General features: G+C 68.5%; 49 protein-coding genes and 1 riboswitch (2 of these 50 cut by a window edge). Of the genes, 26 read left to right on the top strand and 23 right to left on the bottom strand.

What is annotated here, in order from left to right; all coding sequences use genetic code 11:
• Positions 1-2,480, bottom strand: the 5' portion of a protein-coding gene (locus EEB19_RS02775) for a BTAD domain-containing putative transcriptional regulator (protein WP_187582916.1). It extends 700 nt beyond the left edge of the window; only the first 2,480 of its 3,180 coding nucleotides appear in the window; the start codon lies at positions 2,478-2,480; its stop codon lies off the left edge, out of view.
• Between the two features lie 80 nt (positions 2,481-2,560).
• Between EEB19_RS02775 and EEB19_RS02770 the strand changes: the two genes are divergently transcribed.
• Entirely contained in the window at positions 2,561-2,923 is a 363-nt protein-coding gene (locus EEB19_RS02770; protein ID WP_187582914.1) for a VOC family protein, read from the top strand.
• A gap of 12 nt (positions 2,924-2,935) precedes the next feature.
• Positions 2,936-3,502: a mismatch-specific DNA-glycosylase gene (locus tag EEB19_RS02765; RefSeq protein WP_187582912.1), complete on the top strand. Its 567-nt coding sequence runs from the start codon at positions 2,936-2,938 to the stop codon at positions 3,500-3,502.
• A gap of 7 nt (positions 3,503-3,509) precedes the next feature.
• Here EEB19_RS02765 and EEB19_RS02760 read toward each other — a convergent pair whose 3' ends face one another.
• The 5 genes from EEB19_RS02760 to EEB19_RS02740 form a co-directional block, all read right to left on the bottom strand.
• Positions 3,510-3,806 carry a DUF503 domain-containing protein gene (locus EEB19_RS02760; protein WP_187582910.1) on the bottom strand — a complete coding sequence of 99 codons (297 nt, stop codon included), beginning with the start codon at positions 3,804-3,806 and terminating at the stop codon, positions 3,510-3,512.
• Between the two features lie 41 nt (positions 3,807-3,847).
• Positions 3,848-5,098 carry a polysaccharide pyruvyl transferase family protein gene (locus tag EEB19_RS02755; RefSeq protein ID WP_316245454.1) on the bottom strand — a complete coding sequence of 417 codons (1,251 nt, stop codon included), beginning with the start codon at positions 5,096-5,098 and terminating at the stop codon, positions 3,848-3,850.
• A gap of 42 nt (positions 5,099-5,140) precedes the next feature.
• Complete coding sequence (ppk2, locus tag EEB19_RS02750) at positions 5,141-5,977, bottom strand: polyphosphate kinase 2 (protein WP_187582908.1); 837 nt, start codon at positions 5,975-5,977, stop codon at positions 5,141-5,143.
• Positions 5,978-6,059: 82 nt separating this feature from the next.
• Positions 6,060-7,052 (bottom strand): malate dehydrogenase, encoded by a 993-nt coding sequence (locus EEB19_RS02745; protein WP_187582907.1) that lies wholly within the window; start codon positions 7,050-7,052, stop codon positions 6,060-6,062.
• Between the two features lie 60 nt (positions 7,053-7,112).
• Positions 7,113-7,700, bottom strand: coding sequence for an META domain-containing protein (locus EEB19_RS02740; protein ID WP_187582905.1), 588 nt, complete (start codon positions 7,698-7,700; stop codon positions 7,113-7,115).
• Between the two features lie 40 nt (positions 7,701-7,740).
• Here EEB19_RS02740 and EEB19_RS02735 point away from each other — a divergent pair, with 40 nt between their 5' ends.
• Entirely contained in the window at positions 7,741-8,994 is a 1,254-nt protein-coding gene (locus tag EEB19_RS02735) for a hypothetical protein (protein ID WP_187582902.1), read from the top strand.
• Positions 8,995-9,035: 41 nt separating this feature from the next.
• On the opposite strand, the gene EEB19_RS02730 is transcribed toward EEB19_RS02735, so the two are convergent.
• Positions 9,036-10,538: a hypothetical protein gene (locus EEB19_RS02730; protein WP_187582900.1), complete on the bottom strand. Its 1,503-nt coding sequence runs from the start codon at positions 10,536-10,538 to the stop codon at positions 9,036-9,038.
• A 325-nt stretch (positions 10,539-10,863) separates the two neighbouring features.
• Between EEB19_RS02730 and secA2 the strand changes: the two genes are divergently transcribed.
• The 8 genes from secA2 (at position 10,864) to gcvP (ending at position 20,692) form a co-directional block, all read left to right on the top strand.
• Positions 10,864-13,281, top strand: a complete 2,418-nt coding sequence (gene secA2, locus EEB19_RS02725; RefSeq protein WP_187582898.1) for an accessory Sec system translocase SecA2 — start codon at positions 10,864-10,866, stop codon at positions 13,279-13,281.
• Between the two features lie 136 nt (positions 13,282-13,417).
• Positions 13,418-13,984, top strand: coding sequence for a CDP-alcohol phosphatidyltransferase family protein (locus EEB19_RS02720; protein WP_187583105.1), 567 nt, complete (start codon positions 13,418-13,420; stop codon positions 13,982-13,984).
• A gap of 41 nt (positions 13,985-14,025) precedes the next feature.
• A complete protein-coding gene (gcvH, locus tag EEB19_RS02715; RefSeq protein WP_187582896.1) occupies positions 14,026-14,430 on the top strand; it encodes a glycine cleavage system protein GcvH in 405 nt (134 codons plus the stop codon).
• 331 nt (positions 14,431-14,761) lie between these two features.
• Complete coding sequence (gene garA / locus EEB19_RS02710; protein ID WP_187582894.1) at positions 14,762-15,217, top strand: glycogen accumulation regulator GarA; 456 nt, start codon at positions 14,762-14,764, stop codon at positions 15,215-15,217.
• Between the two features lie 43 nt (positions 15,218-15,260).
• Positions 15,261-15,947, top strand: coding sequence for a MerR family transcriptional regulator (locus tag EEB19_RS02705; RefSeq protein WP_187582892.1), 687 nt, complete (start codon positions 15,261-15,263; stop codon positions 15,945-15,947).
• Positions 15,948-16,075: 128 nt separating this feature from the next.
• A complete protein-coding gene (locus EEB19_RS02700) occupies positions 16,076-16,585 on the top strand; it encodes a bifunctional nuclease family protein (protein WP_187582890.1) in 510 nt (169 codons plus the stop codon).
• A 261-nt stretch (positions 16,586-16,846) separates the two neighbouring features.
• Positions 16,847-17,494 (top strand): MerR family transcriptional regulator, encoded by a 648-nt coding sequence (locus tag EEB19_RS02695; RefSeq protein ID WP_187582888.1) that lies wholly within the window; start codon positions 16,847-16,849, stop codon positions 17,492-17,494.
• A 51-nt stretch (positions 17,495-17,545) separates the two neighbouring features.
• Positions 17,546-17,647: riboswitch (glycine riboswitch) on the top strand.
• A gap of 165 nt (positions 17,648-17,812) precedes the next feature.
• Complete coding sequence (gene gcvP, locus EEB19_RS02690; RefSeq protein ID WP_187582886.1) at positions 17,813-20,692, top strand: aminomethyl-transferring glycine dehydrogenase; 2,880 nt, start codon at positions 17,813-17,815, stop codon at positions 20,690-20,692.
• Positions 20,693-20,955: 263 nt separating this feature from the next.
• On the opposite strand, the gene EEB19_RS02685 is transcribed toward gcvP, so the two are convergent.
• The 9 genes from EEB19_RS02685 to EEB19_RS02645 form a co-directional block, all read right to left on the bottom strand.
• Positions 20,956-22,221 carry a substrate-binding domain-containing protein gene (locus EEB19_RS02685; protein WP_187582884.1) on the bottom strand — a complete coding sequence of 422 codons (1,266 nt, stop codon included), beginning with the start codon at positions 22,219-22,221 and terminating at the stop codon, positions 20,956-20,958.
• A gap of 129 nt (positions 22,222-22,350) precedes the next feature.
• Positions 22,351-24,516: a malate synthase G gene (locus EEB19_RS02680; protein WP_187582882.1), complete on the bottom strand. Its 2,166-nt coding sequence runs from the start codon at positions 24,514-24,516 to the stop codon at positions 22,351-22,353.
• Between the two features lie 116 nt (positions 24,517-24,632).
• Positions 24,633-25,535, bottom strand: a complete 903-nt coding sequence (locus EEB19_RS02675) for a 3-methyladenine DNA glycosylase (RefSeq protein WP_187582880.1) — start codon at positions 25,533-25,535, stop codon at positions 24,633-24,635.
• A 4-nt stretch (positions 25,536-25,539) separates the two neighbouring features.
• Entirely contained in the window at positions 25,540-26,619 is a 1,080-nt protein-coding gene (locus EEB19_RS02670; RefSeq protein ID WP_187582878.1) for a hemolysin family protein, read from the bottom strand.
• Positions 26,609-28,150, bottom strand: coding sequence for a hemolysin family protein (locus EEB19_RS02665; protein ID WP_187582876.1), 1,542 nt, complete (start codon positions 28,148-28,150; stop codon positions 26,609-26,611). The genes EEB19_RS02670 and EEB19_RS02665 overlap by 11 nt, the downstream gene beginning before the upstream one ends.
• A gap of 3 nt (positions 28,151-28,153) precedes the next feature.
• The gene (locus EEB19_RS02660; protein ID WP_187582873.1) at positions 28,154-29,587 is read right to left on the bottom strand and encodes a GuaB1 family IMP dehydrogenase-related protein; all 1,434 of its coding nucleotides are present in this window, start codon (positions 29,585-29,587) and stop codon (positions 28,154-28,156) included.
• Between the two features lie 19 nt (positions 29,588-29,606).
• Positions 29,607-31,076, bottom strand: coding sequence for an NADP-dependent phosphogluconate dehydrogenase (gene gndA / locus EEB19_RS02655; RefSeq protein ID WP_187582871.1), 1,470 nt, complete (start codon positions 31,074-31,076; stop codon positions 29,607-29,609).
• 53 nt (positions 31,077-31,129) lie between these two features.
• Positions 31,130-32,080, bottom strand: a complete 951-nt coding sequence (locus EEB19_RS02650) for a M56 family metallopeptidase (protein ID WP_187582869.1) — start codon at positions 32,078-32,080, stop codon at positions 31,130-31,132.
• Between the two features lie 71 nt (positions 32,081-32,151).
• Entirely contained in the window at positions 32,152-32,550 is a 399-nt protein-coding gene (locus EEB19_RS02645; protein ID WP_187582867.1) for a BlaI/MecI/CopY family transcriptional regulator, read from the bottom strand.
• 312 nt (positions 32,551-32,862) lie between these two features.
• Between EEB19_RS02645 and EEB19_RS02640 the strand changes: the two genes are divergently transcribed.
• The 8 genes from EEB19_RS02640 to EEB19_RS02605 all read left to right on the top strand — a co-directional run bounded on the left by EEB19_RS02640 (position 32,863) and on the right by EEB19_RS02605 (position 39,264).
• Entirely contained in the window at positions 32,863-33,321 is a 459-nt protein-coding gene (locus tag EEB19_RS02640) for a PaaI family thioesterase (RefSeq protein ID WP_187582865.1), read from the top strand.
• Positions 33,318-34,565: an aldolase gene (locus EEB19_RS02635; RefSeq protein WP_187582863.1), complete on the top strand. Its 1,248-nt coding sequence runs from the start codon at positions 33,318-33,320 to the stop codon at positions 34,563-34,565. The genes EEB19_RS02640 and EEB19_RS02635 overlap by 4 nt, the downstream gene beginning before the upstream one ends.
• A 117-nt stretch (positions 34,566-34,682) precedes the next feature.
• Positions 34,683-34,985: an urease subunit gamma gene (locus EEB19_RS02630; RefSeq protein ID WP_187582861.1), complete on the top strand. Its 303-nt coding sequence runs from the start codon at positions 34,683-34,685 to the stop codon at positions 34,983-34,985.
• Positions 34,986-35,002: 17 nt separating this feature from the next.
• Positions 35,003-35,332 (top strand): urease subunit beta, encoded by a 330-nt coding sequence (locus tag EEB19_RS02625; protein ID WP_187582859.1) that lies wholly within the window; start codon positions 35,003-35,005, stop codon positions 35,330-35,332.
• The gene (locus tag EEB19_RS02620) at positions 35,332-37,053 is read left to right on the top strand and encodes an urease subunit alpha (protein ID WP_187582857.1); all 1,722 of its coding nucleotides are present in this window, start codon (positions 35,332-35,334) and stop codon (positions 37,051-37,053) included. The genes EEB19_RS02625 and EEB19_RS02620 overlap by 1 nt, the downstream gene beginning before the upstream one ends.
• A gap of 28 nt (positions 37,054-37,081) precedes the next feature.
• Complete coding sequence (locus tag EEB19_RS02615; protein ID WP_262365380.1) at positions 37,082-37,738, top strand: urease accessory protein UreF; 657 nt, start codon at positions 37,082-37,084, stop codon at positions 37,736-37,738.
• A 120-nt stretch (positions 37,739-37,858) separates the two neighbouring features.
• A complete protein-coding gene (gene ureG / locus EEB19_RS02610; protein ID WP_187582855.1) occupies positions 37,859-38,545 on the top strand; it encodes an urease accessory protein UreG in 687 nt (228 codons plus the stop codon).
• A gap of 5 nt (positions 38,546-38,550) precedes the next feature.
• Complete coding sequence (locus EEB19_RS02605) at positions 38,551-39,264, top strand: urease accessory protein UreD (RefSeq protein ID WP_187582853.1); 714 nt, start codon at positions 38,551-38,553, stop codon at positions 39,262-39,264.
• A 22-nt stretch (positions 39,265-39,286) separates the two neighbouring features.
• Here the strand turns inward: EEB19_RS02605 and EEB19_RS02600 are convergent, their stop codons facing one another.
• Together EEB19_RS02600 and EEB19_RS02595 are read right to left on the bottom strand one after the other, a co-directional pair.
• Positions 39,287-40,747 carry an NAD(P)/FAD-dependent oxidoreductase gene (locus EEB19_RS02600; protein WP_187582851.1) on the bottom strand — a complete coding sequence of 487 codons (1,461 nt, stop codon included), beginning with the start codon at positions 40,745-40,747 and terminating at the stop codon, positions 39,287-39,289.
• 131 nt (positions 40,748-40,878) lie between these two features.
• Positions 40,879-41,520, bottom strand: a complete 642-nt coding sequence (locus EEB19_RS02595) for a GNAT family N-acetyltransferase (protein WP_187582849.1) — start codon at positions 41,518-41,520, stop codon at positions 40,879-40,881.
• Positions 41,521-41,634: 114 nt separating this feature from the next.
• Between EEB19_RS02595 and EEB19_RS02590 the strand changes: the two genes are divergently transcribed.
• From EEB19_RS02590 to recD, 4 genes are read left to right on the top strand one after another with little or no spacing between them, the layout of a single operon-like run.
• On the top strand, positions 41,635-42,066 hold the full coding sequence (locus tag EEB19_RS02590) for a thioesterase family protein (RefSeq protein ID WP_262365379.1): 432 nt from the start codon (positions 41,635-41,637) through the stop codon (positions 42,064-42,066).
• Between the two features lie 21 nt (positions 42,067-42,087).
• A complete protein-coding gene (gene recC, locus EEB19_RS02585) occupies positions 42,088-45,507 on the top strand; it encodes an exodeoxyribonuclease V subunit gamma (protein WP_187582847.1) in 3,420 nt (1,139 codons plus the stop codon).
• Entirely contained in the window at positions 45,504-48,899 is a 3,396-nt protein-coding gene (locus tag EEB19_RS02580; RefSeq protein WP_187582845.1) for a UvrD-helicase domain-containing protein, read from the top strand. Before recC ends, EEB19_RS02580 begins: the two co-directional genes overlap by 4 nt.
• Positions 48,896-50,782 carry an exodeoxyribonuclease V subunit alpha gene (gene recD / locus EEB19_RS02575; protein ID WP_187582843.1) on the top strand — a complete coding sequence of 629 codons (1,887 nt, stop codon included), beginning with the start codon at positions 48,896-48,898 and terminating at the stop codon, positions 50,780-50,782. Before EEB19_RS02580 ends, recD begins: the two co-directional genes overlap by 4 nt.
• 72 nt (positions 50,783-50,854) lie before the next feature.
• Here recD and EEB19_RS02570 read toward each other — a convergent pair whose 3' ends face one another.
• On the bottom strand, positions 50,855-51,610 hold the full coding sequence (locus tag EEB19_RS02570) for a PIG-L family deacetylase (RefSeq protein WP_187582841.1): 756 nt from the start codon (positions 51,608-51,610) through the stop codon (positions 50,855-50,857).
• Positions 51,611-51,762: 152 nt separating this feature from the next.
• Between EEB19_RS02570 and htpG the strand changes: the two genes are divergently transcribed.
• The gene (gene htpG / locus EEB19_RS02565) at positions 51,763-53,739 is read left to right on the top strand and encodes a molecular chaperone HtpG (RefSeq protein ID WP_187582839.1); all 1,977 of its coding nucleotides are present in this window, start codon (positions 51,763-51,765) and stop codon (positions 53,737-53,739) included.
• A gap of 21 nt (positions 53,740-53,760) precedes the next feature.
• Here htpG and EEB19_RS02560 read toward each other — a convergent pair whose 3' ends face one another.
• Positions 53,761-54,693 (bottom strand): BadF/BadG/BcrA/BcrD ATPase family protein, encoded by a 933-nt coding sequence (locus EEB19_RS02560; protein ID WP_187582837.1) that lies wholly within the window; start codon positions 54,691-54,693, stop codon positions 53,761-53,763.
• Positions 54,694-54,748: 55 nt separating this feature from the next.
• Positions 54,749-55,186, bottom strand: a complete 438-nt coding sequence (locus EEB19_RS02555) for a hypothetical protein (RefSeq protein ID WP_187582835.1) — start codon at positions 55,184-55,186, stop codon at positions 54,749-54,751.
• 126 nt (positions 55,187-55,312) lie between these two features.
• Between EEB19_RS02555 and EEB19_RS02550 the strand changes: the two genes are divergently transcribed.
• Positions 55,313-55,792, top strand: a complete 480-nt coding sequence (locus EEB19_RS02550) for a nitroreductase family deazaflavin-dependent oxidoreductase (RefSeq protein WP_187582833.1) — start codon at positions 55,313-55,315, stop codon at positions 55,790-55,792.
• 6 nt (positions 55,793-55,798) lie between these two features.
• Here the strand turns inward: EEB19_RS02550 and EEB19_RS02545 are convergent, their stop codons facing one another.
• Entirely contained in the window at positions 55,799-56,626 is an 828-nt protein-coding gene (locus tag EEB19_RS02545) for a crotonase/enoyl-CoA hydratase family protein (RefSeq protein ID WP_187582831.1), read from the bottom strand.
• A gap of 30 nt (positions 56,627-56,656) precedes the next feature.
• Entirely contained in the window at positions 56,657-57,130 is a 474-nt protein-coding gene (locus EEB19_RS02540; protein ID WP_187582829.1) for a carboxymuconolactone decarboxylase family protein, read from the bottom strand.
• A 131-nt stretch (positions 57,131-57,261) separates the two neighbouring features.
• Between EEB19_RS02540 and EEB19_RS02535 the strand changes: the two genes are divergently transcribed.
• A protein-coding gene (locus tag EEB19_RS02535; protein ID WP_187582827.1) for a PaaI family thioesterase crosses the window boundary here: on the top strand, positions 57,262-57,671 show its 5' portion. The gene runs 250 nt beyond the window's last position; 410 of the gene's 660 nt are visible here — the first part of the coding sequence; its start codon is at positions 57,262-57,264; the stop codon falls past the right edge of the window.

Here is a 57,671-nt window from a genome sequence, read left to right as displayed (position 1 = left end):
AGACGGTGGGCGGCACCGATGTTGCCGCGATCGAACTCGTCGATCGCCGCGAGCTGCATCCCCAGGTGCCGCACCACCGGGTCGTCGGAGCCCTCGGCGCGGGCGCGCAGGTCCTCGGCAACGCGGTGGGCCGGACGCGTCTGTGCGAGCTGGGCGTGCGCGGCACCCCGGGCATAGTCCAGATTCGCGAGGAGGGCGGCGTTGTCGGTCGATTCCCCCAGTTCCCGTGCACGGGCGAGCAGATCGTGATCGGCCGCGAAATAGCCGCTGCGCGCGACATCGCTGAACAGGCGCGTGGTGATGGCCGCGAGCTCGATCTCGGTGTCACCGGCCGGGAGGGCGAGTCGTGCCGCGTCCGTCAGTTGCTGTTCGGCCACCTCGAAGTTGTATGTCCGCATCGACATCTCACCGGCCGCGAACAATGCCCGCGCGGTCTCGCGGCGGTCGGCGAGTGGTCCGGCGCCCCAGAGATGCCGGGCGCGTTGGGCGATGGCATTCGGCCCGCGGTGTTGTTCGAGATGCCTCGCCACGGCGAGGTGTATTCGCCGGGCACGGCTCGGCCCGACCTGGTCGGCGACCGCCTCGCGGATGAGATCGTGATCGAACGAGAAGGTGAACGGGTCGTCGCCGATGTCGACGAGCCCCGCAGCGTGCGCACCATCGAGCGCGTCCAGCGCGGCATCCACGGTCTGGTCCGTGGCTGCGGCGGCCAGAGCCAGATCCACCCGGCTGCCGATCAACGCCGCGGTCTCCAACAGGGCGATTGTGTCAGGTCCCAACGGGCGCAATCGGTCCCGGACGACGTCGCGTACGCCGGCGGGCACGGAGGCGTCGGCGATGGATCCGCTGTCGGCGAGAATGCGCGCGAGCTCTCTGACGAAGAAGGCGTTGCCTCCGGTCCGCCGGGCGATCGACGTCGTCGTCCCGGCAGCGGGCCATTCGCTGGTCTCGCGACGCACCATCTCGGCGATGTCGTCCTCGGTGAGCGGGCCGAGGGCGATGCGCCGATGTCCCGGTGCGCGCGCGAGAGTCGCCAGGGTCTCGGCCACCGCCGTCCGATGAGCCGACGACCGCAGGGACACGAAGAACGTGACCCCACTGGTGCGACGAGCGGTCGCGTGCGCCAATAGTTCCAGCGACGCGCTGTCGGCCCACTGCAGATCGTCGAGGACGATGATCAGCAGGTGGGTACCCGCGACACCCTCGAGGAGGTCGGCTGCCTGATCGTAGAAGCGGAAACGGGCGGTCGCGTCGGGCATCTCCCGTGGCGGTGGGATGACGGTGTCGCCCTGGGTGACCATCCGGCCGAGGTCGCTGTCGAGAAGTCGTGATCGGCGGCCGTCGTCGATGTGCGGAAGTACCGCGCCGAGCACCTGCACCCACGGCCACATCGACGGCGCCGCCGAGTCGTCGACGCAGCGGCCCCACAGCACCTGCAGGTCCGCGGCACCCGCGGCCCGCCGGGCCGCCTCGTCGAGCAATGCGGTCTTACCCGCCCCGGGCTCTCCCTCGACGACGACCACACCGCCCGGGCCGTGTAACGAGCCGAGGACGGCGCGATGCAGGACGGCGAGTTCGTCGACCCGGCCGATGAGTACTGGACCCCCGGGCGCCGGGTCGGTGGGGCCGGCGGCGGTGGCGTCCTGATCGGTCGTCGCCGCGGTCCGGAGATCGACCGACGAGACCTCTGCCGCGACGGACTCTTTCGGCACATCCAAGGACGGCGCGTGATCCAGGATGTCGCGCTCGAGTGTCCGCAGTCGCGGGCCGGGGTCGACCCCGATCTCGTCCGCGAGCACTCGCCGTGCCTCCGCGATGGCCGCCAGCGCGTCGGACTGGCGGCCGAGGCGATAGCGGGCGGTGGCGAGCAGGACCCACAGCCCCTCGTCGAGTGGCGAACGGCGCACCGCCCGTTCGAGTTCGGCTACCAGCGCGCGATGTTCGCCGAGTGCCAGCCGTACCTCGAAGGACAACTCCTGTGCCTCGGCCATGGTGCGTTCGAGATGCGCGGCGGCCTCGTCGCGGAACACCAGGCCCTCGAACTCGGGGAGCAGCGTCCGGTATCCGGTCACCGCGGACTGCAGCAGCCGCGCGGCCGCGGCCGGTTCCCCGTCACGGTGTCGGTCGTGTGCGGAGGCGATGTCGGCGAGTAGCCGCCGGAGGTCGATGTCGGAGTCGTCGGCGACGAGGGCATAACCGGAGCCATGGGTCGCGACGACCGACGACGGGCTCCTCGGTAGGCGATCGGGTTCCAGGGCCTTGCGCAGTCCGGAGACGTACGCCTGGACCGAGACCTCGGCGCGATCCGGCGCCGACGATCCCCAGATGCCGTCGATCAAGCGGTGGACACTGACCGGATCGCCGCCGGCGAGGAGAAGCTGGGCGAGAACCGCTCGCTGCTTGCGCGTGCCGAGTTCGACGGTCTCGGAATCGATTCGCGCCCCGAGGCCGCCCAGAACGCTGTACACGGGCCGTGCCATCGTCGCGAGTGTAGACGGGTTCGACCCGATCCGTCCGGCTTCGACACCGCCGCCCGGCGCCGGCGACTACCGTGTCCTGCATGAGCCTGTCCGTCGCGATGATCACCGTCGACACCACCGATCCGGTCCCGCTCGCCACGTGGTGGGCGGCGCAGACCGACGGAAGCGTGGTCGCCGAGAACGACGGCTTCTTCGTCGTCGTGACGATGGCGTCCGGGACGGTCCTCTCGTTCCAGAAGGTCGACGACCCGACGCCGGGGAAGAACCGCATCCATCTCGACCTCACCGCCGACGATCCGACGGCCGAGGTGGAGCGGCTCGTGCGGGCCGGTGCCACCGTCGTCGCGGAGCGCCAGATGGCCGGGTTCGCCTGGGTGACGATGGCCGACCCGGACGGCAACGAGTTCTGTGTCTCGGGCGCACATGAGGCCGCGGGTAACTGAGCCGGTTCACCGATGACACCGAGCCGGGACGAGTTGCTCGCCTTCCGCGACGTAGAGGTCCCCGATCTCGTCGGGCCGGACTGTCGCCTGCTGTTCGTCGGCATCAATCCAGGACTGTGGACGGCGGCTGTCGGCGCGCACTTCGCGCGTCCCGGTAATCGTTTCTATCCCGCTCTGTACCGTGCCGGCATCGTCAACCGCCTGATCGATGCCTCCCGGGGGATGTCCGACGAGGATCGCGATCACCTGTATGCGCGGGGGATCGGCATCACAAACGTCGTCCCCCGGGCCACTGCGGCGGCGTCCGAGCTCTCCGCGGACGAGTTGCGTACAGGGGCCCGACGGTTACGGGACACGATTGCGGCGGTGGCACCGTCGGTCGTCGCGATCGCCGGGATCACGGCCTACCGAACGGGTTTCGACCGACGCGGGGCCGTGACGGGCGAGCAGCCGGAGGTCTGGGACGGGGCGGCGGTCTGGGTGGTGCCGAATCCCAGCGGGCTCAACGCACACGAGACGGTGGACTCGCTCGCCACCGCCTACGCTGCAGCCGCCCGCGCCGCCGGGATCATCGGATGAGATGCCGTCAGATGTCCGTCGACGAGAGGACGCGTCGACGGACCGAGAGGAGCTCGACCTCGGGTCTGCCGGCGGCGAGACGTTCGACGGCATCGAGGACGTCGATCACGTGCGTGCGGTCGGCGGCCACCACGCTCACACCGATGACCGTGCGCCGGTGTGCGTCGAGGTGATCGACCTCGGCCGCCGAGACGGAGAAACGGTGGCGGATCTCCGCGATGATCGGCCGCACGATCGACCGCTTGTGTTTGAGGGAATGGACGTCACCGAGAAGGTAGTCCAGTTCTGCGAAACCGATCCACATCGTGTGACCACCCTACCCGTCCGCGCAGCACCGGCGAGCGGTCAGCGACGTCGGCGAGGGTACAGACGATGGGCGAGCGCGCGTTTGGCCGCCACCGCGCGGTCGCGGTCGTCGGTGGAGAACCCGCCCGCGGTGGGCCGCGTGGGTATCACTTCTGGATCGTCGACGATGGTCCAGCGGGAACCGGCGGCGGCCAGCGAGCGGTGTTTCGTGGCGTAGTAGTCGGGCCGGGGGATGATCGCCACCCCGGAGTCACCGGCGGCGGCGGCCACGAGGTGCGGATGGAATCGGGTGCTGATCCAGGTGTCACCTCGCCCGACGGGGAGCCCGGATCGCCAGATGTCGATGAACGGGATGATCGTCGCGCCCTCGAGTCGGTCGCCGAGGCGGCTGGGTATGTCGAGATCCCCACCGGGGATGCCCTCGATGACGGTGACCGCGGACCCGGGGACGCGCCAGGCATCCAGGACGCTCCCGACAACGCGCGCCAGCGCGTCCGGCCCGGTCATCCCGTGTGCGGTGAAATCGTCGGTGAGGTCGGACTGCAGACAGAGCGTGACCCCGCCGGTCGCCATCGGAGCCGGCTCCCGGAGACCGCCGGTACCGGACGGCCGATCCAGCGCGAGCCAGGCGTCGTCGCCCGTGTGTCTGCGGGATCCGACGCCCGACAGCGCAACCGACGACGCCTCGTCGCGGACGTCGAACACGGTGAACTGTGCCGCTGCGTCCCGCAGGACCGACCACGCCGGCCCCTCGACGCGGGGGATCAGGCCCTGTCCGCTGGCGAACGCGGTCGCGCCGGTCGTGCGAACCAGTTCTGCCGCGGCGACGACGAGTGAGACATGGTGGGGCCACACCTGATTGATGTACCCGCCGCCGAGCAGATGAACGGAGGAGGCGTTGCGGAATGCGTCCACGCCTTCGGCGAGCCGCGGTGCGAGTCCCAGTTCGGTGGCCGCCTGCGCGACCCACGTCCACGGTTGCGTGGGGTCGGGGCCGTCGGTGCGCGTCGTGTCGGCCGCGTAATGCGTCAGCTGCCAGAGCGTGTCGACGAACACGACATTCGGATGGATGCCGTGCAGCAGCAGCCCTGCCTGACCAGCGGTGTGGCTGTCGAGGATGACGGTCGCATCCGGGCGGACACGGGCAAGATGCTGCAGCCATGCCCGGGCGATCAGTTCATCGCCGTAGTTCGGGTGGCCCGACGGTGCGATCAGGTAGATCACCTCGTCGTCGCCATCGCCGCGCCGGCGAGTGCGGCGCAACGAGGCGAGACGGTCGGGCAACTTCACCCACGGGATGTTACCGACCGAACCTGGAGGTCTCCTGTGACCTCAGTGGTCCCCGCCGGTGAGCGCTGCCACATGATCGGGGACGTATTTCGACAGCGATCGCGGTGGTCGGCGGTAGTTCCCGGAGTCGATCGGCTTCTTCGGGAGATCCACCTTGGGTCGCGGGACATCCTCATAGGGAATCGTCGACAGCAGATGCGAGATCATGTTGAGGCGAGCATGTTTCTTGATGTCGGACTCGACGACGTACCACGGGCTCGTCGCGGTGTCGGTGTGCACCATCATCTCGTCCTTGGCCCGGGAGTAGTCCTCCCACCGGTACACCGCCTCGAGATCCATCGGGCTCAGCTTCCACTGGCGCACGGGGTCTTTCATGCGGGATCGGAATCGCTTGAGCTGCTCGTCATCTGATACCGAGAACCAGTACTTGCGGAGCAGGATGCCGTCGTCGATGAGCATCTGCTCGAAAATCGGTGTCTGCCGGAGGAACCGGGTGTGTTCGGCGGGAGTGCAGAAGCCCATGACCTTCTCGACGCCGGCCCGGTTGTACCAGGACCGGTCGAACAGCACGATCTCGCCGGGTGCCGGCAGTTGCGCGACATAACGCTGGTAGTACCACTGGCCGCGCTCGCGGTCGGTCGGTGCCGGCAGTGCGGCCACTCTACTCACCCGGGGACTGAGATATTCGGTGATCCGCTTGATCGTGCCGCCCTTGCCCGCGGCGTCGCGGCCCTCGAAGATCACGACCACCCGCGCGCCTGTCGTGCGCACCCACTCCTGCAGCTTCACCAACTCGGTCTGGAGGCGGAAGAGCTCGGCCTCGTACACCTTGTTGGGGATCTTCTGCGGACCGTCGCCGCCCTTCGACTTCTTCGACATGGACAGAGCTTACGGTTCGCCGGGCCCGGGTGGGGTCAGACGCCGCGAGCGGTGTCCCTCGGGCGGCCAGGGTGTGACGGTCTCAGGCGGGTAGGAGATCGCGGACGGCGGCGATCTCGTCGGCGAGCTCGGTGACGGACGCGTCGATGCGGGTGCGGGAGAACTCGTTGACATCCAGTCCGTCGACGATGTGCCACCGTCCGTCGACCGAGCGGACCGGGAACGAGCAGACCAGCCCTTCGGGGACGCCGTAGACACCAGGCGACGGCAACGCCGCCGATGTCCAGTCTCCGTCGGGGGTGCCGAGTACCCAGTCGTGGATGTGGTCGATCGTGGCGCTGGCGGCCGAGGCCGCCGACGACGCGCCCCGCGCCTCGATGATCGCGGTACCACGTGTGGCCACAGTGGGGATGAAGTCGTCGACGAGCCACGCTCGGTCCTCGGCGAAGCGCGCGCCGGGCAGATCGCCGACGCGGGCGTGGAAGATGTCGGGATATTGGGACGCGGAATGGTTGCCCCACACCGACACCCGGCTGATCTCGGAAGCCGGACACTGCGCACGGTGAGCCAGTTGGGCGATCGCGCGATTGTGATCCAGTCGGGTGAGTGCGGTGAACCGGTCCCGAGGGATGTCGGGGGCGTGGGCAGCGGCGATCGCTGCGTTCGTATTGGCCGGATTGCCGACGACGATCGCTCGGAGATCCTCTGCCGCAACATCGTTCAGGATCGCGCCCTGCTCGGCGAAGATCGCTGCGTTGGCCTGTAGCAGGTCGGCTCGCTCCATGCCCTTGCTGCGGGGCCGTGAGCCGATCAGCAATGCGAAGTCGGTGCCGTCGAACGCGGCGCGCGCGTCGTCGAAGATGTCCACCGAGGTGAGTTGCTCGAAGGCTCCGTCGTCGAGTTCCATCGCGGTTCCCACGGCCGCCGACACGGCCTGCGGGAGTTCGAGGAGACGTAGCCGGACGGGCCGATCGTGTCCGAGCATGGCACCCGCGGCGATGCGGAACAGCGCGGCATAGCCGATGTGACCGGCCGCGCCGGTGACGGTGACGACAGCGGGGGAGTTCGCGGACATGGGGTCCTCTCGCGGAAGGTCGGTTCGGGAGCAGTCGGCTCGCGGCCGGCGACGGGTCGGTCAGCGTGCCGGGGCGCGCTCGGTGAGGATCACCGTCTGACGGGGGCTGGCCAGGGTCAGGACCGGACCCACCCGGTGCCATCTCAGGGGCACCGAGGTGAATCGGGCGAGCCAGCGGTCGGCGCCCGAACGTGGTGGCGGACAGGCCATCATCGTCGAGATGAGCGATCCGATCAGCAGTTGGTCCCCGACGGTGGTGGCGCGGCCCCCGTGCTGATTGCATCCGGCGTCGAGGCCGACGTGCGGGTTCGGGCCGAAGGTGATCGTCAACGGGCCGCCCCCGGGGATCGCGCCGCCGACGACGCCGACCGAGCCGAACGTCGTGTTCGCGAGGAGTGGGGACAGGCCACCCGCAGACGGGGGCGGAGGTGCCGGCGCCGGTCGGATGGGCGCCGGGGGTATCGGTGCCGGCGCTGCGGCGGCGAGGCCGGGCCCCGCCGTCGTGGCTGCGGCGGCGACCAGGGTCACGACGCTGAGGAGGATCCTCGCCGTTCCCGTCCTCGCCGTCTGGCCGAGCGATCTCATCCGGAGCCGCGGGATGACATGATCAGTGCGGTACATGGTCGCTTCTCCGCCGGTGAAGGACATGGACCCACGGTAGCCGAGCCGGCGGAACGGGCGGTGAACGATGACAGGGACTCAGCTGTCGACGGTCGCGGTGACCAGTCGCTGTGAGTATCTCGGGCGGCGTCACATCCTCGCGGCGCGCGTCGCGTGGGTGTGCATGGTCGCCGGGCTGCTGGCGTTGGTCGTGTGCAACGCCGCCGGGCTGCCCGGCGCCCGAACCGTGCTCGTGGTGGCGGTGCTGTTGCTCCTCTGTGTCGCCGCGACGGCGTTCGGGCGGCTCGGACGACGTGGCGCCGCCCTGCTCACCGTCGATGCCGACACCGTGTACCTCGGTGACGAGAGCCGGAGCATCGACAGCCATCCGCTGGCCGATCTGAGATCGGTGTCGCTGGGGTCCACGGCCGAGGTGACAGGCGCGGCCGGTTCGGCGCCGCGCGATCTGACGATCAAGGGATTGCGCACTCTCACCGTCGAATTCGAATCTGCCCCCCCGGTGTCCGACGACGGCGTGGTCCGGTGGCGGATCGGGGTCGTCGAGAGCGACCCGGCAGCAGCCGAGGTGATCAGCCGCCTGCGTACCCATGCGCCGGCGCCCCGGCGCCGGAAACCCGACAACGAACGCCCCGACCTCCCCTCCGACATCCGCGGCGACATGCGGGCCGACGACGAGCCGGCCGACGACATCGCGCCCGACGCCGTGACCGCCGCAGACGGCGACGGCGATCCGGTCGAGCAACCGCGTTCCTCGACCCCTCGGGTTGCCGACGCCGGCAGCGACGAGGCGGCGGAGCGACTCTGGGAAGAAGCGACCCGCCGACACGACACGATCCTGCGCGACTACGGCGCCTATGAGCTCCAGCCGGACATGATGCTGCGGTTCCCGGGCGTCACCGATGTGACGCTCGACCACGTCCAGGTCTTCCACGAGGCCCTCGACACGGCCATGGCGCTGCGAACCGACACGTGTCCCCGTGAGCGTTCCCGTGCCGACGCCTATCAGCAGTCCGTGTTCGCCCTGCGCCGCGCCTGGATCGCGTGCGAGAAGAACGGACGGAGGTTGGGCACCTCCTACCTGGACACCGCCGACCAGGACGACCTGGACACGGCATTGAAACTGTTCGCGCACGCACAGAGCAGCAGCACGACGCCTGCCGAACAGGCCAGCTACTACACGCGCGTCCATGACATCGTCACCACACTCACCGATCAGGGGCGTCTGCATCCGCCCGAGCCGGCGGTCGCCGAACTGAAGGCGGCGAGTCGCCGCGCGATCGCGGCCCGGCCGTCGGCGGCCCCTCGACGGCCGGATCGCTAGAAACCGATTCGCGCCCGGGCGCCGGCGGACCGTCGGCGGCCTCAGTAACCGGTCTCCAAGAACTGTCCGGTCATGGAATATGTACCGGCGGAGGCTGATTCGCGAGCCAGCTCCACCTTGACGACGGGCTCGTCGTCGTGGGCGAAGATCGAGGTCGCCTCGATGTCGACGGCCGACCGGTCGAACGGTTCAATCGCCCCGCGCTCCATCGCCTGGGCGCGCACCGACTCGAACACCGCCGGTCTGACCTGGTCGAAGCTGAAATCGCCCGCCGAACTGCGTCCCTGATAGTCGGACAGCGCGGGGAACTCGCCGGGGACCACGGTGAGTGTGCCGTGGCGGTCCGGCGAGGTGAACTCCATCAGGACGCCACCGCTGTTCTGGATCTGCCCGGCATACATGATGGGCGTGTTGTCGGCGGTCCCGCGGATCTCGAAGCGCCGCAGGTTGGGCTGGTCGGTCGCCAGATCCGCTCCGGCCAGTGCGTCCCGCGCGAGTCGGAACGACGTGGCGAAATCACCGGGATCGAAGAACTCCGCGACCTGCCCGTCCGGGCGACCCTGGATCTCGACGTCGGACATCCTGTCCTGACCGAACGCGCCGACCAGCAGTACCGGCTCTCCGCGGGCCGGCCTGCTGATCGTCATGTCGACGTAGGTGAGTCCGGGCCGGGTGGCCTGGATGCGGGAGCCCATGGTGGTGGTCAACGATCCCAGGTCCGTGCCGGCGATCTCGTCGGCACGGAAAGTGTCTGCCCGTCGTTTGGTCGTCGTGCCGCGCCGCGGTTCGTCCCAGCCTCGTCCGCTGTAGTTCGACAGGGTGATCGCCTCGCCGGTGGTCGGGTCGTAGACCTCGGCGCGGGTGGTGTCGTCCTCGTCGAGGTCGAGGGACAGGATGTTCGCCGACGCGGTGGGTCCGAGCTGCGCGATCTCGTCGAGGACGGAGCGCTTCCGGTCGTCGAGATCGACCGCCGGATCCTCGGATCCCGATGCCCCGCCGTCGCCGGACAGGCCGGACACCGACGGCATCGACACGTCGATGTCCCAGACCGAGCCGGGGACGCCGAGGAGCAGCACGGTCGCGGCGACGACCGCGGCTGCGGGATAGACGAGCGCCCATCGCCCGGGTTGGTCACCGAACTCGGGCGTCTGCCCGGGGGACCGATCCGGCAGCGCCCCGGCTGGAACGGTCGTGAACGGACGATCGACGACACTGTGGAAATGGCTCCGGCTCATCGAGGAGATCCAGCGTCCGCGGTAGGCGGTGTCGTCGGGTGGGCGGACGGTCGCGGTCACCATGGTGGGCTGCATCTCGCCGGCGTCGAGACTGCTTCGGGTGATGGCCTCGACCTCGATCGGGACGGCGTCGGCGCTCGTGCCCCGGCGGAACTCGGGCAGCTCGGAGATCCGTGAGGGTCGTGGCAGCACGGCGATGCCGGCGACGATGAGCGGCACCCCGATCACCACTGCGACCCACCAGGCGTTGAACGCTCCGAGCCCGATGCCGACCGCGACCATCGTTCCGGCCACGACCGCGCGGATCACACGCCTGACTGTTCGGTTCCCGGCCGTCGGATGCATGCTGGTAGCCCCTCCCGAGCGGCCACGGCCGCTGCCCATCGCAGTCGGATGATCGCAGTGGGATGATCATAGGGTCGCCGCGGCGGGCCGGGTAGTGGCGGAGGCGGTCGCCGCGGATCGATGCGGCACCGGATCACCCACCGCGTACCGTGGACGGCGACCTCGGGGTACCCGCGGTCCGGATCGGGCAGGTCGTAGCAGGTGGGACCGGGTCGGATGCCGTGGCCGCGGGGGAGATGCCCCGTCCAGTACACATGCCCGACAGGCGCGAGTCAGGAGAAGTGTTTCGGTGGGAAAGCTGACGAACAGCATGTGGCGACTTCTGGGATCCCAGTCGACGCGCAATCAGTCGAAGTCCGTCTCACTGATCAAGGAAGCGGATGCCCACACCGAGTGGGCGGAGAAGCTCGACGACGACGCGTTCGCCGGTGAGGCCGAGAAGCTCGAGATCGCATCGAACAAGGACGATCGCGCGCGTTTCCTCGCGCTCGTGCGTGAGGCCGCGGACCGGACACTGGGGTTGCGGCCCTTCGACGTCCAGCTGCAGGGCGCGCTTCGTCTGCTCGAGGGTGACGTCGTGGAGATGGCCACCGGCGAGGGCAAGACGCTCGCCGGTGCGATCGCCGCGGTCGGGCACGTCCTGCAGGGCCATCGAGTGCACGTCATCTCGGTGAACGACTATCTGGCCACGCGCGATGCGGAGTGGATGGCACCGCTGTTCGCCGCCTTCGGGATCGTGTCGAAGGCGGTGTCGGAGAACTCCGACCGCGAACAGCGCAAGGCCGCCTACGCCGCCGACGTCACCTATGGATCGGTGAACGAGATCGGCTTCGATGTGCTGCGCGATCAACTCGCGCTGTCGACCGACGATCTCGTCTCGCCGAAACCGGATGTGGCGATCATCGACGAGGCGGACTCGGTCCTCGTCGACGAGGCCCTCGTGCCGCTCGTGCTGGCCGGGTCGACCGAGGCCGTCGTCCCGGATCAGAAGATCCACGATGTCGTCGGGCGCATGAAGAACAAGCACTACGAGATCGACACGGACGGACGCAACGTCACCCTCACCGAGGAGGGAGCCGCATTCGTCGAGGAAGAACTCGGAGGTATCAACCTCTACGACGAGGAGCACGTCGGAACCACTCTGGTCCACGTCAACGTCGCCATGCACGCGCAGTACCTTCTCGAGCGCGACATCCACTACATCGTCCGTGACGGGGGCGTCCACCTGATCAACGCATCGCGTGGTCGCGTGGCGCAGCTGCAGCGGTGGCCCGACGGCGTCCAGGCCGCCGTGGAGATCAAAGAGGGCCTCAGCCAGACGGATTCGGGCGAGATGATCGACACGATCACCGTGCAGGCGCTGCTCGGTCGCTATCCGACGGTCTGTGGGATGACAGGAACAGCTCTGGCCGCGGGCGAGCAGTTCCGTCAGTTCTACGACCTGCTGGTCTCGCAGATCCCACCGAACACGCCCAACGTCCGCGTCGATGAGCCCGATCGGGTGTACGACACCAAGGCCAACAAGGTGGAGGCGATCGTCGCCTACGTCGCCGAAGTACACGAGACCGGTCAGCCCATCCTGATCGGCACGCACGACGTCGCCGAATCGGAGGAGCTCGCCTACTTCCTCGACAAGGCCGGCGTGAACAGCGTCGTCCTGAACGCGAAGAACGACGCCGAGGAGGCGAAGATCATCGCCGAGGCCGGCGCACTCGACGCGGTGACGGTCTCCACCCAGATGGCCGGTCGCGGTACCGACATCCGGCTCGGTGGCTCGCAGGACGACGAGAAGGCGCGTGAGAAGGTCGTCGAGCTCGGTGGACTGTGCGTCATCGGTACGGGACGCCACGACACGGAGCGCCTCGACAGTCAGCTGCGTGGCCGCGCCGGACGTCAGGGCGACCCGGGACGTTCGGTGTTCTTCTCCAGCCTCGAGGACCCGGTCGTCACCAAGAACCTCGCCTTCAAGCGGGATCCGGTCTCCCCGTCCGAGGACGGCTCGATGGGTGCCAAGGGGATCGACCTGATCGAACAGGCCCAGCGCGTCGCCGAGGGCGTGATGCTCGAACTCCACGCGAACACATGGCGATACAACAAGCTGGTCAATCAGCAGCGTGACATCGTCGTCGCACGACGCATGGAGATCCTCGGCACTGACACGGCCCTCACCGAACTCAAGGAGGCCGAGCCCGATCGTTACGCCGCGCTGACCGGGTCGCCGAAGGACGAGACCGAGCCGGCCGACGCCTCGGATCGGGACGCCGAGACCGGTGCAGAACCCGCTTCCTCGGAAGTGGATGCGCCCGAGCAGGATTCCGCGGTAGCGGTCGGCGAGCCGGTGGACGAGGAGGTGCTGGCCCAGGCGGCCCGCGAGATCGTCCTCTTCCATCTGGACCGTGCATGGGCGGATCATCTCGCCTTCGTCTCCGATGTCCGCGCGAGCATCCATCTGCGGTCGCTCGGCAAGGAGAGTCCGCTCGACGAGTTCCACAAGCTGATCCTGGACGAGTTCTCGACGCTTCCCAACGAGGCGTTCGCGAACGCGCGCAGTACATTCCGTGAGGCGACGATCACCGCTGACGGCGTCGATCTCGGCACCGCCGACCTGCATCGGTCGACGACCACCTGGACCTACATGGTCCACGACAACCTGTTCGCGTCGGGTGGGGCGAAGACCCTGCAGGGCATCATCGGCATCTTCCGGTGATCGGACTCTTCCTGATCGGCCTCTTCCTGATCGGCGCCGTCCGGTGACCTCCGACGAGCGGTCCACGACCGCAGACGATTCCGGACCCGACGCCGGGGCGTCGAAGGTCGTCGCGGCGCCGGACCGCTTCCTCACGGTGCCGAACGGGCTCAGTGTGTTGCGGTTGGCGCTCATCCCGGTGTTCGTGTGGCTCCTGCTGGTCGAGGAGGCCGACGGCTGGGCATTCGCGATCCTGATGTTCTCCGGCTTCTCGGACTGGGCGGACGGCAAGATCGCGCGGTGGCTCGATCAGTCGTCGCGAATCGGGGCGTTGCTGGACCCGGCGGCGGATCGGCTCTACATCGTGATCATCCCGATCGCCTTCGGGATCCGGGAGTTCCTGCCGTGGTGGCTGATCGCGGTCATCATCTGCCGGGATCTGGCCCTGTTCGCCACCGGTCCGGTGCTTCGGTCTCGTGGACTCGTCGCCCTGCCCACCCTGTACATCGGAAAGGCCGCGACGTTCGCACTGATGAGCGCGTTTCCGTGGCTGCTCGCCGGACAGCTCGACTCGGTGATCGGTACGATCTGCTATCCGATCGGCTGGGCCTTCATGATCTGGGGTGTCGCCCTGTATCTGTGGTCGTTCGTGCTGTACGCCTACCAGACGGTGCTGGTGCTGCGGCGGATGACACCGCGCACGGCCGTCGGCAACGTACCCTAAAGTCGCCGGAGAGTCGTCCGCAGAATCAGAAAGGCGCGACAGTGACCGAGACCAATGTGCCCGCAGCCCTGCGCTATACGGCCGAACACGAGTGGGTCCAACGGCTGAGCCCGACAACGGTACGGGTGGGCATCACCGACTTCGCGCAGGACGCACTCGGCGATGTGGTGTTCGTCCAGCTCCCCGCTGCCGATGACGCGGTGGTGACGGGTGAATCGTTCGCCGAGGTCGAGTCGACCAAGAGCGTGTCGGACATCTTCGGTCCGCTCGACGGGACGGTGGCGGAGGTCAACGCAGACCTCGAGTCCACCCCGGAGTTGGTGAACTCCGACCCGTATGGCGCGGGGTGGCTCGTGGTGATCTCGGTCGCCGACGAGACCGCCCTCGACGCCGCCCTCGGGGAGACGCTCGACGCGGCGGGATACCAGGCGGTGATCGACGGCTGATCGACGCCGACCGCCCCGGGAACCGACCGGGGAGTAACAAGCCGACAACACCGACCCGTTACCGGCGGTCGCGGCAGGCGCTCCGACTATGATCGGCGGTGTCCTGGTCGACGCGACCACCCGTGCGGCGGCCATGACACGGTACGGTTGCTCACAGCAGAACTGGTTCGGAATCCGACGATCGTCGGCCGAGCCGGATGTCCGAGGAAGCAGTGTCCGAGGACGACATGGAGTACCGGCATCACCAAGCGCGGTCACGCGGGTCGCGTGTCCGTCGGGGCCGGCAGGAACAGGGCCGCGACCGACGGGCACCGAGACAGACGAAGGAGAAGTGGTGAGCGAAAACGACAAGGATCTTGAGGCACCGGTGGAGACCACCTCGGTTTTCCGGGAGGAGTTCATCTCCGAACTCGATTCCGGTGCGGCCGCCTCGAGTGAACCCGCCGACACCGGGGTGGAGAGGCTTTCGCCCGGCACGGCGTTGCTTGTCGTGAAGCGGGGTCCCAACGCGGGATCGCGCTTCCTGTTGGACCAGCCGACGACATCGGCGGGCCGGCATCCGGACAGCGACATCTTCCTCGACGACGTGACCGTGAGTCGTCGTCACGCCGAATTCCGACTCGGCGACAACGAGTTCCAGGTCGTCGACGTCGGCAGCCTGAACGGCACCTACGTGAACCGTGAACCGGTCGACACCGCCCAACTGAGCAACGGAGACGAAGTCCAGATCGGCAAGTTCCGTCTGGTCTTCCTGAGTGGACCGCGCGACGGCCAAGCGGGCGCCTGACCTCGTGACGGCATCGTCGGCAGGTCAACGCGGCGAGGGGTCGATGTCGATCGGCTCCGTCCTCGCGTTGCTGCGCGAAGATTTTCCGGATGTCACGATCTCGAAGATCCGATTTCTGGAGTCCGAGGGCCTGATCACGCCGGAGCGGGCGCCGTCGGGATACCGGCGGTTCAGCACCAAGGACTGTGAACGTCTGCGCTTCGTGCTCACCGCTCAGCGTGATCGGTATCTGCCGCTGAAGGTCATCAAGGAACAACTCGAGGCCATCGACCGCGGGGAGGGTGGAGCCGGCACCGGCGGCACCCGGCTGTTGTCGTCGGCGCGCGGCACGGTGGCACCGGCCACCGATTTCGGCACACGCGCCGGACGGGTGTCGCGCGAGGCGCTCATGGAGCGGACCGGAGTCGACTCCGCGTTCGTCACCGAGTTGCAGCGCAACGGTCTGCTGACCCCGGGTCCCGCGGGCTTCTTCGACGAGGACGCGGTGCGACTCGTCGAAGCCGCTGCGGCGCTCGCGAACTACGGGCTCGAGACGCGGCACCTGCGGGCGTTCAAGGTGTCCGCCGACCGCGAGGCCGGACTGGTCGCGCAGATCGCCAACCCGATCGCCAAGGGCAAGGGGACCGGTGCCCGGGACCGGGCCGAGGAGCTGGTCCGCGAAATAGCCGCGTTGTCGGTCACGCTGCACACACAATTGGTGAAGGCGGCGGTCCGCGGGGTCCTGGACTGATCGGTCATCGCTCGGCCGCGCGACGGTGCGACGCGGTGTAGCGTCGTTGGCAACGAGAACCGTCGGTGCCGAGCAGGTCAACCGATCGGGCCGAGAGGACATCCGGAGATCAAGGAAGCGGGTGCTAGATGGGCGAGATGCGAGTCGTGGGCATTCGGGTCGAGCCGCCGCAGAGTCAGCCGGTGCTGCTGCTCCGGGAGGTCGACGGTGAGCGCTATCTCCCGATCTGGATCGGTCAGAGCGAAGCGGCGTCGATCGCGCTGCAGCAGAAGGGGATCGAGCCCCCGCGTCCGCTCACTCATGATCTGATCGTGAACCTCATCGCGGAATTCGGACAGACCTTGCGGGAGGTCCGGATAGTCGACATGCAGGAGGGCACGTTCTACGCAGAGATGGTGTTCGGCGACGACCTTCGCGTATCCGCGCGGCCGTCGGATTCCATCGCCGTCGCGATGCGCGCCGGTGTCCCGATCATCGCCGACGAGAGTGTGCTGACCGACGCAGGTCTGCTCATCCCCGAAGAAGAGGGTGAGGAACCGGGCACGTCGTCGCCCACCAAAGAGGACGAGGTCGAGAAGTTCAAGGAGTTCCTCGACAATGTGTCCCCGGACGATTTCAAGGCGAGCGGCGGAGCCTGATCCGGCCGGCGCTCCCGGCGTCCGGTAACGGAACGGCCACCGAGAGGTCACCATTTGCTCGATCTCAAGTTGAGGTTGAGGTTCTACCGCGCGTCGCATTGATCGGTGGTCACCGCCGACCTACCGTCGACACGTCGCCCGATTTCAGCGGGGACGGAGAACGATCGTCCGTCAGGCGCGTACTGTTGAAGCAGTCCTCGAGACGACTGCTCGGGGTTCGGTGTCTGTCGAGTCGATCCAGGCGTTGCGAGGGAGTCTGCAGTGGGCGATCAGCCGTTCGACGACGAGGTGACGTCAGCGACGGACACGGCATCGGATCAAGGCGGCGAGGGCGTGCGTCCACAGACCGCGACCCAGGGCAGTCTCGACGACATCGCACCCGGCTTGTTCCCGAACGACACCGTGCCCGACGACCTGGTCGGCTACCGGGTTCCGAGTGCGTGCCAGATCGCCGGCATCACCTACCGCCAGCTGGACTACTGGGCACGTACCTCACTGGTGGTCCCCTCGATCCGCGGTGCCGCCGGATCCGGCAGTCAGCGGTTGTACTCGTTCAAGGACATCCTCGTCCTCAAGATCGTCAAGCGACTGCTCGACACCGGCATCTCCCTCCAGAACATTCGGGTGGCCGTCGATCATCTGCGTCAGCGCGGTGTGGAGGATCTTGCCCGCATCACGCTCTTCTCCGACGGCACCACCGTCTATGAGTGCACGTCCGCCGAGGAGGTCGTCGACCTCCTGCAAGGTGGGCAGGGCGTCTTCGGTATCGCGGTCAGCGGAGCCATGCGCGAACTGAGCGGGACCATCGCCGACTTCCCGGGCGAACGCGCCGACGGCGGCGTGACCGAGACGGCGCCGGAAGACGAATTGGCCGCACGACGCAAGAGCCGGACCCGCCGCACCGGGTAGTGCAGGCGTCGGACTGCGGAGACCTCTCGTACCCGTATACTGGGTGAACGCCGCTGCGTCGCGGGAGAGCGTCACCGATCGGGTTCGAGGTGGCCGCCGAAGGAGCAACACCTCCTCGTCAAACTCTCAGGCACCCAGGACCGTGATGTTGACGGCGTCTCTGGAAAGTGACCCGGGGTGACCCGGGCCCGCCCACGGTGAAAGGTCTCGACACCCGAGGTGTCGGCGGCCGAATCTCTCAGGCGCCCACGGAGTCCGTTCGCGGACCCGGGCATGACAGAGGGGGAGGGCCGCAGACCGCCGAGAGGTAGACCTGTCATGCCCGTCAGTCCTGTGCCCGGATCCCCTGCGCGCGACGCCTTCGTCGATCGTCACGTCGGCCCCGATGCCGACGAGACCCGCAGAATCCTCGACGTCCTGGGTGTCACCTCATTCGACGACCTGGCTGCACAGGTCGTTCCCGCCGTCATCGCGGATGCACCGGGAGACAACGGACTCCAGGCGTTGCCGGCCGCGATGGACGAACACGCGATCCACGAACGACTCGCCGATCTCGCCGCCCGAAACGTGGTCGCGCGTTCGATGATCGGGCTCGGCTATCACGACACGTACACGCCGCCCGTCATCGTGCGCAACGTCCTCGAGGATCCGGCCTGGTACACCGCGTACACGCCTTACCAGCCCGAGATCAGTCAGGGCCGGCTCGAGGCGCTGCTCAACTTCCAGACCATGGTTGCCGACCTCACGGGCATGGAGGTGTCGGGGGCATCGATGCTCGACGAGGCCACCGCGGCAGCCGAGGCGATGACCCTGATGCGCCGGGCCGGCAAGGCGAGATCGCCGCGACTCGTCGTCGACGCCGATCTGTTCCCGCAGACGCGTGCGGTGCTCGAGACCCGCGCCGAGCCACTCGGCATCGAGATCGTCGAGGCGTCGCTGCACCCCGGCCTCCCCGGATGCGGACTGCCCGACGGCGACTTCTACGGCGTGATCCTGCAGGTGCCGGGCGCCTCCGGGCGCGTGCTCGACGTGTCACCGGTCATCGAGGCCGTCCACGAGCGTGGCGCGCTCGTGTCGGTCGGCGCCGATCTGCTGGCGCTGACCCTGATCACCCCGCCCGGTGAACAGGGTGCCGACGTCTGCTTCGGCACGACCCAGCGATTCGGTGTCCCGATGGGCTACGGCGGGCCGCACGCCGGCTATCTGGCCGTTCATTCCGCACATGCCCGGCAGCTGCCCGGTCGGCTCGTCGGTGTGTCGAAGGACGTCGACGGCAACCTGGCGTACCGTCTCGCGCTGCAGACCCGTGAGCAGCACATCCGCCGCGAGAAGGCCACCAGCAACATCTGCACGGCCCAGGTCCTGCTCGCCGTCGTCGCCGCCATGTACGCGTCGTATCACGGCGCCGATGGTCTGCGGGCGATCGCACGACGCGTCCACGAGTGTGCGGCACATCTCGCGGACTGCCTGACCGCGGCCGGATTCTCGGTCGCGCACTCGTCGTTCTTCGACACCGTCGTCGTCCGCACGCCCGGCCGGGCGGACACCGTGATCGCCCAGGCCAAGCGTGACGGGAACATCAACCTCCGCCGGGTCGACGCCGATGCGGTGGGCATCGCCTGTGACGAGACCACCACCGATGCCGACATCGAGGCCGTGCTGCGCGCGTTCAGTGCCTCAGGTGTGCGCCGCAAGTCGTTCGCGCAGCCGATCGAGAACCGGCAGAGCGAATTCCTGACGCACCCGGCGTTCAACCGGTACCGCACCGAGACCGCCATGCTGCGCTACCTGCGAGCGCTGTCGGACAAGGACATCGCCCTCGATCGCAGCATGATCCCGCTGGGTTCGTGCACGATGAAGCTCAACGCGACCGCCGAGATGGAACCCATCACGTGGCCCGGGTTCGCACGGCTCCATCCGTTCGCGCCGGCGTCGGACACGGTCGGGATTCGCGAGTTGATCGCGACCCTGGAGAACTGGCTGGTCGACATCACCGGATACGACCGGGTCAGCGTGCAACCGAACGCCGGCTCGCAGGGCGAGTTCGCCGGCCTGCTGGCGATCCGGCGCTACCACCTCAGCCGCGGCGACGAGGCACGCGACGTCTGTCTGATCCCGTCCAGCGCCCACGGGACGAACGCGGCGTCGGCGGTCATGGCCGGACTGCGGGTGGTCGTCGTCGGCTGCCGCGAGAACGGTGACGTCGACGTCGACGACCTGCGCGCCAAGATCGAGCAGCATCGGGATGCGCTGGCCGCCATCATGATCACGTATCCGTCCACGCACGGGGTCTTCGAGCACGACATCGAGGACATCTGTGCCGCCGTTCACGACGCCGGCGGACAGGTCTACGTCGACGGAGCGAACCTGAACGCGCTGGTGGGGGTGGCACGCCCAGGGCGCTTCGGCGGGGATGTCAGCCATCTGAACCTGCACAAGACGTTCTGCATCCCGCACGGCGGTGGCGGCCCGGGCGTCGGCCCGGTCGCGGTGCGGGGTCATCTCGCAGAGTTCCTGCCGGGCCATCCGCTCGCCGACGATCTGCCGGGCGAGGGTGCGGTGTCTGCCGCCCCGTACGGTTCGGCATCCATCCTGCCGATCACCTACGCCTACATCGCGATGATGGGCGCCGACGGGCTCCGTCGCGCCACGTTGACCGCGATCGCGTCGGCCAACTACATCGCCCGCCGCCTTGCCGAGCACTTCCCGGTGCTCTACGCGGGTGAACGAGGATTCGTGGCGCATGAGTGCATCCTGGATCTGCGACCGCTGACGAAGGCAACCGGAGTGACCGTCGACGATGTCGCAAAGCGTCTGGCCGACTACGGATTCCACGCGCCGACCATGAGTTTTCCGGTGGCCGGGACGCTCATGGTGGAGCCGACCGAGAGTGAGAACCTCGACGAACTCGATGCGTTCTGCGATGCGATGATCGCGATCCGCGCGGAGATCGACCGGGTCGGCGCGGGAGAGTGGCCGGTCGAGGACAACCCCCTGCGTGGGGCACCGCACACCGCGGAAGCGCTCGTCGGCGACTGGGACCATCCGTACACGCGGGAGGTGGCGGTCTACCCGCTCGGCCTGCCGTCGGCGGGTGGCCGGACCAAGGTGTGGCCCGCAGTGCGGCGTATCGACAATGCGTTCGGCGACCGGAATCTGGTCTGCAGTTGCCCGCCGATCGAGGCATTCAGCAGCTGACGGCCCCGTCGAGCCGGTCTCGGATCCGCGCCGACCGTGTCCAGAATTCTGTCGACCGTGTCCGAGCTCATCGTCGATGGGGTCGCGCACGTCGGCAAGTGTGCCCGTGTCCGCCGGCGCCTCTGGCACGCGACGCGAATCCGGGCACGATCGGCGACGTTCTGGACACGGTCGGCGACATACAGGGCACGGTCAACGCGGTGGGACGACCTGGGGCGGGACAAGTCGGCGCGGGCGGGTATGGGCGGTCGGCTCGATACAGGTCAGCCGCCCGACGCGGGGCTGGTGGCGCCCGTCGCCGGCTGTGACGCGACCGGCGCGGGCGGGCCGCTGTCGGGTCCGAAGACGAGCCGGTTGATGGTCACGGTGGCCGCCGGTTCCGGAGTCGGCATCGGGTCGTCGGTCACCGGGAAGGTGACGGTCGCCGTCGGGTCCGGCATCGGCGCGTCGCCGCGGAAACCGAGTGCGGTGAGGGTGGCCAATTGTGCCGGGTCCGTGACGAACTCGAAGAACTCCGCGATGGCGTCGGTCTGTTCCGGGCTGACCTGTGAGCCCGTCAGCCGGATGATCGGATAGTCGGCGATCGGCGTGGGACCACCGGGGACCACTTCGGCCAGGCGGGCGGTGGTGTCGGTCCGGGTCAGCTGATACAGCGCCTGTTCGGTGATCGCCACCGCGTGGATCGGAGACCTCGCCGCGTCCGCGGCCTCCGCGATCGACCGCGCCGCTCCCACCGGCGTTCCGTCGGGTGACAGTGGGGCGCCCGATTGCATGGCGTCGATGCTCGAGGCGACGCGCGGTGAACTCGCGTCCTGTTCGGTGAGTGTCCCGTTGGTGCGGGTGACCCCCATCGCGACGGCCTGCGCGGACAGTGCGGTCGCGTCGGATTGCGCGCCGGTCGGCATCGCGAGCCGCAGCGATCCCCAGTCGTCGAGGCCGACGGTCGACAGGCTGCCGTTGCGACGTTGCAGGGTCGGCAGTTGCTGCCAGTCGAGCTCGCCGTCGAACGCCTTGGCCAGCGGTGGGGCGGTGGCGAGCACGACCGGGGAGCTGACCAGGGAGGTCGGTTTGCCGTCGACGGCGGCAGGGCGCGCAGTGGTCAGGTCGTCAGCCCAGATCGACGACTGCGGAATCCACGCGGCCGGATACGCGCCCATGGACTGGGTGTCCCAGGTCCCCGACGCGATGCCGTCCAGCGTGATCTTCGCGTCGCCCGGGCGGACCGCGATCGTGACGCAGTGATCACGGACGACCGGCCCGGTCTCGGCGTACTTCTCGGCGATCGTGCCCAAGGCCCCGGCCACATCGGGATCGGCGATCACCGGGACGGTGGTCTTGCCCTCCACGCAGTTGCCCGCAGCCTGATCACCCTGGCGATCGATCCGATCTCCCAGTTGTGCCCAGACCACGACGAGTGCGGAGACCAGGACGACGGCCAGCAACGAGCCGACCAATCCGCGGCTGACCCCGCGTCGACCACTACGCCGACGTGCCCCCGTACGACCGTCGGAACTCCGATGGTGTGCCAACCCCCCTGCCTCCCGCCGCTTCGCGTCGTGCACGCCCCGGCCAGGTGACCGGGGCGACAACCGAGACGATAGCGGAGAACACTGCCGCCGACATCACTGCATCGGTCGCAGGGGGTGGCCGGCGGTCGATCAGGCGTTGGCGGCCTTGTACTCGCGCCGCTTGCGATGCAGGATCGGCTCGGTGTAGCCGCTCGGCTGCTTCGCACCTTCGAGGATAAGCTCCTTGGCCGCCTGGAAGGCGATGTTCGAGCTGAAGTCCGGGGCCATCGGACGGTACGTGGGGTCCCCGGCGTTCTGCCGGTCGACGACAGGCGCCATGCGTTCGAGCGCCGCGGTGATGTCGTCGGCGGTGACGATGCCGTGGTGCAGCCAGTTCGCCAGCAGCTGGCTGGAGATCCGCAGTGTGGCGCGGTCCTCCATCAGGGCGACATCGTGGATATCGGGCACCTTCGAGCATCCGACGCCCTGGTCGATCCAGCGGACGACATATCCGAGGATCGACTGGCAGTTGTTGTCGAGCTCCTGCTGCTTCTCCTCGTCCGACCAGTCCGTCGACGGTGCGAGCGGGATCGTGAGGATGTCGTCGACCGAGGCCGGATCGCGCTTGGCGATCTCGTCCTGGCGCTCGAACACGTCGATGAGGTGGTAGTGCAGCGCATGCAGCGTGGCCGCGGTCGGCGACGGGACCCAGGCGGTGTTGGCGCCGGCCTTGGGGTGGCCGATCTTCTGCTCGAGCATGTCGGCCATCAGGTCGGGCATCGCCCACATGCCCTTACCGATCTGGGCCTTGTGCTGTAGGCCGGCCGCCAGGCCGGTGTCGACATTGAAGTCCTCGTACGCCTTGATCCACGTCTGCTGCTTCATCTCGCCCTTGCGGATCATCGCCCCGGCTTCCATCGAGGTGTGGATCTCGTCGCCGGTGCGATCGAGGAAGCCGGTGTTGATGAACACGACCCGGTTCTCGGCGGCCTTGATGCACGCCTTGAGGTTGACCGTGGTGCGCCGTTCCTCGTCCATGATGCCGACCTTGAGGGTGTTCTCGGGCAGACCGAGGACCTTCTCGACACGACCGAACAACTCGACGGTGAACGCGACCTCGTCGGGACCGTGCATCTTCGGCTTGACGATGTAGATCGATCCGGTGCGCGAGTTCTGCAGTCCCTCAGCGGACATCCCGTGGATGCCGATCAATGACGTGAACAGACCGTCGAGGATGCCCTCGGGGACCTCGTTGCCGTCGGCGTCGAGGACGGCGTCGTTGGTCATCAGGTGACCGACGTTGCGCACGAACAGCAATGAGCGTCCATGCAGGTCGAACGATGTCCCGTCGGGGGCGGTGTAGTCACGGTTGCCGTTGAGGACGCGCGTGAAGGTCTTGTCGCCCTTGGTGACGTCCTCGGAGAGGTCGCCGCGGTTCAGGCCCAGCCAGTTCCGGTAGCCGAGGACCTTGTCGTCGGCGTCCACGGCGGCCACGGAGTCCTCGAAGTCCATGATCGTCGTGATCGCCGATTCCACCACGACGTCCTTGATCCCGGCCGGATCGGTCTGCCCGATGGGGGATGCCGGATCGATCTCGATGTCGAGGTACAGGCCGTTGTGGCGCAACAGGATCGACGACGGTGAGGACGGCTCGCCGCGGTACCCGGCGAACGCCGAGGGATCGGCCAGCGTGGACGTCGAACCGTCGGCGAGAGTGACCTGCACGGCGCCGTCGACCACGGCGAACGCCGTGACGTCGGTGTAGCTGCACTGCTCGAGCGGCACGGCCTTGTCGAGGAAGTCCTTCGCGTAGGCGATGACCTTGTCGCCACGGACCTTGTTGTAGGACGAACCCTTCTCTGCGCCATCGGTTTCCGGAATGACGTCGGTGCCGTAGAGGGCGTCGTAGAGCGAGCCCCAGCGGGCGTTGGAGGCGTTCAGCGCGAACCGTGCGTTGAGGACGGGCACGACCAGCTGCGGGCCGGCGGTCTCGGCGATCTCGCGGTCGACGTTCTGGGTGCCGATCTGGAAGTCGGCGGGCACCTCGGCCAGATAGCCGATCTCGGTCAGGAATGCCTTGTAGGTGTCGAAGTCGGCGTCCTTGTTCGCGCGATGCCAGTCGTCGATCTTCGACTGCAGATCGTCGCGGACGGCGAGCAGTTCGCGATTGCGCGGGGCCAGATCGGTGATCACCGACGCCGCACCCGACCAGAAGCTGTCCTGGTCTACGCCGGTACCGGGCAACGCCTCGTTGTTGATGAAGTCGTACAGGACGGATGCGACCTGCAGCCCGTTGACGGTGATCCGGTCAGACATGACAGCCTTTCTCCAGCGGTGAATCGAGAACGTCGATGAATCGACACAGTCATGCTACTCGCCGGTAATCCCCGGTCGTACGGGTGTCCCGGGCAGGTCCGGGTCTGTCCGACCGGTCAGGTACCGACCCCTGTCGGTCCCGCGGCGTCGAGCAGTTCCTCGCATCGTCGGACGACCTCGTCGCGCAGGGTGGCACCGTCGTCGGCGATGCGGGACTGCTCACGCACGTACCGTGCCCGCCCGGCGGGCGTCTCGATCGCGACGGCCGGATAGCCGAGGTCGCCCAGGTCGTACGGTCCGGCGCGCATGTCGAGTTCGCGGGCCCGCAGCGCCAGCGCGAACGCACGCAGGGTCAGGTCGGAGTCGATCAGCGGCGTGAGCGAGAAGCAGGCGCGATAGAGGTCCATGGTCGCGTGCAGGCATCCGGGTTGCTCGTCGATCAGCTGGTCGTCGCGGGTGAGGACCGTCTCGTTGCGTGGACGGGCGTCCGGCGTGAAGAAGCGAAACGCGTCGAAGTGGGTGCACCGCAGCGACATCGTCTCGACGACGGCGTCGGTGTCGCGTGCCCCCAGCCGTAGCGGCAGATCGTGGCGGGTCTCGTCGGTCCGATAGACCATCGCCCATTCGTGCAGTCCGAAGCAGCCCAGCCGTGCGGGCCGGGAGGCGGTGGCCCGCAGCAACGCGTCGGTGGCACCCAGCGCCCCGATGCGATCGCGGAGATGGGCGGGATCGACGGCCACCCCGTCGTCGGTGCGGTGATAGCCGCGCAACCCGAGGAACTCCTCGGCGTCCTCGAGGACGACACCGGGCCCGGGATGCCACCGCAGGACATGGGCCGGACGCGACGAGTAGTAGGTGAACAGGAAGTCGATGACCGGGTGTTTCACGCCGCGTCGGCGGTCCCGGAGATACGGTCCGATCAGGCCGTCGACACGGTCGCGGTGCCGGTCGCGCCGACCGCGCCATTCGTCGGACCCCAGGCGCGTCCGGATCGTTGTCGGAGACGGTGAAGCGCCCATGACGTCACACCCGATGGGTTTCGTCGCGGACGGTACCGACGAACTCCTCCACGAGGTCGGCCAGGGCGACGACGCCCACGGTGCGTCCGCTGTCGTCGACCACCGCACCCAGGTGGGCACTGATCCGACGCAGTGCGCCGGTGGCCTCGTCCAGCGGCGTCGATGAGGCGATGACCGGCAGGGGCCTGATCTTGTCGATGCCGATGATCGTGTCGGGTCCGACGCGTTCGTCGAGGATCTCGTCGAGGACGTCCTTGAGATGGAGATATCCGGTGAACGTCCCGTCGGGGCCGCGGACCGGGAACCGGGAGAAGCCGGTGTCGCTGACTGCGCGCTCGACGGCACCGAGCGTCGGTCCCACCCCACCGGTGTCGCTGTCGACCTCGACGGAGACGCTGCGCATCTGATCGAGCGGGATCATCACCTCGCTGACGGTGCGGCCGACCGACTGCAGGGCACGGGTCAGGCGTTCGTGCTCCTCGGCATCGATCAGGCCTTCCTGCTTGGACTCGACGATCATCTGGGCCAACTCGCCGGGCGAGACGCTCGAGGCCAACTCGTCTTTCGGGTGCACGCGCATCAGGCGCAACGAGATGTTGGCGAGCCAGTTGTAGAACGCGATGAGCGGACGCACCAGCCGGATGAACATGAGATGTGCAGGTACCAGCAACATCGCCGACGACTCGGGTCCGGCGAGCGCGATGTTCTTCGGGACCATCTCGCCGATCAGGATGTGCAGCACAACCACGAGTGCCAACGCGATCGCGAACGAGATCGGGTGCAACAGCCCCTCGGGGACGTGCGCGAGGTGCAGGGGCTCCTCGATCAGATGCGCGACGGCGGGCTCGCCGACGCGACCGAGCAGGATCGAGCAGATCGTGATGCCGAGCTGGGCGCCGGCGAGCATCAGAGACAGCCGTTCCCCGGCGCGGATCACCGTGCGGGCCCGCTTCTTCCCGGACTCCTCGAGGGCCTCGAGCCGATCGCGCCGTGCCGAGATCAAGGAGAACTCGGCACCCACGAAGAACGCGTTGCCCGCGAGGAGGACGAGGGTGAGAACGACCCCCCAGATGTCACCTCCCATCGTCGTCACCCCCTGTGCGGGTCGGGTCCGACTGCGTGCCGACTGTCCCGGTGCGGTCCGTCCCCGTGCTGCGCGTCTCCGTGCTGTCTGCCGCCGCGCCGACGGCGTGCGCGCCGACTGCGTCGGTGCCATCTGCTGCGGCCGCGTCGTCCGCGGGTCGCGGTTCCGTGGCCGGCCTCAGCGAGACCACGTCGATGCGCCGACCGTCCATCTGGGTGACGGTCGCGCGCCACTGCGTGTCGCTGCCGGGCGGCAGGTCGTCGTCCTCGTCGTCGCCGTCGAGTGACGCCGTCCGGTTCGGGAGATCGACGGTGTCGCCGACCTCGGGAATGCGACCCAGGCAGTACATGATCAGTCCGCCGAGGGTGTCGTAGGAGCCCTCGGGGGCGCGGTAGCCGGTGGCCGAGGTGACCTCGTCGATGCGCAGCAGCCCCGAGCACAGGTAACCGTCGCCGTCCTCGGCGATGTCGGCACGCTCCTGATCGTGTTCGTCGGTGACGTCGCCGAGGATCTCCTCGATCAGATCCTCGGTGGTGACGATGCCCGCGGTGCCGCCGTACTCGTCGATGACCACGCACAGTTCCATGCCGTCGGCCCGGATCTGCTCCATCAACGAGTCGCCGTCGAGGCTCGCCGGGACTCGGGGGACCGGTCGGGCGATCGACTCGACAGTGGTGCCGGCTGCGCGCTCGGGAGCGACGGTGAACGCCTGCTTGATGTGCACCACGCCGACCAGGTCGTCGAGATCGCCGTCGATCACGACGGGGAATCGGGAATGTCCGGTCCGCGATGACGCCATCACCAGATCACGGATGGTGTCCTCACGGTCGAGGCATTCGACGGTGACCCGTGGGGTCATCAGGTCTTCTGCGGTGAGCTCCCCGAACTTGAGCGACCGATCCACGAGCGCTGCGGTGTTCTCGTCGATCGAGCCCTGTCGCGCCGAGTTCCGGACCAGCGACACCAGTTCCTGTGGGGAGCGGGCAGAGCGGAGTTCCTCGGCGGGTTCGATGCCGAGCCTCCGCACGAGCCAGTTGGCCGACCCGTTCAGGCCGTTGATGGCCCAGCGGAAGGCCGCCGAGAAGATCGTCATCGGCCCTGCGGTCGCACGGGCGACCGCGAGCGGTTTCGCGATGGCGAGATTCTTGGGGATCAGCTCGCCGAGCACCATCGACAGCGAGGTGGCGATGATCAGGGCGAGTGCCAGCGAGGTGCCCGACGCGACCGACTCGCTCAGCCCGAGGCCGCCGAGGGCGGGGTCGAGGATGCGGGCCAGGACCGGTTCGGCGATGTAGCCGGTGATCAGCGTCGTGATGGTGATGCCGAGTTGTGCACCCGACAGCTGGAAGGACAGGGTCGCGTGCGCGCGCTGGACCAGCCGGGATCGACGGTCGTCGCGAGTCTCGACGTCGTCGGAGATCGTCGAACGCTCCAGCGCGGTGAGCGAGAACTCCGCCGCGACGAACAGTGCCGTGCCCAGCGTGAGTGCGACGAACCCGACGAGACTGGCGACGAGGATGAGGGTCTGCACCCGTCACCACCCGCCGGGCAGCGGCCGTCCCTCGGCGAAGCCGGCCGCCGACTGCACGCCCAGCACGACCTTGTCGTGCAGTTCACGCAGAGTTCTCGCACCGGTGTAGGTGGCCGTGCTGCGCACGCCCGAACAGATGTGGTCGATGAGGTCCTCGACGCTGGGCCGCTCGGGATCGAGTCGGATCCGCGAACTCGAGATCCCCTCCTCGAACAACGACTTCCGCGCTCGGTCGTAGGCGCCGTCGTTGGCCGACCGCGCGGCGACGGCCCGCTTGGATGCCATCCCGAAACTGACTTTGTACCGGCCACCCGCGTCCTCGTGCAGGTCGCCGGGGGACTCGTAGGTTCCGGCGAACCAGGAGCCGATCATCACGTTGGACGCGCCGGCGGCGATCGCCAGTGCGACGTCGCGGGGATGCCGGACGCCACCGTCGGCCCATACGTGGGCGCCGCGTTCGCGCGCCACCGCTGCGCAGTCGGCGACGGCGGAGAACTGCGGCCTGCCCACCCCGGTCATCATGCGGGTGGTGCACATCGCGCCGGGGCCGACGCCGACCTTGATGATGGACGCGCCCGCGTCGAGCAGGTCCGTGGTGCCCTGCGCGGACACGACGTTGCCCGCCGCGATGGGTACGCCGGGGTCCGAGGCGGCGACGGCCTCGAGCGCGGAGAGCATCTTCTCCTGATGGCCGTGTGCGGTGTCGATGACGAGCAGGTCGGCGCCGGCCTCGGCGAGTGCCCTCGCCTTGCCGACCACGTCGCCGTTGATGCCGACGGCCGCCGCGATCCGCAGTCGACCCTGCGCGTCGACGTTCGGCTCATAGATCCCGTGGCGCAGTGCGCCGACGCGTGACAGCACGCCCACCAGGCGCCCGTCGTCGTCGACGAGGACGGCGAGACCGAGGTGGAGATCGCCGAGAGACTCGAACACCTCACGCGGCGGTGTGGCGGCGTGCACCGTGACGACATCGCGGTCGACGACATCCCGGACACGGGCGAACCGGTCGACGTCGTGGCACCGCTTCTCGGTGACGATTCCGATCGGGCGCCCGTCCTCGACGACGACGGCGGCACCGTGCGCCCGTTTCGGGATGAGCGCGAGGGCATCGGACACCGAATCCTCGGCGGTCAGCGTCACGGGTGTGTCCGCGACGAGGTGCCGGGACTTGACGTGATCGATCGAGCCCGCGACCGCCGGTATCGGCAGATCCTGCGGAAGGACGACCAGACCGCCCCTGCGGGCGACCGTCTCGGCCATCCGTTTGCCGGCCACGGCCGTCATGTTCGCGACCACGATGGGGATGGTGGTGCCGCTCCCGTCGACGGTCGACATGTCGACGTCGAAGCGGGAGACGACATCCGACCGGTTCGGAACGATGAACAGGTCGTCGTAGGTCAGATCGTGGGTGGGCCGGTGGCCCTCGACGAATCTCACAGTGGTCTGTCGACCCCTCTCACTCCGTCACTTCGGATCGGTCACCGCTCCACAGGGTGTGGAAGGTGCCGGGCTTGTCGATGCGCTGGTAGGTGTGCGCGCCGAAGAAGTCGCGCAGGCCCTGCGTCAGTGCGGCGGGCAGGCGTTCGGACCGCAGGGCGTCGTAGTACGACAGCGACGACGCGAAGGCCGGGACCGGGATACCCATCAGGGTGGCGGTCGACACGACCCGTCGCCAGCTGTCGACGGCGTCCTCGACCGCGCTGCGGAAGTACGGGGCCAGCAGCAGGCTCGGCAGCTCCGGGTTCTCCGCGTAGGCGTCACGGATGCGGTTGAGGAACTTCGCACGGATGATGCAGCCGCCGCGCCAGATGGTGGCGAGGTCGCCGGGCTTGACGTTCCAGTCGTATTCGGCACTGCCCGCGGCGATCTGGTCGAATCCCTGGGCGTAGGCGACGACCTTCGACGCGTACAGCGCCTTGTTGATGTCGTCGATGAAGGTCTTCGCGTCGGTCGGTGCCGCGGCGAGTGACCCCGACTCGAGGCCCTGGGCCTGCTTGCGCTGGTCGGTCGCGCTCGACAGCGCGCGTGCGAACACCGCCTCGGCGATACCGGTGGTCGGAATGCCCAGGTCGAGTGCGGATTTCACGGTCCAGCGTCCCGTGCCCTTCTGTCCCGCGGCGTCGACGATGACGTCGACGAGCGGCTTACCGGTCTCGGCGTCGACCTGGGAGAGCACCTCGGCGGTGATCTCGACGAGGTAGCTGTCGAGATCACCGGAGTTCCAGTCGCGGAAGACGTCGGCGATGTCGGCGACGGGCATGTCGAGGGCCTTGCGCATCAGGTCGTAGGCCTCGCCGATGAGTTGCATGTCGGCGTACTCGATGCCGTTGTGGACCATCTTCACGAAGTGTCCGCTGCCGTCGGGACCGATGTGGGTGCAGCACGGCTCGCCGTCGACATGGGCCGAGATCGACTCGAGCAGCGGGCCCAGGGATTCGTAGGACTCCACGGGTCCGCCCGGCATGATCGAGGGCCCGTTGAGTGCACCCTCCTCGCCGCCGGAGATGCCGGCGCCGACGAAGTTGAGTCCGCGCTCGGACATCGCGGCCTCGCGGCGGATGGTGTCGGTGTAGAGCGAGTTGCCGCCGTCGATAATGATGTCGCCCTGCTCCATCAGACCGGCCAGTTCCTCGATGACCGCATCGGTCGGGTCGCCGGCCTTGACCATGATCAGGACCCGCCGCGGGCGTTCGAGGGCGGCGACGAATTCTTCCATCGTCTCGGTGCGGATGAACGATCCCTCCGAGCCGTGGTCGGCGATCAGCGCGTCGGTCTTGGCGATACTGCGGTTGTGCAGCGCGACCGTGTAACCGTGATGGGCGAAGTTCCGGGCGATGTTGGAACCCATGACGGCCAGGCCGGTCACACCGATCTGGGCCTTCGTCGAGTCGGGGGAGTCAGAACCGGACACGGGGGAAGTGGTCATGGCACAAGCCTATTGCCTCGGCGACCGGGCCACGAGCGGGAGGGTGGGCAGAGTCACGCCGCCGAGATCAGTCGGCTGAGCTCGGTCAGCCACGGGATCGCGACCGCGGTCGTAGGTACGACGAGGATGGCCGCTGCGCCGGTGTAGGCGAGAACCGCGATCAGCCTGGTGGGCCGTTCGTCGCGGAGCCGGTGCACGCGGGCGAGGGTGGTCGGACCTCCCACGGCCATCGCGCCTCGGGGTGCGACGGCGTCGGCGCATGCTACGAGGGCCCGTCCGAGTGTCGTCGGTGCGGTTGCGCGCACGGCCTGGTCGTCGGCGAGTGCCTCGACGAGCAGCTCGACCGCGCCCAGCGCCGAACTGCTCCGGACGAATCGCGGGAACGCCTCGTGGAAGGCGATGAACGCCTCGAGGACCAGGTCATGCCGAGCACGCAGGTGTGCACGTTCGTGGGCGAGGACAGCGGTCAACTCGTCCCGCGACAATCGGGCCACGACACCCTCGCTGACGACCACCCGCTGCCGGAGACCGGGAAGGCAATAGGCGAGCGGCTGCTCGACGTCGATCATGCGCACATCGCTCGCGAAGAGCGGGTGCGTGGCGTCGCTGCGGTCGCATCGATCGAGGATGTCGATCAGCTGACGATGCGCGTAGCGCCGGGCGCGGGTGCGGACACCGACGCGGATCACGGTGTACATGAGTCGTGCGCCGACGAGGAGGGTGAGCGCGAACACGCCGACGAGCACCAGCCACACGGGGAGTCCGAGCCGTTCGATCTCGTGCAGCGGGTTGGTGGTGGGGGTGCCGTCCGCTCCGGGCGCGAGCAGGTTCGCGGCGATGGCGAGGCCGCAGCTGAACGCGGAGAGAACTCCGGCGAGGGCGATCGCCTGCCACAGCGTCATTGCTGCCCGTGGTGCTTTGATCGGCCAGGATGCGCGGGACAAGGCCTCTGCGGCAGGACCGACCAGTACCAGGGTCAGGATGCCGAAGAAGAGCGCGGTCATCGAAACTGTCCTTGCGGTGGGCTGTGTGTGGGCGCTGGGGTGAAGACGCGGGGAGTCGTGTGGGGGAGAATCTATCCTGTCTCGCCCGTTCCCCGGGCGGCTTCGAGTTCATCGAGCGCGTGGCGCAGTGCGGCGGCCTCGTCGGCGCCGACCCGTCCGACGAAGGACACGAGCGCGGCGTGCCGCGACCCGGGCGCATCCGCCTCGCTGAGCGCGTCGACCATGAGGCTGGCGACGAGGTCTTCGCGCGGATGCGTCGGCACGTACTTGTGCGCGCGGTCGTCGCGGATCTGGGTGACGAGGTTCTTCTTCGCCAGGCGCTGCAGCACGGTCATCACGGTCGTGTACGCCAGCGACCGGTCGCGCGAGAGGTTCTCGTGGACCTGCCGCACCGTCTGGGGCGTAGGACTCGCCCACAACGTGTCCATCACAGCGCGTTCGAGGTCGCCCAGCCCGTTCATTCTTCGCATTTTACTTCCGCTTCTCCTGCTCGCACATCTCGACTGCACTTCGTGTTCCCGGCCTGTTCACGTCGTCTTTTCTCGACCCCCTTGACAACGTTGGTAAGGCTACCCTACATTGAGAGTCACGTCGGACCGAGCGAGAGTCCTGAGGGCTGCAGAGACCCCCGGTCCACGCCGCGATAGGCCCCATGCTGCTAACGCAGCGTGGGGCCTATCGGTTCCTCGGGGAGGGTTCGTGGGCAGACCGCGCCGACTCCCGCCGATCATGCAGAGGCCCTTGTCGCGCCCCGACGGAAGAGCCGTGACAATCTCGTGGGTATGACCGTTGAGAACGAACAGTTGATCAAGGAGACCTTCGGCCGGGGCTTCGACAACACACTCGGGCTGCGCCTGCTCGAGGTCGCCGAGGACGGCGTGGTCGCCACCCTGGAACTGTCCGCGACACACCATCAGCCGTTCGGCATCGTGCACGGCGGCGTCTACTGCGCGATCGCCGAGAGCACCGCGAGCATCAGTGCGTTCACCTGGCTCCAGGCGACGGGGATCGGCGGCACCGCGGTCGGCGTCAACAACAACACCGACTTCATCAAGTCGGTCAGCACGGGGACGATCACGGTCACGACCTCACCGGTGCACCGCGGTCGCAGGCAGCAGCTCTGGCGGGTGGCCATCACCGACGCCGACGACCGTCTGATCGCCACCTCGCAGGTGCGGCTGCAGAACATCGAGCTACCCGAGGGCGCCGCGTTGCCGACCATCCCGTCATCGGGCGCATGACCGTCCGCACGATCTCCGACGACGAGCGGTCCCGCCTCGAGGAACTGCTCGCCCCGGTCGATGCGGATCTGTCCGTCTGGTTCCCGGGCGATCGTGCCGCAGGCCAGCCCGTGCACACCGCCTATGTGAGTGCCGCCGACGTCGCGGTCGACACCCCGGCCGTCTGGGGCGACAACGCGCTCGCCGTCGCCGATGGGGCCGCCGACGTCGTGGCGCACCTGGCGGGCGGGGATGCGGCCGTCGTCGACCTCGTGCGAGCCCGACTGCGTGACAACCCGATCGACGATCTACGCATCGACCTCGAGGACGGCTACGGCTGGCGCGACGATGCCGTGGAGGACGGGCATGCGCGCCGCGCCGGTGAGGTGCTGGCCGCCTGGACCGCGCGGCGACCGCACGCCCCGCGGGGTGCCGGCGTGCGGGCCAAAGGTCTCGGCGAGCGCGAGCGCGCCCGAGGTCTGCGGACCCTGGAGCTGGTGCTCGATGCGGCCGGGGGCGTGCCGGACGGCTTCGTGTTCACGGTGCCCAAGCTGCGCGACGTCCGACAGGTCGATGCGGTCAACCACCTGTGTGCGGCGTTCGAACGTGCACACGGTCTCGACGAGGGGACCCTGCGGTACGAGTTGCAGGTCGAGATCCCGCAAGCGGTGCTGGGCCCGGACGGACGTGCGACCGTCGCCGAGGCGATCCACCGCGGCAGTCCCCGTCTGTCCGGATTGCATTACGGAACATACGATTACAGCGCCGCATGCGGAATCGTCTCGGCGCAGCAGTCGCTGGCCCACCCGGTGGCCGACCACGCCAAGGCGATCATGCAGGCCGCGGCGGCGCAGACCGGTGTGTGGGTGAGCGACGGTTCGACGCAGGTCGTCCCGGTCGGCTCCGCCGATCAGATCTCCTCGGCCCTCCGGCGACACCATGCGCTGGTGACCCGCTCGCTGGAGCGGGGAATCTATCAGGGCTGGGACATGCACCCGGGACATCTGGTCACCCGGTGGACGGCGGTGATCGGGTTCTTCCGGTCTGCCATGCCGACCGCGGCGCAGCGCCTTCAGTCCTACTTCGACCGACGCAGCGGTGACGTCGTCGACGAGCCTGCGACCGCGATGTCCCTCGCCCTGGTGCTCGAACGCGGACTCGCCGCGGGCGCCTTCACCACCCAGGAGGTCGTCGGAGTCGCACCTCTGTGCACTCCCGACCGACTCTCCGAGCTGCGTGCGGCGGCCGGGGGTCTGCGCGCTTGACGCGCCGCGCCGACGGTGGCGTGGCAGTATGTCCCTACGACAGCGCCGGGTCAGGGTGCGCGTCGTCCCGGATGGATCCCGGCGTGAACCGGATCCGTGTCGCTAGGAGAGTATCTGGTGCGTCTGTCGCCGCATGAGCAGGAGCGGCTGCTCATTTCCTATGCCGCCGGGCTGGCTCGACGTCGGCAGGGTCGCGGTCTGAGGCTCAACCATCCCGAGGCCGTTGCAGTCATCACCGACCACGTGCTCGAAGGGGCCCGGGACGGACGATCGGTCGCCGAGCTGATGTCTTCGGGGCGTGAGGTTCTCGGCCGCGACGAGGTCATGGACGGTGTGCCGGAGATGCTGCACGACGTGCAGGTCGAGGCCACCTTCCCCGACGGGACCAAACTGGTCACCGTGCACAATCCGATCGATTAGCCGACGGAGGCCCACCGATGTCGAGAACGCAGCCGCCGGTCGTGCCCGGCGAGATCATCCCCGCCGCGGGAACCATCGAGCTCAACGACGGCGCAGACGTGATCACGCTCGTCGTGGTCAACGCCGGTGACCGGCCGGTCCAGGTGGGCAGTCACGTTCATTTCCCGCAGTCCAACGCCGCGTTGGACTTCGACAGGTCGGCCGCGCGTGGACGCCGTCTCGACATCCCGGCGGGAACCGCCGTCCGGTTCGAGCCGGGCATCGAGATGACCGTCTCGCTGGTGCCGTTGGGTGGAACGCGGGAGGTCCACGGGATCTCTCTCGACGCACCGGGACGGCTCGACTGATGGCGACGCTGGGACGCGACAGATACGCGCAACTGTTCGGGCCGACGGTCGGTGACCGGATCCGGTTGGCGGACACCGATCTGCTGATCGAGGTCACCGAGGATCGCTGTGGTGGACCGGGACTGGCCGGCGACGAGGCGGTGTTCGGCGGCGGCAAGGTGATCCGGGAATCGATGGGGCAGAGTCGGGCGACCCGGGCGGACGGGGCGCCGGACACCGTGATCACCGGTGTGGTCATCCTCGATCACTGGGGGATCATCAAGGCGGACATAGGTATCGGTGACGGTCGGATCACCGCCATGGGCAAGGCGGGCAACCCGGACACCATGGACGGGGTGCATCCCGACCTGGTGATCGGGCCGTCGACCGAGATCATCGCGGGCAACGGAAAGATCCTCACCGCGGGCGGGATCGACTGCCACGTCCACTTCATCTGTCCACAGATCATGGACGAAGCCCTCGGGAACGGCATCACCACCCTCATCGGCGGCGGAACCGGACCGGCCGAGGGCAGCAAGGCGACGACCGTGACCCCGGGCGCCTGGCACCTGCGCTCGATTCTGGCGGCCACCGACCACTGGCCGATGAACATCGCCCTGCTGGGCAAGGGGAACACCGTCTCGGCCCAGGCGATGCATGAGCAGATCCTCGCGGGCGCTTCAGGATTCAAACTGCATGAGGACTGGGGGAGCACACCCGCAGCGATCGACGCGTGCCTGCGCGTCGCCGACGAGACCGGTGTGCAGGTGGCGCTGCACTCCGACACCCTCAACGAGGCCGGGTTCGTCGAACAGACGATCGGGGCCATCGCGGGCCGGAGTATCCACGCGTACCACACCGAGGGCGCCGGCGGCGGCCACGCACCCGACATCATGACCGTCGCCTCGCATCCCAACGTGCTGCCGAGTTCGACCAACCCGACCAGGCCGCACACGGTCAACACCCTCGACGAGCATCTCGACATGCTCATGGTCTGTCACCATCTGAATCCGACCGTGCCCGAGGACCTGGCGTTCGCGGAGAGCCGCATCCGCCCCTCGACGATCGCCGCCGAGGACCTGCTCCACGATCTGGGTGCGATCTCGATGATCGGTTCGGACGCACAGGCGATGGGCCGCATCGGTGAGGTGGTGCTGCGGACGTGGCAGACGGCGCACGTGCTCAAGGTCAAACGTGGAGCGCTGCCGGGCGACGGTGCCGCCGACAACACGCGCGCACGCCGGTACATCGCGAAGTACACGATCTGCCCGGCGATCGCGCACGGCTTCGATCACGAGATCGGATCGATCGAGACCGGCAAACTCGCCGACCTCGTCCTGTGGGATCCGGCGTTCTTCGGGGTCCGGCCGGATCTGGTGATCAAGGGCGGTGCCATCGCGTGGGCTGCGATGGGCGATGCGAACGCCAGCATTCCCACGCCGCAGCCTGTGCTGCCGCGCCCGATGTTCGGCGCCGCCCCGAAGACCGCGGCAGCGACGTCGATCAGCTTCGTCGCGCAGGGCGGACTCGACGCAGGCCTCGAGGAGACGCTCGGACTCGATCGTCGTCTCGTCGCGGTGCGCAACACCCGCGGGATCGGCAAGGCCGACATGATCAACAACTCCGCCACCCCGGAGATCACCGTCGAACCCGACACCTTCACCGTGCGGGTCGATGGTGAGGTCTGGGACAGCGAGCCCGTCTCCGAACTACCGATGGCGCAACGGTACTTCCTCTTCTGAGGACGCCACGCCGACACCGGAGACCCACATGGATTCCCCCACCGATTCCCGATCGCAGCTCGCGATGATGCTGACACTGGCCGACTCGCGTCTGCCGGTCGGCGGACACGTCCACTCCGGAGGAGTCGAGCAGGCGGTGGCCGACCGCGTCATCGTGGACGCCGACTCCCTGTCGGTCTTCCTCCGGCGCCGGGTGCTCACCACGGGCCTCGTCGCTGCCTCGATCGCCGCGGCCGTCGCCGACGGCACCCTGGATGTGCCTGCCGCGCAGTATGAGACCGACGCACGCACACCGTCGGCGGCAGCGCGCCGGGCGTCGGTGGCGCAGGGGAGGGGCATGGTGCGCCTCGCACGACGACTATGGCCGGAGGAGGTCTGGGACGACCACGTCCCCCGGACGCACCAACCGGTGATCACGGGCGCCGTGGGTCGGGTCTGCCGGTTGTCCGGCTTCCACACCGCACTCATCCTCGCGTACACGACGATGAGCGGCGCGGCGACTGCGGGCCAGCGGCTCCTGGCCCTCGACCCGGCCGACGTCGCAGTGGTCATCGCCGATCTGGGCGCCGAGTGCGAACGGGTCGCCGCCGCTGCCGCGGTGGAACTCGCCGACCTGTCGGATCCCGCGTTCGACGTGTTCGCCGAGCGACACGAACGACGAGAGATGCCCCTGTTCATGTCCTGACCGACCACGTGCCGTCCATGGCTGCCCCGTGACACCTGTTGTCCGGCCGGTGAACCCGAGACACACGCCCACACCCACCCAGCGCGGACACACTGTCGCCCACCCGAGAGGACTCATCGCATGCCCCCGCACCTGATCGACGGACAACCCCACGGCCACGACCACGGTCGCCCGCGCCGACGACGCGAGCCGGGTGAGGCCCTGCGCATCGGTATCGGCGGGCCCGTCGGTTCCGGCAAGACCGCACTCGTCGCCGCCTTGTGCCGACAACTGCGTGACGAACTGTCGGTGGCCGTGTTGACGAACGACATCTACACCACCGAGGACGCCGACTTCCTCCGTCGGCATGCCGTCCTGCCCGACGAGCGCATCACCGCGGTGCAGACCGGAGGATGCCCGCACACCGCGATCCGTGACGACATCACCGCGAACCTCGACGCGATCGACGACCTGGTGGCCGGGAACCCGCCGCTGGATCTCATCCTCGTCGAATCCGGCGGGGACAACCTCACGGCGACGTTCTCGACAGGTCTCATCGACGTGCAGATCTTCGTGATCGACGTCGCCGGCGGAGACAAGGTCCCGCGCAAGGGCGGTCCGGGCGTGACCTATTCGGACCTGTTGGTGATCAACAAGACGGACCTGGCCGAGCAGGTCCATGCTGACCTCGAGATCATGCGGACCGATGCCGAGCGTGTCCGCGAGGGCCGCCCGACGGCGATGATCTCCCTCAACGACGATTCGACCGCGACCGACGTGCTCGCCTGGGTGCGTCGACAGCTGGCCGAGGTCGCGGTCGCCGGCTGAGGACGGTGCACACCGAGATCGCGATCGTCGCCCGGGCGGGCCGCTCGCCGCGGGTGACCGCGTCGGGCGGACTCGCCGTGCGGCAGACGGGGATCGACACCGTCCACCTCATCAGCACCGCGGCCACCCCGCTCGGCGGAGATACGATCGACGTGCGGGTGTTCGTCGAGTCCGGCGCGAGCCTGCACGTGGAGACCGTCGCGGCGACCCTCGCTCTGCCCGCCCGGCACCGGATCGACTCGACGATGTCGTGGACGATCGAGGTCGCCGAGGGCGCGCGGCTGTTCCTCGATCCGCAGCCGACGGTCGTGGCCGCCGGCGCCGATCACCGCACGGTGACCGACATCGTCGCCGCGACGACATCGACGGTCATCGTCGCCGAGCATGCCCAGCTCGGTCGTCGCGAGGAGACGCCGGACCACGCGGCACGGGCACGCTGGCGTGGATCACTACGCCTGGACGTCGGTGAGATGCCGGTCTTGCGACATCAACTCGCCCTCGGCGGTCCCGACGGGACCGGTCATCGCGCGGTGAGCAGTGTCGTGCGCTACCCGGACGAACGCGCCGGGGACGTCTCACCGCACGCGTATGCCGCCCGTCTGGAACTCCCGCGGCCGGCAGGTGTCCTCGGCGCCACGCTCACCACCGGACTCGCGTCGTCGGCGCAGGCGGCGCGTGTCCTGTGTGACGAACTGGACCTCGCCCCGACCGCGGTCTGACGGCCGGGCGCGTGCCGCGGGCTCAGCCGGCCTCGGCCTCGGCCTTCGACGACGGAACCGCTTCGGTTCCCGCGGCCTTGGTCGACGGGATCGCCCCGGCGGCCTCCGCCTCGGCCTCTTCCTCGGGCTTGCCCTCCAGCGCGGAGAGCGCACCGAGGGCGGTCCGCGCATAGACCTGCTGCTCCGTGACCGCGAGCTGCGTACGACCGCGGGTACTGAACGCGAAGAACCAGTTCACCAGGGTGTTGAGGCGATTGCGGAAGCCGACGATGTAGATGAGGTGCAGCGCGAGCCATCCGAGCCAGGCGAAGTACCCCTCGGTCTCGAACTTCTTCTTGGTACCGGGAATCGGCACCTGCATCACGGCACTGAACCGCGACACGGTGGCCATCGATCCCTTGTCGTAGTAGCTGAACGGCTTTCGTTGTTCCTGCGTCTGACCGTCGAGTCCGGCCTTGATCGCGTCCGCGGCGTAACGCCCGCCCTGGATGGCGCCCTGTGCCACGCCGGGGACGCCGTCGACCGCCATCATGTCGCCGACGACGAAGACATACGGGTTCCCGGGGATCGACAGGTCGGGCAGGACCTTGACGCGACCGGCACGGTCGAGTTCGACTCCCGACTGTTCGGCGAGCTGCTTGCCGAGCGGGCTGGCCTGCACACCGGCCGACCACACCTTGCACTGCGACTCGATCCGGCGGGTGCTGCCGTCCTTGTCCTTGACGACGAGGCCATCGTAGTCCAGATCGACGACCATCGCGTTGAGCTGGATCTCGACGCCCAGCTTCTCGAGCCGATCGGCGGCCTTCTTGCCGAGCTTCTCGCCGAACGGCGGCAGTACCGCCGGTGCGGCGTCGAGGAGGATGACCCGTGCCTCGGTCGGATCGATGTTGCGGAAGGTTCCCTTGAGGGTCTTGTCGCTCATCTCGGCGATCTGACCGGCCAGCTCGACGCCGGTCGGACCGGCGCCGACGACGACGAAGGTGAGCAGCTTGGCGCGTTCCTCCGGGTCGTCGGAGAGCTCGGCCTGTTCGAACGCTCCGAGGATGCGGCCACGGAGTTCGAGCGCGTGGTCGATGGTCTTCATGCCGGGCGCGTACTCGGCGAAATGGTCGTTGCCGAAGTAGGACTGGTCGGCGCCCGCCGCGATGATCAGGCTGTCATACGGCGTGACCGTGACACGTTCGAGGAGCCGTGAGGTGACCGTCTTGCCCTCGAGGTCGATCGCGAACACATCTCCGAGCAGCACCTTCGTGTTCTTCTGCTTGCGCAGGACCACACGTGTCGCGGGGGCGATCTCGCCCTCGGCGATGATGCCGGTCGCCACCTGGTACAGCATCGGCTGGAACAGGTGATGGGTGGTCTTCGCGATGAGGGTCACGTCGACGTCGGACTTGGCGAGGCGCTGTGCCGCGAAGAGTCCGCCGAATCCGGACCCGACGATGACGACGTGCGGACGCGCCGTCGGAGTGGGGCTGCTCATGGTGAGAACATCTCCTGTCGCTGAGAGGTCGGGCTGCTGCCGCGCTCTCCCTAACGGTAGTCAATCTCGTGCTCCGGGTCGCGACGAGGACCCCACGCGCGTGGCGCGGAGTCGGTGATGTCCGATCCTTCTCAGGCGGTCAGGCCGGGAACGCGACGATGACGGGGCGCCCAACTCGCCGGTGCCGTCGGCGACCAGGGCTGTGCCGTACCCTCTGACCAGCGCATGGTCGTCGTCTCCCAGTGATTGCGGAGAAGCTCGTACTCGACCTCACCGCCACCTGCGGACGAGAGCAGTTCGTCGTCGCTCATGTGGATCGCCGACAGTCGCATGCCGATCTTCTCCATCACCCGCCGCGAGGCGGTGTTGACCGCCATCGTGCTCGCGAAGACACGTTCGACGCCGATTTCGCTGAAGGACATCGTCAACAGGGCGTGCGCGGCCTCGGTGGCCAGCCCATGCCCCCAGGAGTCGCGTCGGAGTCGATAACTCAACTCGAGTTCGGAACGGTTGCTGTGGCGGGGCGTGCGCAGGGCGAACCATCCGCGAAAGGCCGAGGAATAGCGGTCCTGCGCTGTCCACATCCCGCTCCGGTGCGCGCGCTGCTCGGCCTGGGCGCGGGGCACGACCCACTCCTCGATGACCTCGCGCGGTGTTGCGACGCCGCCGCTGACGTACCGCATCACCGCCGGGTCGCTGTCGAGGTCGACCATGGCGTCGACATCCGACAGTGCGACCGGACGCAGCCGCAACCGCACGGTGTCCAGGATCACGATCTCCCCCTCGCCTGACTTCCCTGCGGGTGAGTGTACGGTCCCGTCCGCCCCGGCTCGGCTGCATCGGCGCGCGTGTTGCCCCGTCGGTACCACGCACTAGGGTTTGCGAACGTGGCCGACCAACATCTCGATGTCCCCATCCAGCTGCGCTTCGGCGACATGGACATCAACAACCACATCAACAATGTGCAGTTCGCCCGGATCTTCGAGGAGAGCCGTGTCCGGTCGTTCGCGGCGTGGTTGCCGGACCGTCCGGAGGGCTTCTCGGTACTCGTGGCGAGGCAGGACATCGTCTTCACCGCCGTGCTCGAGTACTCGCTCGACCCGGTGACCGTGCGGTCTTGCGTGAGCAGGATCGGGAACAGCTCGTTCACGTTGTCGCTGACCCTGATCGATCCCGCCGGGGTCACCTGTGCGGTGGCGGAGACCACGATGGTGTCGGTCGATCCGGGGACCGGCCGCCCGACGCCCCTGCCGGACCGGGTACGAGAGGCCTTGGGCGTGCACGTCGTCGAGGGCTCCGGCATACCGGTGCGGGCCTGACGGATCGGCCTGCGACGCGCCATGTTCCACCTGCACCGCGCCGAACGCACGGACACCCTCGCCGATGCGCTCGCCGATCTGCTGATCGTCCCGCCGGCCGACCCGATGACACCAGAGGTCGTGGCGGTGCCGGCGCCGGGAGTCGAACGGTGGCTGCAACAGCGACTCGCCACCCGATTGGGTGCCACCGACAGGGGACATGACGGGATCGCGGCCAATCTGGACTTCGACTCGCCGGCAGTGCTCACCGATCGGGTCCTGGCCGATGCGATGGCGTTCGAGACCGGACGCGTCGCCTCGCGAGTGCACGGTCGGCCGACGGCCGGCGATCGATGGCGACCCGCCGCGATGACCTGGGCCGTCCTACAGGTTCTCGACCAGATGATCGACGACCCGCGCCTGGCCGTTCTGGCCCGTCACGTCGGCGCCGGGACCGACACCTCCGACGGCGACCACCGGCGTGGACGTCGTTACGCGACCGCGCGACAGATCGCCGGTCTGTTCGACACCTACGCGCGAGCGCGTCCGATGATGCTGCGCGACTGGGCGAACGGCGACGACACCGACGGCGAGGGCCAGGCGGTCGCCGCCGATCTGGCGTGGCAACCCGATGTGTGGCGCGCGGTGCGTGAGCTCATCGGTGAACCGCATCCGGCGGAGTCACTCGCGCGTGCCTGCGCCATGCTGCGGGAGTCCCCGACGGCCGCCGACCTGCCCGACCGGTTGTCGGTGTTCGGGCCGACCCGGATCACCGAGTCGCTCCTGCAGGTGCTCGGCGCGCTCGCGGTGCATCGGGACGTGCATCTGTTCGTACCGCACCCGAGCCCGGCGCTGTGGACCGCGATCGAGACCATGTCGGCGGCCGAGCCCGGTGGGCGCCGCCGATCGGCCCATCGACCGCCCGCCCTCGAGCACCCACTGCTCGCCGGGCTCTCCCGCGACGTGCAGGAACTGCAGCGGCGCGTGGCGCCGGAGGCCGACCGTGTCGTGCATCATCCGTCGTCGTCGGCGACCATGCCCTCCGTGCTGGCGCAGCTGCAGGCAGGTATCCGCGACGACGCCGTCGTCGCGGGCGGGATGCCCGCGGACCCGTCGGTCGAGGTGCACTCGTGTCACGGGCCCGAGCGACAGGTCGAGGTCCTCCGGGACCGCCTGCTGCATCTGTTCGCCGCCGACCCGACGCTGCAGCCACGCGACGTGCTCATCATGTGTCCGGATGTGGAGACCTTCGCGCCGCTGATCCGGGGGGCGTTCGGCCAGCCCGGACTGGGACACCCCGCGTTCGAACTCCGCGTACGACTCGCGGACCGCGGTCTGCGGCACACCAACGCGGTGCTCGACGTCGTCGCCGCCGTCGTGGAACTCGCGGCCGGCCGTGTCTCGGCGGGCGCGGTCCTCGACCTGCTGTTGCGCGCCCCGGTCTCCGAGCGGTTCGACCTGACCGACGACGACATCGACATGATCCGGGAATGGTTGGTGGGCAGCAACATCCGTTGGGCGATCGACGACACCCAGCGGGCGCGCTTCGGTCTCTCCGGATTCGGTCAGGGCACCTTCGACGCCGGACTCGACCGCATCCTGCTCGGCGCTGTCGCCGAGGAGGCAGACGGCGAGTGGCTCGACACCGCGCTGCCGCTGGCCGGGGTCGAGAGCACCGAGATCGACCTCGCCGGTCGCTTCGCCGAGTTCGTCGCGCGCCTGTCGGGAGCCCTCGACGCCCTGAGTGGTGCCCATCCGGCCGCCACCTGGGTCGAGGTGTTGGTGGGCATCGCCGACTCGCTCACCCAAACCGGCCCGGACGACGAGTGGCAACGTGCGCAGGCGGTCCGGTCGATCGCAGCGGTCTTCGACGATCACGGTGCGCACGACGAACCGCCCCTCACACTGCGACTCGGTGACATCCGGGACCTGATCGCCGGACTCGTCGCCGCCACTCCGACCCGCGCCAACTTCCGCACCGGCGAACTCACGGTGTGTTCGATGGTCCCCATGCGGTCGGTGCCACACCGCGTCATCGTCCTGCTCGGAGTCGACGCCGACGCCTTCCCGCGGGCGACGCGCACCGACGGCGACGATGTCCTCGGCCGGTCACCGCTCATCGGGGAGCGCAACCCGCGCGACGAGGACCGACAGCTGTTCCTCGACGCGATCTGCGCCACCCAGGAGAACCTCTTGGTGTTCTACACCGGCGCGGATCCGGTGTCGGGACGACGAATCCCGCCGGCCGTCGTGGTCAGTGAGCTGATCGATGCGGTGCACACGCTCACCGGCTCCGACGGAGCCGACCCGTCGTCGTGCCTCCGTCAGCACACACTGCACGCCTTCGACGAACGCAACTTCCGTCCCGGTGTCCTCCCCGGTGTGGACGGACCGTTCAGCTTCGACGACGCGCTCCTCGCGGGAGCGCGTGTGGTCGGCACCGCCGACTCCGACACCCCGCGGATCGCCGACATCCGGCTCCCGCGGGCGGAGCCGGAGGACATCGATCTCGAGTCATTGATCTCCTTCCTCACCAACCCGATCGAGGGCTTCATCCGTCAGCGCCTCGGTGCCCGGGTGCCGGCCGAGGAACGGCCTCACGCCGATCAACTCGACGTGCACCTGGCTGCACTGGACAAATGGGGCATCGGTGATCGGTTCCTGTCGAGAATGCTGTCGGGCAGCGACCTGGCCGCCTGCCAGGCCGCCGAGCTGCGGCGTGGCACCCTGCCGCCGTTCGCGTTCGGAACCCGTGAACTCCAGGACATCTCGGTCGACGTCGACGCGGTCTTCGCCGCCGCGGCGGCGGCGCGCTCCGGCAGTCCGTCGACCGCGGACGTGGTGGTGCCACTGCCCGACGGCCGGCGCCTGTCCGGCACGGTCTCCGACATCTTCTCTTCCACCATCGTGACGGCCACCTATTCCAAGCTGCGTGCGAAACAGCGTCTGGTCGCCTGGATTCGGCTCATCGCGGTGGCCGCCGCCGCACAGGCGGGCGGTGCCGCACCGGTGGGGGCCGCTGCGGTGGTGGCCCGCCGACCGCGCCGCGGCGGTGGGGTCGCACGGTCGCTGTTCGCCGTGCCCGACGATCCACTGCAGATCCTCACGAATCTGGTCGCGATACGCGATGTCGGGCTCACCCGCGCACTGCCGCTGCCGCTGGACCCGGCCGCCGAGTTCGCCGATCACCGTCTCCGGACCGGGCGTGTCGATCGCGCGCTACCCGCTGCGCGCAAGTCCTTCGAGGGGGACTTCGGCGCGGGCACGGACCGCTATCTGCGTCTCGCGCACACCGGTGACGTGACGTCACCGGTGGAGTTCGATGCGCTGCTCGCCGAGACCGTCCCCGACGACGGGACCTGGGCGTCGACGACACTGCCGGGCGAGGCGGAGGACCCGCTGTTCACCCGGCTCGCCCGACTGATCTGGGAGCCGCTCATGGATCACGAGACACCGTCATGACCCCATCCGGCAACGCAGCACCGGACCGTGCCGTGTCCAAGGCCGGCCTGCACGAGACCGGCGCCCCGCAGCCCTTCGACATCACCGCGCCGCTGCCGTCGGGCACGACCGTGCTCGAGGCGAGCGCCGGCACCGGCAAGACCTACGCGATCGTCGGACTCGGAGCCCGGTTCATCGCCGACGGGGTGCCGATCGACAAACTGCTGCTGGTCACCTTCAGTCGGGCGGCGACCGCTGAACTGCGCGAGCGGATGCGTGATCGTGTCGCGGAACTGGTTGCGGCGCTGTCGGACCCGGATGTCGCCGGCGAGTCGGAGGACGATCTGGTCCGCCATCTCGCCGCCGGCGGGGCGGCGCAGGTCGGCCTGCGCCGGGAACGGTTGGTGCGCGCGTTGTCCGACTTCGACGCGTCGACGATCGCGACGACGCACACGTTCTGCAATCGCATGCTCGATGCGCTCGGCTTCCTCGGTGAACGGGAGCTCGTGTACGAGATCGTCGAGGACGTCGACGATCTCGTCGACGAGGCCGCGCTCGACCTCTATCTACGTGGCTATGCCGGCGCAGACGCACCGGAGATCTCGCTGTCGGACGCCACGACGATCGCGCGCGATGCCGTCCGTCAGCCCGCTGCCGGAATGGCTCCGGCCGCGGACGATCTCGCGGGCGCATCGGGGCCCGACGCGACGATCGCCGGGCGACGTGTGCGTTTCGCCGCCCGGATACGCGCGATCGTCGAGGAGCGCAAACGTCTGTCCCGAGTCCGGACCTACGACGACCTGCAGATGATCCTCTACCGCATCGTCACCGACCCCGTCGTCGGACCGGCTGCCTGCGAACGAATCCGGGGATTCTTCGACGCGGTGCTCATCGACGAGTTCCAGGACACCGACCCCCAGCAGTGGGAGATCGTGCGCCGCTGCTTCCACGGGCATCGGACACTCGTCCTCGTCGGGGATCCGAAACAGTCGATCTACGGGTTCCGCGGCGCCGAGGTGCTCAGCTACCTGCAGGCCGTCGGGTCGGCGGATGCGTTGCGGGCGCTCGATGTCAACCGCCGATCCGACGGCGCGCTCGTGGACGCGCTCGGCCGACTCCACGGTGGTGCCGAGTTGGGGCATCGGAAGATCGTCGTGCACGACGTGACCGCGGCCCGGCCGGGCAGCCGCATCCACGCGATGCCGCCGGTGCGGCTGCGCGCCTTTCCCCGACGCGCCTTCCCGGTGACGGGCGCCAGCGGCTTCGCCGCCGTCGGCGTGGTGCGCGACCGGGTCATCGCCGACGTCGCCGCCGACATCGCCGGCCTACTCGCCTCGGGCACCACCATCGAGGTCGACGGTGTCGCGCGTCCGGTCGAGCCCGGTGACATCGCCGTGCTGGTCACCCTGAACAAGACGATCGAACCGCTGCAACAACATCTGCAGGAGCATGGCGTCGCAGCCGTGATCGGCTCGGGCACCAGCGTCTTCCACACCGCGGCGGCGCGGCAGTGGCTGTCGGTGATCCGGGCGATCGAACAACCCGCACGCACCGATCTCGTCCGATCCGCGGCGATGAGTCCACTGATCGGATGGTCTGCCGAGCGACTCGCCGACGACGACGGCAACGACATCGCGCGGCTGGCCACGACCCTGCAATCCCTGGGGCGGGTCTTCGACGAAGGTGGTTTCGCCGCGATGTCGCAGCGCCTGATGAGCAACGCCGCGGTGGCCGAGCGGGTCCTGGCCACCCGGGACGGAGAACGGGCGATGACCGACCTGGTGCAGGTGGCGTCGCTGTGCAACATCGAGGTGATGGAGACCGACTGCGGCCTCACCGGGGTCGGCGAATGGCTGGCCGAGCGTATCGCGGACACGACCCGCTGGCAGCGCCATCAGGATCAGACGCGACGGCTCGATCGCGACACGGAGGCCGTGCAGATCATGACGGTCCATCGCAGCAAGGGTCTGCAGTTCCCGATCGTGTACATCCCGTTCGCCTGGGACGGCACGAGGAACTCGAACCGTGCCACCTTCACATTCCACGACGATCAGGGCGAACGCATCCTCGACGTCGGCGGCAAGGAGGCGCCGGGGTATCGGTCGCGCTGGCGCCGTCACGAGACCGAGTCGGCAGGGGAGGAGCTGCGCCTGCTCTACGTCGCACTGACCCGTGCTCAGTCGCAGGTCGTGTTGTGGTGGGCGCCTGCCTATTTCACCAAGAACTCGGCGCTGCACAGGCTGTTGTTCGGTCGGCGGCCGGGTTCTGCGGAGATACCCGAGTCCTTCGACGTCCCCGACGACGACACCTGTGCGGACGTGCTCTTGGGCTGGGGGCAGCGTGACGGATCGATCCGCGTCGAGGTCGCCGGACGCGACGAGGATCAGCGGATCGCGCCGCCGGCGGCTCGAACTCCCGCGGCGGGACTGTCGACCTCGCATTTCGACCGCACAGTCGACCAGAGTTGGCGGCGCACATCGTATTCGGCGATCGTCGCGGCCGCAGGGCACGGGCATCCGGTGATCCTCGAATCCGGGAGTGAAGCCGACGACGATCTCGTCACCGACGAGCAGGTCGCCGATCTCGACGACGATCTCGAATCCTCGGAGTCCACGGGGACGCCGTCCCTGATGAACGACATGCCGTTCGGGGCGGCGTTCGGCACACTGGTGCACGAGGTACTCGAGTACGTGGACACCTCGGCGCCCGACATCACCGACCACGTCCGCGAACTGTGCCTCGAAGCGGTCGGACGTCGCCTCCTCGATGTCGACGTCGACCGGCTCACCGCCGCACTGGTCGGAGTGCTGACGACACCGATCGGCCTCGGCGATCTCTGGCAGATCGGACCGCGAGACCGTCTCGCGGAACTGGATTTCGAGTTTCCCCTCGCCGAGCAGGAACCGGCCGGCAGCGCGCCCGATCGGTGGGTCACCATGACGGCGGTCGCCGATCTGATGGACCGTCATCTCGGCGCCGACGACCCGCTGCGGCCCTACAGTGCTCGCCTGCGCGACCTCCCGGCACAACGATTCCGCGGATACCTGACCGGGAGCATCGACTCGGTGCTGCGGACCGCGGACGGCAGATTCGTCATCGTCGACTACAAGACCAACAGGCTCCGTCCCGGCCGGCTCGTCGCCGAGGACTTCGACCGTGCCGCGATGGCGGCCGAGATGATCACGGCCAACTATCCACTGCAGGCGCTGCTGTATTCGGTGGCGCTGCATCGGTATCTGCGGTGGCGCCTGCCCGGTTACCGGCCCGCCGACCATCTCGGTCCGGTCCAGTATCACTTCGTGCGCGGGATGATCGGGCCGGAGACACCGGACGGATGCGGGGTTTTCGACTGGGCGGTCCCGCCCGCGCTCGTCGAGGAACTGTCAGAACTGCTGGCGGAGGGGCGAGCATGACGACGACGGGGCAGGATTCGGCCGCGGCGACCACACCGGGGATCCCGCACAGGGACGCCCATGACGCTCGCGCCGTGGCCGACGGCGGGGGGCTGCTGAGGACACTCAACGAGCTCGGATTGCTCGACGCAGCCGACGTGCACGTCACCGAACGGCTGGCCCGCCTGTCCGGCGAGGTCGTCGACGAGACCGCTCGTGTCGGCGCCGCACTCGCCGTCCGCGCGGTCCGGTTCGGTTCGACATGCCTGGCCCTGTCGCGGGTGCCCGAACTCGTCGGCGAGGATCTCGCCCCCGCGATCCCCACCCCGGAGGAGTTGCGGGTCGCGCTGGCCGACAGCGTCCTCGTGCGCGGCGCCACCACCGGCCCCTTGCGTCCACTGGTCCTCGCCGACTCCGCCGACGGTCCACTGCTGTACCTGCGCAAGTACTTCCGGCAGGAGGAGCTGATCCGATCGGTCCTCGCCGCACGTGGCCTGCGTCGCCCGGACGTCGATCCGACCGCGGTGAGGGCGGCGGTCGCGGACGTGTTCGGACCGTCCGAGCCGGACGAGCTCGACCTGCAGCGGGTCGCTGCACAGATGGCGGCGGTCAGCTGGACGCTGGTCGTCGCGGGTGGGCCGGGCACCGGCAAGACGTACACGGTCGCGCGGATCCTGGCCGTGCTCGATCGACTGGCCGGTGGCGGTGCGCGCATCGGGCTGTGTGCCCCGACCGGACGCGCGGCGGCGCAACTGCAGGCGGCGGTGTCGTCGGATCCCGCCGCGCCGTCGTCGGTGCGGGCGGTCACCGTGCACTCGCTGCTGGGCTGGCGGCCCGGTTCGGCGCCGCGGCACAACCGCGGCAACAAGCTGCCCTACGACGTGGTCGTCGTCGACGAGACGTCCATGTTGTCGATGACCGCGATGAGCAAACTCCTGGACGCCGTCCGCGCCGATGCCCGCGTCATCCTCGTCGGCGATCCACACCAATTGGCCTCGGTCGAGGCCGGGGCCGTACTGGCCGATCTCGTCGAACGGGAGATCGCCGAGCCCCCGACCCCGGTCGTCGACGGGATCATCGAGCCGTCGGTGATGGCACGGCTCCCGGACCGCGATCGGGTGGACCACGGGGTGGTGACGCTGCGTCGCGGCCACCGGTTCGGAGGGGGAATCGCCACGGTCGCGGCGGCCATCAACGCCGGGGATGCCGACGCCGTCGTCGCGATGGTCACCGACCCGGCGGTGACCGACGTGATCCTCGAGGCCGTCGACGATCTCGACGGTGTCCGCGCCGATGTGGAGGCCTGGGGTCTCGCACTCGACGTCGCGGCGCGCGACTCCGAGGCCACGGCCGCACTCGACGCGCTCGATCGTCACCGGGTGCTGTGCGCCCATCGGGAGGGCGGTTGGGGAGTGCAGGGCTGGTCGCGACGGGTCGTCGAATGGCTCGCCGCGATGCCCGGCCACCATCATCTCGATGCCGATTCCACGCTCCTGCACCCCGGCCGGCCACTGATGGTGACCGCCAACGACCGCCAGAACGGCATCTTCAACGGGGATTCGGGCGTCGTCATCGGCGACGAGACGTCGGCCGAGGTCGTATTCCGTCGCGGTGAGGACATCCGCCGCATCCATCCGACCCAACTCGCCGACGTCGTCTCGTTGTACGCGATGACCATCCACCGCAGCCAGGGCAGCCAGTTCGACGGTGTCACGGTCGTGCTGCCGCCGGAAGGCTCCGAACTGCTCACCCGAGAACTGTTGTACACCGCCATCACCCGCGCCCGCCGACATGTCCGCATCATCGGCTCGCCCGAGGTGCTGGCCGCTGCGGTGACCCGACGAGTGCAGCGCGCCAGCGGGCTGCGGTCACCGATCCGGGTCGCCGACCCCGGCGCCACCTAAGGTCGCCAGGCCCCATCTCGCCGACCGTGCCCGGTTTCTCGCCGATCGGGCCCGACAGTCCGCGAGTGGACCTCAGACGATGTCGACTCCGCCGGGCACCAGATCGCGGCGTAGGAAGTTCTCCGTACCGAGGAGTCGTCCTCGTCGGTCGGGCGGCAGCGACATGAGTGCCTGCATGGTCCGGCTGCGCTTGAGCTCGGTGCGGTGCGAGGAGATCCCCGCGGCCTTGCGGTCGCGCCATTCCGCGACGTCGAGCGTCAGATCGATCATCGACTCGGCGGTGCCGGGCAGGTAGTCGCGGGGTGTGCTGGCAAACAGGTCGCCCTGCACGTCCTCGACCATCCATTCGGCGATCGTCACGAAATACAGCGATCGGGTCTGCCACGCGTCGCCCTCGGAGCGGTACAGCCGCGGACTGGCGGCCGCGTCGGCGGCGACGGCGGCGAGCCGATGCGCGTGGATGTGATCGGGATGGCCGTAGATGCCGATCGGGTCGTAGGTGACGATGGCGTCGGGGCGGAACTCACGGATGTGCGACACGACGCGCCGCACCTGATCGTCGAACGGGACCGTGCAGAATCGTTGTGCCTCCGGTGCGGATTCGGGAACCCGGTCGTCGGCGTAACCGAGCATGATCGGCGGCCGGGGCAGACCCAGGGCACGGGCGGCGTCCACCAGCTCGGCGTGCCGGATGGTGCCCTCCGCCCACGTGCACATGATGAGGTCGGCGTCGCCGCCGTGTGCGGTGTGACGGGCGATGATCCCGCCTGTCCACAGTGATTCGTCGTCGGGGTGCGCATGCACGAACAGCAGACGGGGAGGGGGCATTCACCTGCCTTCCTGTGGCGGCGTCGGCCGGATGCCGGACGCCCGATGGAACTCGCGACGTACACGGGCACCGGAACGACCCACTTCAGAGTAGCCAATCAGCCGATCGGTAATATCCGGCTCCGGCAGTGACACGCAGTCGGAGGTCAGAAATGAGTGGTCAGACAGAGGTTCGCGAGTTCCAGGCGGAGACCCGGCAGTTGCTGGATCTCATGGTGCACTCGGTGTACTCGAACAAGGACAGTTTCCTGCGGGAATTGATCTCCAACGCATCGGATGCACTGGACAAGATCCGGCTGGAGTCGCTGCAGGACAAGGACCTGACGGTCGACACCACCGATCTCCACATCGAACTCGACGCGGACACCGAGGCACGGACCCTGACCGTGCGCGACAACGGCATCGGCATGTCGCGTGACGACGTCATCGGGCTGATCGGCACGCTGGCCCGCTCGGGCACCGCCGAACTCCGCCGCAAACTCGCGGAGGTCAAGGACTCGGCCGCGTCGGAGGAGTTGATCGGGCAGTTCGGCATCGGTTTCTACTCGACGTTCATGGTCGCCGATCGGGTCACGCTGGTGACGCGCCGCGCCGGCGAGCCGACCGGTACGCGATGGGAGTCGACCGGCGACGGCACCTACACGATCGACGACGTCGACGACGCACCTCAGGGGACGTCGGTGACCCTGGCCCTCAAGCCCGTCGACACCGACGATCACCTGTACGACTACACCGATCCGACGAAGCTGCGGCAGCTGGTCAAGCGGTACTCCGACTTCATCGCCTGGCCCATTCGGATGGACGTCGAGAAGCCGGTGGCCTCCTCGGGCGAGGACTCCGACGACACCGACGGCGACGAGCCCCGGACCGAGATCGTCAGCGAGGTCATCAACTCGCGGAAGGCGTTGTGGGCCAAGTCTTCCGACGAGGTGACCACCGAGGAGTACCACGAGTTCTACCGCCACATCGGACATGCGTGGGACGAACCCCTCGAGACCATCACGGTCAAGGCCGAGGGGACCTTCGAATACCAGGCGCTGCTCTTCATCCCCTCGCAGGCGCCCTTCGATCTCTTCATGCGTGAGCGCACATCAGGCGTCCAGCTCTACGTGAAGCGCGTCTTCATCATGGATGACTGCGAGGAACTGCTCCCGGAGTACCTGCGCTTCGTCAAGGGTGTCGTCGACGCTGCCGACCTGTCGCTGAACGTCTCGCGCGAGATCCTGCAGCAGGACCGGCAGATCCGTGCCATCCGCCGTCGCCTCACCAAGCGGATCATCTCGTCGGTGTCGGACATGCGCGGCGCGCGTGCCGACGACTACGCGACGTTCTGGGAGAACTTCGGCCGCGTGTGGAAGGAGGGCCTGGTCAACGACCTCGACAACCGCGATGCGCTGCTGAAGGCATCCTCGTTCGCCTCCACCGAGTCCGACGATGGCCTGACCACCCTCGCCGACTACATCGGGCGCATGCGCAGCGGGCAGGACACCATCTACTACATGACCGGGGAATCCCGGCAGCAGATCGAGAACTCGCCGCACATCGAGGCGTTCCGTGCCAAGGGCATCGAGGTCCTGCTGCTCACCGACCCGGTCGACGAGATGTGGGTCAGCAGCGGAGTCGAGTTCGACGGTCGATCGTTCACGTCGATCGCCAAGGGCGCCGTCGACCTCGACGACCTGGACTCCGAGGATTCCGACGAGGGCGACGAGGCCAAGGCGGACAAGGAGAAGCGTGCCGAGGAGTTCTCCGGGCTGCTCGGTTGGCTGGCCGAGACCCTGACCGACGACGTCAACGAGGCCCGTCTGTCGTCGCGGCTCACCGAGTCGGCGGCCTGCCTCGTCGGCGACACGTTCTCGATGTCCCCGCAGCTGGAGAAGCTCTATCGCGCATCGGGGCAGGAACTCCCGAAGACCAAGCGCGCACTGGAGCTCAACGCCGATCACCCGCTGGTCGCCGGTCTCAACGCGGCCTACGGCGCCTCCGACGACCACACCGCGCTCGTCCCGACGGCGAAGCTGCTCTACGGGATGGCGGTCATCGCCGAAGGCGGCGAGCTCGGCGACCCGGCCGAATTCGCGCGGCTCCTGGCCGGCACGCTGACCGAGTCCTTGTCGCCGCAGGACTGAGCCACACCGCGCCGTCGCCGATCACGCGCGGTGCACCTCGCCCGACAGCGGGTGATCAGCGGGAACGTCGAGCAGCAGCCCGACACCGTCGAGCGACCCGCCGAACGGCTCGCCGACGGTGACCCCGGGATGCGTGTGGGTGACGAGCTCGACAAAACGGTCACGGATCTGGTCGTTGTTCGTGAGCACAGTGCCCATCCAGCTGACACGTGCACCGGAACCGGCGTCGTGGCCACTGCGGACGAGGGCGGCGTGCACCGAGTCGGCCAGTTCGGTGGCGGCCCGCGCGTTGATCGCCACGGCGACGGAGTCGCCGCCGCGGGCGAGATCGTCGACGGTCCGGGCGAACCCGGCCGTCCGGGACACCCGATCGGGATCAGCCTGCAACACCATGTAGAGCTCGGGCAGGGCCCCGAACTCGTCGACGGCGGACTGCTCGAGCCCGGTCGCCGGGCCGCGTCCGTCGTAGGCGCGCAGCGCAGCGTCGAGACCGGCGCGGCCGATCCAATAGGCGCTGCCGGCGTCGCCCACCAGATGCCCCCAGCCGTCCACCCGGGCGGTCCCGGAGCGTCCGACCCCGAGGGTCACCACGCCGGTGCCCACGGCGACGACGGCACCGAACTCGAATCGATTGGCAGCCAGATAGGCCGATATCGAGTCGTGGGCCAGCGCCACCGTCCGAATGCCGAGTGCACCGACCGCATCACGCAGGTCCTCGGGCCGCGTGGCCTCCGGGGTGAGACCGGACACGCCGGCGGCCAACTCGCCTGCCGACAGGCCGGATGCTTCGATGAGTTCGCTTGCCGCCGTGGCGATCTGCGGTACCACCGGCCGGTCGGTGTGGATGGCGACGCTCTCGTGGTCACTCTCCGTGCCGGCGCCCGTCCCGCCGACGATCCGCAGCCGGGTGCCCGTCTGCCCTCCGTCGACGAGAACGCGACCGACAGTACTCATGTGTCCTCCCGTTCCGGGCCCCGCCGCCGCGAGTCCAGGCCTCCGCTGATGCGAGTCAAGCTGCCGCATCTGCGATCGTCAAGGCCACGAGCTCGCTGTCATTGGCGCGATGGATCGGATGCAGACGCACCCCGTGTCGTCGTGCATCGCGGGTCAGCATCTGCGCCCAGGTCATGTCGTCGGCGGTGACGCCGTCGCGCCCTGGCCGGGTCAGCAGCATCGCGACCGACAGCTCGCGGATCTCGCCGAGCGTCCGCCCCAGATTGCTCATGAGCAGGTCCGAGAGGACGTCGTCGGGCCGGGCGGGCAACTCGACCTGATGCAGGGGAGGCCCGAAGCGGTTGTCGGTGTCGATGACACTGAACCAGAGCAGGGGCTCGGAGAATCCGAGCGGTCCCATCAGCGCTCGCCAGCGCTGACGGAGTTCGTCGGCGCCGGCGAACGGCTCCAGGGCGGTGTCGATGTGGGGGATGGCGGTGTCGTCGATGGTCATGCACCGATCTTCGCCCGTGATCGCACTGCCGCGATCGTGTCATCCACAGCCTCGGTCGCCTGTGGATCGAGTCGAGCCGGCGTCCGGACAACGTGCTAGCGCGCGCTGCGATGTCACACTGGTGACATGGGTGCCCTCACACCGCTGGCGGTGAAGATCGGATCGATCAGTTGGATGCCGCGGCTCCTCCCGCAGATCGTGATCGTGGACAACGCGATGCACAAGCTGACCGGAGACCGCTACGGATTGCTCGACATCGGCGGTCTGCCGAACATCGAGCTGAGCGTGCCGGGGCGCAAGAGCGGCGTCGTCCGGTCGACGCGACTGCTGGCGGTGCCGACCGACGACGGCGCGTGGCTGATCGCCGGCTCCTACTTCGGTGGACGCGACATGCCGCAGTGGGTCTTCAACATCCGGGCGGCCGACACCGTCGACGTCGGGCACCGCGGCACGACGACGACCATGACGTGGCGCGAACTGGACGGGGCCGAACGCGAGACGGCCTGGGCGACGATGGTCGACGTGTGGCCCAACTTCGACCTGTACGTGCGGCGCACCCCGCGGCGGATACCGGTGTTCCGGCTGGAGCCGGCGACCCGCTCCTGAACCCGCTCAGGCGCCGCGGAACTCGGGGGGCCGCTTCTGGAAGACCGCGGTGACCGCTTCGGTGAGGTCGTCGCTGGGCAGGAACGCCGAGTTCCAGGCCGCCACGTACCGCAGGCTGTCCTCGACGGACGCGCGCCGGGTGTGATCGAGGACCGCCTTGACGCCGTGCACCACCAGAGGCGGGTTGGCCGCGATCTCTGCGGCGGTGGCACGTGCGGCTGCCAGTGCCGCCTCGCGGTCGTCGAGGACGTCGTTGACCAGGCCGATGCGGGCAGCGTGCGCGGCATCGATGTCCTTACCGGTCAGGGCGAGTTCGCGCAGATGACCGTCACCGATGATCGCGGGCAGTCGGGCGAAGCTGCCCACGTCGGCGACCATGGCGACCCGCACCTCGCGGACGCTGAACTTGGCGTCGCTGCTCGCGTAGCGGATGTCGGCGGCGCTGATCAGGTCCACACCACCGCCGATGCACCAGCCGGAAACGGCGGCGATCACGGGCTTGCGGCAGTCGGCCACCGCCGAGATCGCGGCCTGGAGACGACGGATGTTGTCGTGGAACTCGGTCCGTGCTCGCGCCTTCGCGCCGTCGGCGAGTACCGGAGCGAGGTCGCCACCCATGGCGGCGAGGTCCAGGCCGTAGGAGAAGTGCGATCCCGCACCGATCAGGACGATGGCGCGGACGTCGTCGTCGCGGTCGAGTTGCGCACAGATCTCGGGGAGCTCGCGCCAGAAATCGGGCCCCATCGCATTGCCCTTGCCCGGTCCGGTGAGGGTCACCTCGGCGATGAAATCGGCGACGGAGACCTCGAACGCATTCCACTGTTGATCGCTCATGACGGTGAGGTTACCGGTCAGTAGAGGAAGTCAGACCGTGAGGCGGCATGCCTGGCCGACATCGAGGACACGCAGCGCACGCCCCTGGCCGAGCCACAGCGCGCAGGACAGCGCGAGATCGACGATCAACTCGTCGGACAGCACGCCGTGACACCGCTCCCAGAACTCCTCGTCCTCACGTAGTCCGAGGTGGTCGGTGGCGAATCGGTGCGCGAACTCCGCCGCGACCCGCTCGGCCGGACCGTAGCCCGTCCAGGTCGCCCAGTCGTCGACGTGGAGGTAGAACTCCTCGTCCAGGCCGGTCGCCTCCGCGCGGGTGTTGCGGCACACCGCGCACTCGTTGTGACCGGCGATCACCATGCGCGCGAGCTCTCGGGTGCGGGGGTCGAGCCGGCCCTGGGTGTACACCGCATCGGCGTAGGAGCCGAGGGCTCCTCCGAGGGTGGGGGACAGGCCGAGCCAGCCCACGATGTCGTCGTCCGCGAAACCACCGATTCGGGCCATACCGGAACGATAGCAAGAACGAGAACGTGTTCTCGTTCGTTTCCGGGCCGACGCGATGACGCGGAGTGGGTGGGATACGTTTGCCCGGGTGGGACCGGACCCCACGGTGAGCCGACGATTCGAGGTGCGCAGTGAGTGGATACTTCACCGACGACGACATCCCTGCGGAGGAGTTGACCCGCCGGATCGACCGTGCGCGCGGACTGGCCGACAGTGTTCGGGAGCTGGTGGCGGCGACGGTCGTGACCGACGTGTCCGACGACGAACAGATCGAGGCGCAGCGCCACATCGAAGCGGCTGCGGCCGTGCTGGGTCGTCGGCGGATCGACACCTCCTTCGGCATCAGGTTCAACTCGGATGGACGACAACGCAACTGGGGAAACGCGGTGGAGGGGATCCGCAACCCGATCGCGCCACCGGTCGACTTCCGGGCCGAATCGGACCATGTGTGGGCAGAGTTCACCTTGGGTCCGCAGTACGAGGGGCCGCCGGGCCTGGTCCATGGCGGCGTCATCGCGATGATCCTCGATCAGGTGCTGGG

Origin of the sequence: Gordonia sp. OPL2, assembly GCF_003797825.1 — a bacterium.
Classification (GTDB): Bacteria; Actinomycetota; Actinomycetes; order Mycobacteriales; family Mycobacteriaceae; genus Gordonia.
The sequence above is the reverse complement of the archived record's forward strand: the minus strand, read 5'-3'. Positions and strand labels throughout refer to the sequence as shown.

Excerpts from the sequence above, each read along its gene's own strand:
- EEB19_RS02770 (WP_187582914.1), top strand. The coding sequence starts at position 2,561 with ATGAGCCTGTCCGTCGCGATGATCACCGTCGACACCACCGATCCGGTC.
- EEB19_RS02765 (WP_187582912.1), top strand. The coding sequence starts at position 2,936 with ATGACACCGAGCCGGGACGAGTTGCTCGCCTTCCGCGACGTAGAGGTC.
- EEB19_RS02760 (WP_187582910.1), bottom strand. The coding sequence starts at position 3,806 with ATGTGGATCGGTTTCGCAGAACTGGACTACCTTCTCGGTGACGTCCAT.
- ppk2 (WP_187582908.1), bottom strand. The coding sequence starts at position 5,977 with ATGTCGAAGAAGTCGAAGGGCGGCGACGGTCCGCAGAAGATCCCCAAC.
- EEB19_RS02745 (WP_187582907.1), bottom strand. The coding sequence starts at position 7,052 with ATGTCCGCGAACTCCCCCGCTGTCGTCACCGTCACCGGCGCGGCCGGT.
- EEB19_RS02740 (WP_187582905.1), bottom strand. The coding sequence starts at position 7,700 with ATGTCCTTCACCGGCGGAGAAGCGACCATGTACCGCACTGATCATGTC.
- EEB19_RS02735 (WP_187582902.1), top strand. The coding sequence starts at position 7,741 with ATGACAGGGACTCAGCTGTCGACGGTCGCGGTGACCAGTCGCTGTGAG.
- EEB19_RS02705 (WP_187582892.1), top strand. The coding sequence starts at position 15,261 with ATGTCGATCGGCTCCGTCCTCGCGTTGCTGCGCGAAGATTTTCCGGAT.
- EEB19_RS02700 (WP_187582890.1), top strand. The coding sequence starts at position 16,076 with ATGGGCGAGATGCGAGTCGTGGGCATTCGGGTCGAGCCGCCGCAGAGT.
- gcvP (WP_187582886.1), top strand. The coding sequence starts at position 17,813 with ATGCCCGTCAGTCCTGTGCCCGGATCCCCTGCGCGCGACGCCTTCGTC.
- EEB19_RS02680 (WP_187582882.1), bottom strand. The coding sequence starts at position 24,516 with ATGTCTGACCGGATCACCGTCAACGGGCTGCAGGTCGCATCCGTCCTG.
- EEB19_RS02675 (WP_187582880.1), bottom strand. The coding sequence starts at position 25,535 with ATGGGCGCTTCACCGTCTCCGACAACGATCCGGACGCGCCTGGGGTCC.
- EEB19_RS02670 (WP_187582878.1), bottom strand. The coding sequence starts at position 26,619 with ATGGGAGGTGACATCTGGGGGGTCGTTCTCACCCTCGTCCTCCTCGCG.
- gndA (WP_187582871.1), bottom strand. The coding sequence starts at position 31,076 with ATGACCACTTCCCCCGTGTCCGGTTCTGACTCCCCCGACTCGACGAAG.
- EEB19_RS02650 (WP_187582869.1), bottom strand. The coding sequence starts at position 32,080 with ATGACCGCGCTCTTCTTCGGCATCCTGACCCTGGTACTGGTCGGTCCT.
- EEB19_RS02645 (WP_187582867.1), bottom strand. The coding sequence starts at position 32,550 with ATGCGAAGAATGAACGGGCTGGGCGACCTCGAACGCGCTGTGATGGAC.
- EEB19_RS02640 (WP_187582865.1), top strand. The coding sequence starts at position 32,863 with ATGACCGTTGAGAACGAACAGTTGATCAAGGAGACCTTCGGCCGGGGC.
- EEB19_RS02635 (WP_187582863.1), top strand. The coding sequence starts at position 33,318 with ATGACCGTCCGCACGATCTCCGACGACGAGCGGTCCCGCCTCGAGGAA.
- EEB19_RS02625 (WP_187582859.1), top strand. The coding sequence starts at position 35,003 with ATGTCGAGAACGCAGCCGCCGGTCGTGCCCGGCGAGATCATCCCCGCC.
- EEB19_RS02620 (WP_187582857.1), top strand. The coding sequence starts at position 35,332 with ATGGCGACGCTGGGACGCGACAGATACGCGCAACTGTTCGGGCCGACG.
- EEB19_RS02615 (WP_262365380.1), top strand. The coding sequence starts at position 37,082 with ATGGATTCCCCCACCGATTCCCGATCGCAGCTCGCGATGATGCTGACA.
- ureG (WP_187582855.1), top strand. The coding sequence starts at position 37,859 with ATGCCCCCGCACCTGATCGACGGACAACCCCACGGCCACGACCACGGT.
- EEB19_RS02600 (WP_187582851.1), bottom strand. The coding sequence starts at position 40,747 with ATGAGCAGCCCCACTCCGACGGCGCGTCCGCACGTCGTCATCGTCGGG.
- recC (WP_187582847.1), top strand. The coding sequence starts at position 42,088 with ATGTTCCACCTGCACCGCGCCGAACGCACGGACACCCTCGCCGATGCG.
- EEB19_RS02580 (WP_187582845.1), top strand. The coding sequence starts at position 45,504 with ATGACCCCATCCGGCAACGCAGCACCGGACCGTGCCGTGTCCAAGGCC.
- recD (WP_187582843.1), top strand. The coding sequence starts at position 48,896 with ATGACGACGACGGGGCAGGATTCGGCCGCGGCGACCACACCGGGGATC.
- EEB19_RS02570 (WP_187582841.1), bottom strand. The coding sequence starts at position 51,610 with ATGCCCCCTCCCCGTCTGCTGTTCGTGCATGCGCACCCCGACGACGAA.
- htpG (WP_187582839.1), top strand. The coding sequence starts at position 51,763 with ATGAGTGGTCAGACAGAGGTTCGCGAGTTCCAGGCGGAGACCCGGCAG.
- EEB19_RS02560 (WP_187582837.1), bottom strand. The coding sequence starts at position 54,693 with ATGAGTACTGTCGGTCGCGTTCTCGTCGACGGAGGGCAGACGGGCACC.
- EEB19_RS02555 (WP_187582835.1), bottom strand. The coding sequence starts at position 55,186 with ATGACCATCGACGACACCGCCATCCCCCACATCGACACCGCCCTGGAG.
- EEB19_RS02550 (WP_187582833.1), top strand. The coding sequence starts at position 55,313 with ATGGGTGCCCTCACACCGCTGGCGGTGAAGATCGGATCGATCAGTTGG.
- EEB19_RS02545 (WP_187582831.1), bottom strand. The coding sequence starts at position 56,626 with ATGAGCGATCAACAGTGGAATGCGTTCGAGGTCTCCGTCGCCGATTTC.
- EEB19_RS02540 (WP_187582829.1), bottom strand. The coding sequence starts at position 57,130 with ATGGCCCGAATCGGTGGTTTCGCGGACGACGACATCGTGGGCTGGCTC.